General features: G+C 61.0%; 55 protein-coding genes and 1 pseudogene (2 of these 56 only partly in view). 28 read left to right on the top strand and 28 right to left on the bottom strand.

The genetic code is table 11. The annotated features are described in order from the left end of the window. The 7 genes from N2600_RS31385 to minE all read left to right on the top strand — a co-directional run. On the top strand, nt 1-668 hold the 3' portion of the coding sequence (locus N2600_RS31385) for a PDR/VanB family oxidoreductase (protein ID WP_260299558.1). It extends 298 nt beyond the left edge of the window; 668 of the gene's 966 nt are visible here — the last part of the coding sequence; its start codon lies off the left edge, out of view; its stop codon occupies nt 666-668. A 31-nt stretch (nt 669-699) separates the two neighbouring features. After that, on the top strand, nt 700-1,740 hold the full coding sequence (locus tag N2600_RS31380) for a heme-dependent oxidative N-demethylase family protein (protein ID WP_260299557.1): 1,041 nt from the start codon (nt 700-702) through the stop codon (nt 1,738-1,740). Nucleotides 1,741-1,780: 40 nt separating this feature from the next. Beyond that, complete coding sequence (locus N2600_RS31375; RefSeq protein ID WP_260299556.1) at nt 1,781-3,118, top strand: NAD(P)-binding domain-containing protein; 1,338 nt, start codon at nt 1,781-1,783, stop codon at nt 3,116-3,118. Nucleotides 3,119-3,218: 100 nt separating this feature from the next. Next, nucleotides 3,219-3,821, top strand: a complete 603-nt coding sequence (locus N2600_RS31370) for a methyl-accepting chemotaxis protein (protein ID WP_017968473.1) — start codon at nt 3,219-3,221, stop codon at nt 3,819-3,821. Nucleotides 3,822-4,020: 199 nt separating this feature from the next. Next, the gene (gene minC, locus N2600_RS31365; RefSeq protein WP_017968472.1) at nt 4,021-4,740 is read left to right on the top strand and encodes a septum site-determining protein MinC; all 720 of its coding nucleotides are present in this window, start codon (nt 4,021-4,023) and stop codon (nt 4,738-4,740) included. An 86-nt stretch (nt 4,741-4,826) separates the two neighbouring features. Continuing rightward, entirely contained in the window at nt 4,827-5,642 is an 816-nt protein-coding gene (gene minD / locus N2600_RS31360) for a septum site-determining protein MinD (RefSeq protein ID WP_025397600.1), read from the top strand. Next, nucleotides 5,639-5,899 (top strand): cell division topological specificity factor MinE, encoded by a 261-nt coding sequence (gene minE / locus N2600_RS31355; protein ID WP_003574994.1) that lies wholly within the window; start codon nt 5,639-5,641, stop codon nt 5,897-5,899. The genes minD and minE overlap by 4 nt, the downstream gene beginning before the upstream one ends. 41 nt (nt 5,900-5,940) lie before the next feature. On the opposite strand, the gene N2600_RS31350 is transcribed toward minE, so the two are convergent. The 4 genes from N2600_RS31350 to N2600_RS31335 form a co-directional block, all read right to left on the bottom strand. Then, entirely contained in the window at nt 5,941-6,321 is a 381-nt protein-coding gene (locus N2600_RS31350) for a DUF6481 family protein (RefSeq protein ID WP_260299555.1), read from the bottom strand. 247 nt (nt 6,322-6,568) lie between these two features. Next, the gene (locus N2600_RS31345; RefSeq protein WP_017968470.1) at nt 6,569-6,793 is read right to left on the bottom strand and encodes a hypothetical protein; all 225 of its coding nucleotides are present in this window, start codon (nt 6,791-6,793) and stop codon (nt 6,569-6,571) included. Nucleotides 6,794-7,020: 227 nt separating this feature from the next. Next, entirely contained in the window at nt 7,021-7,230 is a 210-nt protein-coding gene (locus N2600_RS31340; RefSeq protein WP_003548109.1) for a cold-shock protein, read from the bottom strand. A gap of 270 nt (nt 7,231-7,500) precedes the next feature. Continuing rightward, the gene (locus tag N2600_RS31335) at nt 7,501-9,870 is read right to left on the bottom strand and encodes a DUF1989 domain-containing protein (protein WP_260299554.1); all 2,370 of its coding nucleotides are present in this window, start codon (nt 9,868-9,870) and stop codon (nt 7,501-7,503) included. Nucleotides 9,871-10,119: 249 nt separating this feature from the next. On the opposite strand from N2600_RS31335, the gene N2600_RS31330 reads away from it, so the two are divergent. Next, nucleotides 10,120-11,904, top strand: coding sequence for an APC family permease (locus N2600_RS31330; protein WP_260299553.1), 1,785 nt, complete (start codon nt 10,120-10,122; stop codon nt 11,902-11,904). A gap of 157 nt (nt 11,905-12,061) precedes the next feature. On the opposite strand, the gene N2600_RS31325 is transcribed toward N2600_RS31330, so the two are convergent. From N2600_RS31325 to N2600_RS31315, 3 genes are all read right to left on the bottom strand, one after another. Continuing rightward, entirely contained in the window at nt 12,062-13,093 is a 1,032-nt protein-coding gene (locus N2600_RS31325) for an aldo/keto reductase (RefSeq protein WP_162115098.1), read from the bottom strand. 232 nt (nt 13,094-13,325) lie between these two features. Next, entirely contained in the window at nt 13,326-14,597 is a 1,272-nt protein-coding gene (locus tag N2600_RS31320) for a flavin monoamine oxidase family protein (RefSeq protein WP_260299552.1), read from the bottom strand. Nucleotides 14,598-14,660: 63 nt separating this feature from the next. After that, nucleotides 14,661-15,173 (bottom strand): MarR family winged helix-turn-helix transcriptional regulator, encoded by a 513-nt coding sequence (locus N2600_RS31315; RefSeq protein WP_162115096.1) that lies wholly within the window; start codon nt 15,171-15,173, stop codon nt 14,661-14,663. Between N2600_RS31315 and N2600_RS31310 the strand changes: the two genes are divergently transcribed. The 8 genes from N2600_RS31310 (at nt 15,174) to N2600_RS31275 (ending at nt 22,765) form a co-directional block, all read left to right on the top strand. Then, a complete protein-coding gene (locus tag N2600_RS31310) occupies nt 15,174-16,064 on the top strand; it encodes a haloalkane dehalogenase (protein ID WP_260299551.1) in 891 nt (296 codons plus the stop codon). 254 nt (nt 16,065-16,318) lie between these two features. Then, entirely contained in the window at nt 16,319-16,993 is a 675-nt protein-coding gene (locus N2600_RS31305) for a response regulator transcription factor (protein ID WP_162115094.1), read from the top strand. Next, nucleotides 16,990-18,417 carry a sensor histidine kinase gene (locus N2600_RS31300; RefSeq protein WP_260299550.1) on the top strand — a complete coding sequence of 476 codons (1,428 nt, stop codon included), beginning with the start codon at nt 16,990-16,992 and terminating at the stop codon, nt 18,415-18,417. The genes N2600_RS31305 and N2600_RS31300 overlap by 4 nt, the downstream gene beginning before the upstream one ends. Before the next feature lie 27 nt (nt 18,418-18,444). Next, nucleotides 18,445-19,425: a 3'-5' exonuclease gene (locus N2600_RS31295; protein ID WP_260299549.1), complete on the top strand. Its 981-nt coding sequence runs from the start codon at nt 18,445-18,447 to the stop codon at nt 19,423-19,425. Nucleotides 19,426-19,607: 182 nt separating this feature from the next. Further along, nucleotides 19,608-19,754: a DUF1127 domain-containing protein gene (locus N2600_RS31290; protein WP_003594835.1), complete on the top strand. Its 147-nt coding sequence runs from the start codon at nt 19,608-19,610 to the stop codon at nt 19,752-19,754. Between the two features lie 630 nt (nt 19,755-20,384). Then, complete coding sequence (gene kduI, locus N2600_RS31285) at nt 20,385-21,221, top strand: 5-dehydro-4-deoxy-D-glucuronate isomerase (protein ID WP_260299548.1); 837 nt, start codon at nt 20,385-20,387, stop codon at nt 21,219-21,221. Further along, nucleotides 21,218-21,982, top strand: a complete 765-nt coding sequence (kduD, locus tag N2600_RS31280) for a 2-dehydro-3-deoxy-D-gluconate 5-dehydrogenase KduD (RefSeq protein ID WP_311319311.1) — start codon at nt 21,218-21,220, stop codon at nt 21,980-21,982. Before kduI ends, kduD begins: the two co-directional genes overlap by 4 nt. 42 nt (nt 21,983-22,024) lie before the next feature. Further along, entirely contained in the window at nt 22,025-22,765 is a 741-nt protein-coding gene (locus tag N2600_RS31275; RefSeq protein WP_017968454.1) for a FadR/GntR family transcriptional regulator, read from the top strand. Nucleotides 22,766-22,786: 21 nt separating this feature from the next. On the opposite strand, the gene N2600_RS31270 is transcribed toward N2600_RS31275, so the two are convergent. Both N2600_RS31270 and N2600_RS31265 read right to left on the bottom strand, forming a co-directional pair. After that, a complete protein-coding gene (locus N2600_RS31270) occupies nt 22,787-26,074 on the bottom strand; it encodes a GH36-type glycosyl hydrolase domain-containing protein (RefSeq protein ID WP_260299547.1) in 3,288 nt (1,095 codons plus the stop codon). Nucleotides 26,075-26,179: 105 nt separating this feature from the next. Beyond that, nucleotides 26,180-27,721 carry a DHA2 family efflux MFS transporter permease subunit gene (locus N2600_RS31265; protein ID WP_260299546.1) on the bottom strand — a complete coding sequence of 514 codons (1,542 nt, stop codon included), beginning with the start codon at nt 27,719-27,721 and terminating at the stop codon, nt 26,180-26,182. 477 nt (nt 27,722-28,198) lie between these two features. Between N2600_RS31265 and N2600_RS31260 the strand changes: the two genes are divergently transcribed. Beyond that, complete coding sequence (locus N2600_RS31260) at nt 28,199-30,220, top strand: beta-N-acetylhexosaminidase (protein WP_260299545.1); 2,022 nt, start codon at nt 28,199-28,201, stop codon at nt 30,218-30,220. A gap of 85 nt (nt 30,221-30,305) precedes the next feature. Here the strand turns inward: N2600_RS31260 and N2600_RS31255 are convergent, their stop codons facing one another. After that, a complete protein-coding gene (locus tag N2600_RS31255) occupies nt 30,306-30,782 on the bottom strand; it encodes a winged helix-turn-helix transcriptional regulator (RefSeq protein WP_260060292.1) in 477 nt (158 codons plus the stop codon). Between the two features lie 90 nt (nt 30,783-30,872). Here N2600_RS31255 and N2600_RS31250 point away from each other — a divergent pair, with 90 nt between their 5' ends. Then, nucleotides 30,873-31,688 (top strand): oxidoreductase, encoded by an 816-nt coding sequence (locus N2600_RS31250; RefSeq protein ID WP_260299544.1) that lies wholly within the window; start codon nt 30,873-30,875, stop codon nt 31,686-31,688. Nucleotides 31,689-31,772: 84 nt separating this feature from the next. On the opposite strand, the gene N2600_RS31245 is transcribed toward N2600_RS31250, so the two are convergent. Further along, on the bottom strand, nt 31,773-32,513 hold the full coding sequence (locus N2600_RS31245; RefSeq protein WP_170261603.1) for a helix-turn-helix domain-containing protein: 741 nt from the start codon (nt 32,511-32,513) through the stop codon (nt 31,773-31,775). 278 nt (nt 32,514-32,791) lie between these two features. On the opposite strand from N2600_RS31245, the gene N2600_RS31240 reads away from it, so the two are divergent. After that, nucleotides 32,792-33,706 carry a DMT family transporter gene (locus N2600_RS31240; RefSeq protein ID WP_260299543.1) on the top strand — a complete coding sequence of 305 codons (915 nt, stop codon included), beginning with the start codon at nt 32,792-32,794 and terminating at the stop codon, nt 33,704-33,706. A gap of 7 nt (nt 33,707-33,713) precedes the next feature. Here the strand turns inward: N2600_RS31240 and N2600_RS31235 are convergent, their stop codons facing one another. From N2600_RS31235 to N2600_RS31215, 5 genes are all read right to left on the bottom strand, one after another. Continuing rightward, the gene (locus N2600_RS31235) at nt 33,714-34,916 is read right to left on the bottom strand and encodes an ROK family transcriptional regulator (RefSeq protein ID WP_260299542.1); all 1,203 of its coding nucleotides are present in this window, start codon (nt 34,914-34,916) and stop codon (nt 33,714-33,716) included. A gap of 84 nt (nt 34,917-35,000) precedes the next feature. After that, a complete protein-coding gene (locus N2600_RS31230; protein ID WP_260299541.1) occupies nt 35,001-36,200 on the bottom strand; it encodes an MFS transporter in 1,200 nt (399 codons plus the stop codon). Nucleotides 36,201-36,215: 15 nt separating this feature from the next. Further along, nucleotides 36,216-36,992 (bottom strand): SDR family oxidoreductase, encoded by a 777-nt coding sequence (locus tag N2600_RS31225; protein WP_162115082.1) that lies wholly within the window; start codon nt 36,990-36,992, stop codon nt 36,216-36,218. Nucleotides 36,993-37,017: 25 nt separating this feature from the next. Continuing rightward, complete coding sequence (locus tag N2600_RS31220; RefSeq protein ID WP_260299540.1) at nt 37,018-37,881, bottom strand: MurR/RpiR family transcriptional regulator; 864 nt, start codon at nt 37,879-37,881, stop codon at nt 37,018-37,020. A 21-nt stretch (nt 37,882-37,902) separates the two neighbouring features. Next, complete coding sequence (locus N2600_RS31215) at nt 37,903-38,292, bottom strand: RidA family protein (protein WP_260299539.1); 390 nt, start codon at nt 38,290-38,292, stop codon at nt 37,903-37,905. A 111-nt stretch (nt 38,293-38,403) separates the two neighbouring features. On the opposite strand from N2600_RS31215, the gene N2600_RS31210 reads away from it, so the two are divergent. From N2600_RS31210 to N2600_RS31200, 3 genes are read left to right on the top strand one after another with little or no spacing between them, the layout of a single operon-like run. Beyond that, the gene (locus N2600_RS31210; RefSeq protein ID WP_017968439.1) at nt 38,404-38,886 is read left to right on the top strand and encodes a hypothetical protein; all 483 of its coding nucleotides are present in this window, start codon (nt 38,404-38,406) and stop codon (nt 38,884-38,886) included. Nucleotides 38,887-38,916: 30 nt separating this feature from the next. Further along, nucleotides 38,917-40,392: a M81 family metallopeptidase gene (locus N2600_RS31205; protein WP_260299538.1), complete on the top strand. Its 1,476-nt coding sequence runs from the start codon at nt 38,917-38,919 to the stop codon at nt 40,390-40,392. Continuing rightward, nucleotides 40,393-41,493, top strand: a complete 1,101-nt coding sequence (locus N2600_RS31200) for a D-TA family PLP-dependent enzyme (RefSeq protein ID WP_260299537.1) — start codon at nt 40,393-40,395, stop codon at nt 41,491-41,493. Between the two features lie 272 nt (nt 41,494-41,765). On the opposite strand, the gene N2600_RS31195 is transcribed toward N2600_RS31200, so the two are convergent. Further along, nucleotides 41,766-42,026 carry a hypothetical protein gene (locus tag N2600_RS31195; RefSeq protein ID WP_260299536.1) on the bottom strand — a complete coding sequence of 87 codons (261 nt, stop codon included), beginning with the start codon at nt 42,024-42,026 and terminating at the stop codon, nt 41,766-41,768. Further along, nucleotides 41,978-42,748 (bottom strand): LysR family transcriptional regulator, encoded by a 771-nt coding sequence (locus N2600_RS31190; RefSeq protein WP_260299535.1) that lies wholly within the window; start codon nt 42,746-42,748, stop codon nt 41,978-41,980. The genes N2600_RS31195 and N2600_RS31190 overlap by 49 nt, the downstream gene beginning before the upstream one ends. A 100-nt stretch (nt 42,749-42,848) precedes the next feature. Here N2600_RS31190 and N2600_RS31185 point away from each other — a divergent pair, with 100 nt between their 5' ends. Then, nucleotides 42,849-43,298 carry a cupin domain-containing protein gene (locus N2600_RS31185; protein ID WP_017968434.1) on the top strand — a complete coding sequence of 150 codons (450 nt, stop codon included), beginning with the start codon at nt 42,849-42,851 and terminating at the stop codon, nt 43,296-43,298. Between the two features lie 522 nt (nt 43,299-43,820). On the opposite strand, the gene N2600_RS31180 is transcribed toward N2600_RS31185, so the two are convergent. From N2600_RS31180 to N2600_RS31160, 5 genes are all read right to left on the bottom strand, one after another. Next, nucleotides 43,821-44,954 carry an ABC transporter ATP-binding protein gene (locus N2600_RS31180; RefSeq protein ID WP_260299534.1) on the bottom strand — a complete coding sequence of 378 codons (1,134 nt, stop codon included), beginning with the start codon at nt 44,952-44,954 and terminating at the stop codon, nt 43,821-43,823. 87 nt (nt 44,955-45,041) lie between these two features. Beyond that, a complete protein-coding gene (locus N2600_RS31175; RefSeq protein ID WP_170261604.1) occupies nt 45,042-46,247 on the bottom strand; it encodes an ABC transporter substrate-binding protein in 1,206 nt (401 codons plus the stop codon). Nucleotides 46,248-46,320: 73 nt separating this feature from the next. Next, nucleotides 46,321-47,178 carry a carbohydrate ABC transporter permease gene (locus tag N2600_RS31170; RefSeq protein WP_017968431.1) on the bottom strand — a complete coding sequence of 286 codons (858 nt, stop codon included), beginning with the start codon at nt 47,176-47,178 and terminating at the stop codon, nt 46,321-46,323. Further along, nucleotides 47,175-48,059 (bottom strand): carbohydrate ABC transporter permease, encoded by an 885-nt coding sequence (locus tag N2600_RS31165; RefSeq protein WP_260299533.1) that lies wholly within the window; start codon nt 48,057-48,059, stop codon nt 47,175-47,177. Before N2600_RS31165 ends, N2600_RS31170 begins: the two co-directional genes overlap by 4 nt. Before the next feature lie 13 nt (nt 48,060-48,072). Next, complete coding sequence (locus N2600_RS31160) at nt 48,073-49,230, bottom strand: Gfo/Idh/MocA family protein (RefSeq protein ID WP_260299532.1); 1,158 nt, start codon at nt 49,228-49,230, stop codon at nt 48,073-48,075. 329 nt (nt 49,231-49,559) lie between these two features. Between N2600_RS31160 and yghX the strand changes: the two genes are divergently transcribed. After that, the gene (gene yghX / locus N2600_RS31155; protein WP_260299531.1) at nt 49,560-50,447 is read left to right on the top strand and encodes a YghX family hydrolase; all 888 of its coding nucleotides are present in this window, start codon (nt 49,560-49,562) and stop codon (nt 50,445-50,447) included. A gap of 58 nt (nt 50,448-50,505) precedes the next feature. On the opposite strand, the gene N2600_RS31150 is transcribed toward yghX, so the two are convergent. Both N2600_RS31150 and N2600_RS31145 read right to left on the bottom strand, forming a co-directional pair. Next, nucleotides 50,506-50,946: a DMT family transporter gene (locus tag N2600_RS31150; RefSeq protein ID WP_260299530.1), complete on the bottom strand. Its 441-nt coding sequence runs from the start codon at nt 50,944-50,946 to the stop codon at nt 50,506-50,508. Next, nucleotides 50,943-51,428 (bottom strand): DMT family transporter, encoded by a 486-nt coding sequence (locus N2600_RS31145; protein ID WP_170256398.1) that lies wholly within the window; start codon nt 51,426-51,428, stop codon nt 50,943-50,945. Before N2600_RS31145 ends, N2600_RS31150 begins: the two co-directional genes overlap by 4 nt. A 292-nt stretch (nt 51,429-51,720) precedes the next feature. On the opposite strand from N2600_RS31145, the gene mug reads away from it, so the two are divergent. The 4 genes and pseudogenes from mug (at nt 51,721) to N2600_RS31125 (ending at nt 54,669) form a co-directional block, all read left to right on the top strand. Continuing rightward, on the top strand, nt 51,721-52,278 hold the full coding sequence (mug, locus tag N2600_RS31140; protein WP_445944955.1) for a G/U mismatch-specific DNA glycosylase: 558 nt from the start codon (nt 51,721-51,723) through the stop codon (nt 52,276-52,278). Between the two features lie 52 nt (nt 52,279-52,330). Continuing rightward, entirely contained in the window at nt 52,331-54,091 is a 1,761-nt protein-coding gene (locus tag N2600_RS31135) for an MOSC and FAD-binding oxidoreductase domain-containing protein (RefSeq protein ID WP_260299529.1), read from the top strand. Nucleotides 54,092-54,154: 63 nt separating this feature from the next. Continuing rightward, nucleotides 54,155-54,390, top strand: a pseudogene (locus tag N2600_RS31130) (pirin family protein); the annotation flags it as partial. A gap of 60 nt (nt 54,391-54,450) precedes the next feature. Then, complete coding sequence (locus tag N2600_RS31125) at nt 54,451-54,669, top strand: hypothetical protein (RefSeq protein ID WP_017968423.1); 219 nt, start codon at nt 54,451-54,453, stop codon at nt 54,667-54,669. 254 nt (nt 54,670-54,923) lie between these two features. On the opposite strand, the gene N2600_RS31120 is transcribed toward N2600_RS31125, so the two are convergent. The 3 genes from N2600_RS31120 to N2600_RS31110 all read right to left on the bottom strand — a co-directional run. Further along, nucleotides 54,924-55,457 carry a GNAT family N-acetyltransferase gene (locus tag N2600_RS31120; protein ID WP_260060278.1) on the bottom strand — a complete coding sequence of 178 codons (534 nt, stop codon included), beginning with the start codon at nt 55,455-55,457 and terminating at the stop codon, nt 54,924-54,926. Between the two features lie 119 nt (nt 55,458-55,576). Beyond that, a complete protein-coding gene (locus N2600_RS31115) occupies nt 55,577-56,395 on the bottom strand; it encodes a bifunctional allantoicase/(S)-ureidoglycine aminohydrolase (protein ID WP_260299528.1) in 819 nt (272 codons plus the stop codon). Between the two features lie 115 nt (nt 56,396-56,510). After that, nucleotides 56,511-56,557: the 3' portion of a glutathione S-transferase gene (locus N2600_RS31110; RefSeq protein WP_260299527.1), read on the bottom strand. It continues 607 nt past the right edge of the window; 47 of the gene's 654 nt are visible here — the last part of the coding sequence; the start codon falls outside the window, past its right edge — the gene reads right to left on this strand; it ends in the stop codon at nt 56,511-56,513.

Raw genomic sequence — 56,557 nt, 5'->3', positions numbered from 1 at the left:
GTTATCCCGTCAACCTCTTCCAGCCGGACTGGCGCGGGCGCAAGCACCTTCTGATCGCCGGCGGCATCGGCATTACCCCCTTCATCGCGATGATGGAGCAGTTTTCCCGCGGAGGCGCCAATTTCGAGCTGCATTATGCCATCCGTACGCGCGACCGCGGCGCCTATTGGCGGGAACTCACCGAGCGCTATGGCGGACATCGCATCAAGATCTATTGCGATGCCGAAGGCGACGCCATGCCCCTGACGAGCCTGCTCGGCACCCAGCCGCTCGGCACGCATCTTTATGTCTGCGGCCCATCCGGGATGATCGACGGCGTGCTGAAGGCGGGACTGGACGCCGGCTGGCCGGAACAGAACCTGCACTCGGAACGGTTCCTGTCGTCGCTGCCCGGCAAGCCCTTCGCGATCGATCTGCTGCGGTCCGGCAAGACCGTGAAGGTCGGCCATCACGAGAGCATGCTGGAAGCAATCGAGGCGGCGGGTGTCGACGCGCCCTTCCTCTGTCGCGGCGGCGCCTGCGGTCAATGCGAGACCGGGGTCGTCACCTGCGACGGCAAGCTGCTGCACCATGACGTCTATCTGACGAACGAAGAAAAAGCATCCGGCCGCAAGGTGATGATCTGCGTTTCCCGCTTCGAGGGAAACACGCTGCATCTTGATCTCTAGCGGCATCGGAAGCGGAACAAGGAGACCGGACATGGCAATCGTCTTCAAGCAGGAAACCTTCCGGAACGATTTCAGCTATCGGAACAGCCCCGAGAACATTCGGCGTTTCCCGTTTCCCTTCGACCGCGACGAATACATGTATTCCGTCAATATGGAGCCGCATGTGCACGGCCGGGCGGGAACCGTCTACGAAAGCCTGATCGATGTCGACGAGCATTACGTCGCCGAGATGCACGACCGGGCGCTGGTCCTGAAGGAAGATCCGCTACGCTATCAGGCCCTGCCGCACATGATGAGCGCGCAATGGGATACGCTCGAACTTTTGATGGAAGAGCAGGCGGCGGGTTATCCCGATCATTTCACGCTGATCCGCAACGGCGACCAGTGGCGCTGGATCAACCGCCCGCTCGGCATCGACGACAGCTTCACCTTTGGCGATGCCTCGACGCTGCCCTATGAGCCCTTCGAATATATCACCCGCCAGGCCCAGGGCGATTTCTGCATCGTCGACCAACGCGACGGCAATCTCTGGATGGACGCCGGCATGGTGACGACGCAGGCCGACTGGTCGCTCGATTTCGATATCGGCATGAATTTCATGGAATGGCACGGGCCGGTGCCGCTCGCCCACCAGATCGGCGTCTTCGACCGGGCGCTGAAATTCCTGTTGAACCTGCAGCAGGGCAAGCCGACACGGCGCTTCAACTGGACGATGACGATCAATCCGCGGCTCGACACCAGCCCGGAGAATTATCACAAATGGGGTCCTGACCGCACCACGGTGACGCCGGAAAATGTCGGCGAGAAGGTGCATCTGCGCGTCGAAGTGCAGAGCCTGTGGCGCCTGCCGCGCTCGAACGCCATCCTTTTCGTCATCCGCTGCTACCTGATGAACATGGAAGAGCTCGTCACCGTGCCGAAATGGGCGCGCCGCTTCCCGCGCGTGCTGAAGACGCTGCCGCCCGAACTCATCGACTACAAGGGCCTCACCCGCTTCCGCGAGACGACGATCGATTGGCTTTCCAAATATGACGACGGGGCGCCGACCAGCCCCGGCATCTATCCGGACTGACACGCAGGACAATGCGATATAATCAAGAGGGGAATGCTTCATGACAAGAGTAGCCGTCATCGGTGCCGGGCCTTCCGGACTGGCGCAGCTGCGCGCCTTTCAATCGGCTGCCCAGAAGGGCGCCGAAATCCCGGAGATCGTCTGCTTCGAAAAGCAGTCGGACTGGGGTGGGCTCTGGAATTATACCTGGCGCACCGGGCTCGACGAATATGGCGAGCCGGTCCACGGCAGCATGTATCGTTACCTCTGGTCGAACGGACCGAAGGAATGCCTCGAATTTGCCGATTATTCCTTCGAGGAGCATTTCGGCAAGCCGATCGCTTCCTATCCGCCGCGCGCCGTGCTCTGGGATTATATCAAGGGCCGCGTCGAGAAGGCGAATGTTCGCCACTGGGTGCGCTTCAGCACGCCGGTTCGCATGGTCCGCTTCGACGATCAGACGAAGAAATTCACGGTGACGGCGCATAACCGCATCGAGGACCGGATGTATGACGAGGAGTTCGACTATGTCGTCGTGGCATCGGGTCACTTCTCGACGCCGAACGTGCCCTATTTCGAGGGCGTGAGGACGTTCAACGGCCGCGTGCTGCACGCCCACGACTTCCGCGACGCTCTGGAGTTCAAGGGCAAGGACATCCTGCTCGTCGGTCGCAGCTATTCGGCCGAGGACATCGGCTCACAATGCTGGAAATACGGCGCGAGATCGGTGACGACCAGCTACCGATCGAAGCCGATGGGCTTCAAATGGCCGGAGAATTTCGAGGAGCGGCCGCTGCTGACCAAGCTCGAAAACCGGACGGCGCATTTCCTCGACGGCTCGACCAAGGAGGTCGATGCCGTGATCCTTTGCACCGGATACCAGCACCATTTCCCGTTCCTGCCCGACGATCTCCGGCTGAAGACGGCCAACCGCCTCTGGGCTGACAGCCTCTACAAGGGGGTGATCTTCGACAAGAACCCGCAGCTTTTCTACATCGGCATGCAGGACCAGTTCTACACCTTCAACATGTTCGACGTGCAGGCCTGGTGGACGCGTGACGTGATGATGGGCCGCATCGCCCTGCCGCCGGAAGAGGAGCTGAAGGCCAATTTCGACATGTGGCGCGCCCGCGAGGAGACGCTCGAAGATGCCGAGCAGATGATCTGGTATCAGGGCGACTATGTGAAGGAACTGCTCGCCGAAACCGATTATCCCTCCTTCGACATCGAGGGCACCAACCAGACCTTCATGGAGTGGGAACATCACAAGGCCCACAACATCATGGGCTTCCGCGACCATGCCTACCGATCGCTGATGACCGGCAATATGTCGCCGACGCACCACACGCCATGGGTCGAGGCGCTCGACGATTCCATGGAAGAATATCTGCGCAACTGATGAGGCGGGCCTGCATTGCCGGAGGAGTGTGTTCGCGCTCTCTTCCGGCATTGTGACATGCGCCTTTCATCTGCAACTCTTCTCTTCGAATGTGGCCTTCATGGATTTTCAAACGAGCATTCTCGGGCGCATGAGCGGTTTTCTCTATCGCTGCCGTGCCGATGAAAACTATACGATGCTTGAGATGACCAATGGAATCGAGCGCATCTTCGGTTATCCCGTCGACGAAATCATCGGCAATCGCACGCGGACCTTTACCTCGATCATGTACGAGGAAGACGTGCCTCTGATGGACGAGATCGTCGGACGGGCGCTGGAGAAGCGCACAGACTGGACGATGGAATACCGCATCCGCCATGCCATGGGTCATCTCATCTGGGTCACCGAGACCGGCGGCGGCATCTGGGACGAGAAGGGTGAGCTTCTCTATCTCGAAGGCAGCATCATCAACATCGAATCACTCTACCAGCGAATCGATGACCAGACTGCCGACATGCGCATCACCGCCTCGAAGACCAATGAAATCCTGCAATCGCTGCGTTACCTGAAGCTGCTGGCCGTCAATGCCGGCATCGAGGCCGCCCGCGCCGGCACGGCCGGATCGGGATTTGCCGTGCTGGCCGCCGAGATGCGCACGCTCGCCAACTCCTCGGAAGAGGCCGCGCGCGCCATTTCCAACGCACAACGCAAGGCGGAAGGCTGAGCGTTAACCCGATTTGCGGCCCAAGTTCAAAGCCGCATTATTAACCGTTCCGTTCTTCCGGAGATTGCATCGCTTTTCCAATGGCTTACGGCAGTCCGGCGCTTGAAGAATCGGCTGTGATTGTGGGGAATATTAAGGCCGCGTTAACTTATTGTTAACCATAGCAGCGGTAGACATGGTCAACGATTTCTTCACATAGATGACCAAAGTGCTAACAGACGCTCGCTCCATCCGCATCAAGGGCCGCTCTTTCCTCGCGGTCATGCTGTCTCCGGATCTTCCGATCGATGATTGGTTGATCCGGCTGGACGATCTGGCCGCGCGATCGGCCGGCTTCTTCCTCGGACGGCCTGTCGTGCTCGACCTGACGGACCTGCAAATCGACCGACCGCAGCTGAAGGACCTGATTGCCGAACTTGCCAAGCGCAATGTCAGCATCATGGGCATCGAGGGCGCACGGCCTTCGATCCTCGGGTCCGGCATGCCGCCGGCACTCAAAGGCGGTCGTTCGGTTTCCGATATCGAGGTTCAGGCAAAGGAGCCTGCCGATCAGCCCGGCAAACCGGTAGTGGCAGAGACCCGCCCAACCATGCAATCGATCGTCATCAGGGAGCCGGTGCGCTCCGGGCAATCGGTGATCTTTCCGGAAGGCGACGTCACCGTCATCGGTTCGGTCGCCTCGGGTGCCGAGGTCATCGCCGGCGGGTCCGTCCATATCTACGGCGCCTTGCGTGGCCGAGCCATGGCGGGGTCCATCGGAAACGCATCGGCGCGGATCTTTTGCCGCAAGCTCGAGGCCGAGCTGGTTGCAATCGACGGTATCTACAAGATGGCGGAAGACATGGCGCCCAATCTTCGCGGACAGGCTGTTCAGCTCTGGCTCGAAGACGACGCGATCATGGCAGAGAAACTGATCTGACAACAGCGCCCGCGCGTCTCATCGAGAGCCGCAAAGGACGCTTCAACACTTCGAATTACTGGGGCCACGGCAAAGGAGAGACAATGATGGGGAAAGTGATCGTCGTCACGTCAGGCAAGGGTGGGGTTGGCAAGACGACCTCGACCGCCGCATTGGGAGCGGCGCTGGCGCAACGCAATGAAAAAGTCGTCGTCGTCGATTTCGACGTGGGCCTGCGCAATCTCGACCTCGTGATGGGCGCCGAGCGCAGGGTCGTCTACGACCTGATCAATGTCATCCAGGGCGACGCCAAGCTTACCCAGGCGCTGATCCGCGACAAGCGGCTGGAGACCCTGTTCCTGCTGCCGGCCTCGCAGACGCGAGACAAGGACAACCTGACGGCCGAGGGCGTCGAGCGCGTCATCAACGACCTGAAGCGCTATTTCGACTGGATCATCTGCGATAGCCCCGCCGGGATCGAGCGCGGTGCGACGCTTGCCATGCGCCACGCCGATGTTGCCGTGGTCGTCACAAATCCCGAGGTCTCGTCGGTGCGCGATTCGGATCGCATCATCGGCCTGCTGGATGCCAAGACCGCCAAGGCCGAACGCGGCGAACGGATGGAAAAGCACCTGCTGCTCACCCGCTACGACGCCAACCGCGCCGAACGCGGCGACATGCTCAAGGTCGACGACGTCCTGGAAATCCTGTCCATCCCGCTGCTCGGCATCATACCCGAAAGCATGGATGTTCTGCGTGCATCCAATATCGGTGCGCCGGTCACGCTGGCAGACAGCCGCAGCGCGGCTGCGATGGCCTATTTCGACGCCGCTCGCCGGCTCGCTGGTGAAGTCGTGCCGATTGCCATCCCAGAGGAAAAGCGCAATATTTTCGGCAAGATCTTCGGACGGAGGGCGGCATGAATATTTTCCGTCTTTTCAACAAGCAGAGAACCGCACCGGCCGCCCGCGAACGGTTGCAGGTCCTTCTCGCCCATGAACGTTCCTCGGCGGGGTCGGACCTGGTCTCCCTGCTGCGCGAGGAAATCCTTGCGGTGATCGCAAAGCACGTGCAGCTCGATCACGACAAGGTGCAGGTGACGATCGATCGCAACGAGTACGTTTCGACGCTCGAAATCGACGTCGAAATCCCGCTGAATGCAGCCGTGCAGGCTGCCTGAAAGACAGCGCTGCCTGTCCTGACGACAGGCGGCGCTGACGATCAGGACTGTCTGGCTTTGCGATTGGCGTAGCGCCGGTCGCGCTCGGCCTTTCGGGCGGCTTCGTCGGCAATCACGCGAGCGATCCGGTCTTTGTCAGCCGCTTCGCGGGCATCGGCATCGGCGCGTGCTGCGGCTTCGGCGGCAGCCTGACGTTCGGCTTCCGCGGCCTGAGCCCGCCCCTGCTCTTCGAGCTTGACCCGTTCTCGCTGAGCGCGACGTTCTTCCCTGGCCGCGGCAATGGCTTGACGCTCCGCCTGCTTTGCCAGCCTTGTGGGTTCGGCTGAATCCTTGGCGTTACGATACGCGTTGAGGAGAGCCGCCTTGGCTTCGGCAGCGGCGCTGCGGCGATCGGAAAGCTCGTTGTTTTTGGCGTTTTTCAAATCTGTTTCCTGACTGTTTGACTTCGACCCTAGAGCATGATGCCGAAAAATCTGCGCGGTTTTCGGACGAAATCATGTTCTAACTCTTTAATTTAGGACAAGATTCAGAGTTTAGGCCGATCCGGCGTAAACTCATCTTGTTCCATGGCGCCGCACGCCATCAGACGCGCAAAGGCGCTGTAATACCTTGAACTGCACATGGCTTTATCCTGAAATCGAATCCGATTTAAGGAATTATGCCATAGGGTCAGATTTTCTTTTTTCGCTTCGCGACAGGAGCAGTAACCCCTGTCAAGCGATCCTGCAATTCCTTGGCCTCACGCGCTTCGCGTAACCGCAAGGTTTTTTCCTCGCGGGCACGTACGGTCGAATCGATCTCTTCGACCGCGCGGCTTCGCGCCAGGAACTGCGATTGCACGTTTCCGAAGGCAATCTCCGCCTGCTTGCGTGATTTGCTATGTGACTCTGTCATATCAATCCTGGATTTTATCACAGCGCCGCACGTCTTTCAGACGCGCAAAGGACGCTGTAACGCTTTGAATTCTGCACAATTCGTTAAACGGATTCCGCGTTTAAGAAATTGTGCAGCAGCCCGCTGGCCGACTCAGCAAAAAAGGCCAGGCAACGTGCCTGACCTTGATAGTATCATACTTTCGACAGTGCCGGTACATCCGCGGTCAAAGGAAAGCAGATTTCAGTTTAAGCAGCTTGGAGATTGCAAGCGGACATTTTGCCCGACTTGTTATCGCGCTCAAGCTCGTAGCCGATCTTCTGGCCTTCGACGATTTCGCGCATGCCAGCGCGTTCGACGGCAGAAATGTGAACGAAGGCGTCAGCGCCGCCGTCGTCAGGCTGAATGAAGCCGAAGCCCTTGGTGGAATTGAACCATTTAACTGTGCCAGTGGTCATAACAAACCCTTTCATAGCAATTGAACGACCGCACGTGCGGAAGCACGACGGATGATGATCTCGATTTTGAAGAGGGAAGTTCGTCCAGGGCACGTTGCCAGCGTGCGATAACAAAAGTCAAACAAGCAATATCGACTACCGAGATATAGTCACTCAACCCGAATTTGTCAACTTTTAGTTTTTCAGGGCCGTTCACTCATCATAAGGTTGCATCTCGGCCGCCTTGCATGCCGGGACGCCGATCGCCGGCCTCGACCTCAAAAGCAGGCATTACGAGCGCGGCCGCGTCTTCTGCGGGTCATAATGCGAAAGCGGCACGACCGTCGCCGGCAGGCGCTTCTGGTGGCCGTCAAGCTTGCCGATCTCGACCTCGGTGCCGGGGCTCGCATGCATCACGTCGATGCGGGCGAGCGCGATCGTCTTGCCGAGGATCGGCGAGCGCGTGGCGCTGGTGACAACGCCCACTTGGGCCCGGCCGATATGGATGCAATCGCCATGGCCGACGGCCTCGTTGGCCTTGATGTCGAGCCCGACGAGCAGATGGCGCGGATGCTCCTTGCGCCGGATCAGCGCCTCGCGGCCGATGAATTCGTCCTGCTTGGATTTCAGCGGCACCGTGAAGCCGATCCCGGCCTCGAACGGGTCGGTCTGGTCGGTGAATTCGTGATGGGCAAAGATCAGACCCGCCTCGATGCGGACCATGTCGAGCGCCTCCAGCCCCATCGGCTTCAATCCGTGCGGCTGGCCCGCCTTCCAGACGGCGTCGAACACCGTCAGCGCATCCTTCGGATGACAGAAAATCTCGTAGCCGAGTTCGCCGGTGTAACCCGTGCGCGAGACGACGATGGGGGCACCCTCGAAGCCGCCGATGCGGCCGACAGTGAAGCGAAACCATTCGAGCTCGCCGATCTCAGGCTGGCGCGGCGCCGTCCAGATGATTTCCTTGAGGATATCGCGGCTCTTCGGACCTTGCAGGGCGATATTGTGCATCTGGTCGGTCGAAGAGCGGACCCAAGCCTTGAAGCCCTTCTTCTCCGCCTGCTGGCGCAGCCATATGCCGCTGAAATCATCGCCGCCGATCCAGCGGAAGTTCTTGTCGCCGAGCCGGAACAGCGTGCCATCATCGATCATGCCGCCGTTTTCGTAGCACATGGCCGAATAGACGACCTGGCCGGTCGACAGCTTGCGCACGTCGCGCGTCAAGCAATATTGCAGCAACTCCTCGGCATCCGGCCCCGTCACCTCGAATTTCCGCAAGGGTGAGAGATCGATGACGGCGGCGCGCTCGCGGCAGGCCCAGTATTCCTCGACCGGACCTTCGCTGGAGAAGCGGTTCGGCAGCCAGTAGCCGCGATATTCGGTGTAGTCCCGCGTCAACGCGGAGAGGCGGGGATGGAAGGCGGTTTCGCGTGTCAGTTCGGCGTCGGCATCTGGGGTCATGCGATAGGCTACCGCTCGTGAGAATTTCTCTTTTCCGGAAAAGGTGCGGACGTGGATATCCGTCGGATCCCAGCCGTTCGCCGCGTCGATATCGTCAGGGCAGGACGAGGAGACGCAGACGAGGTCGGTCAGCGCCCGCATCAGCACGTAATCGCCCGGGCGCGACCAGGGCTCGTCGAGATAGAGCTGGTTGTTGTGGTCGATATTGGTGTTGTAGAAATAGTTCAGCGCTTCCCACCCCTTGCGGCTGGCAATGCCATAGGGCGCCAGCGCCGCGTTGAAATTATCCGTGCAATTGACGTGGCCGGGATAACCCATGTCGTCGTAATAGCGCGAATTGCAGGCGGTCGCGAAAGCGTCGTGACGCCCGACCGTATCCTGGACGATTTCGACCAGCGGCTCGAAGTCGCGGTCGAAGGCCTTGGAGGGGAGACCCGGCATTGGATAGCTGCGGCCAAGCAGCGTGCGGGTGACGGTGGAATCAAGCGCGAGGTCGAGACCCTTGTCGACCTTGCGGGCGGCAAAAGCCTGGAAATCGGTGCACTGGCGTCCATAGACGTCGATGATCTGGATGAATTCGCCGGCACGCACGAAATAGGCTGCGGCGGTCGCCGCCCCGATGCGGATATCCTCGACCGGATCGGCGGCCGGTTCCGGCAGGGCAGAGGCATAATCGCGGATCAGTAGGCTGCGCTTGATCCTGATCTCGATCGGCGTCGCCGTATCCTGCGCCTCCGGCGACATGGCGCTGGCCGGTGCTGCGACGATCAATAGGCCCTTCATGGAAATCGTGAAATCCGCCTGGCTGCCCGGGGTCGATCCCGCCCCGAAGATGCAGAGCGCGCCGGCAACTGCCAGATCGGCGCCGCGACGCTGAAGCGCGGCACGCGTGCGGGCAGCACTCTCATCCTCCGCTTGAAGAATGGCCTTCAAACCCTCGGCTGAATTGCTGAATGCCGTCCCGAGACCGGCGGCCAGGAAGCGGCCCTTCTCGTCGAGGAAGGAGATCTCGCAGACCTGCCCGCCTTCGCTGTCGATGACGCTGACCCGGTCGCCCGGGTCGACGCGCATAACGACCGATCCGCCGCCCTTTGCCCTGTAGCGCTCCGTTCCCTCCGGCAGGGTGGGAATGCCGGGATAATGCACGAGGCTCGGAGCGGCCGGCCGCAGGCCTGTCATAGCAGGATGAAGTTCTCGCATTCTGCCCTCATGGGGATCGGGCATGCCCTCAGGCATGCGGACACAGGTTTACAAAATGGCTGTGGAAAGTAAAGTGATGTTGACTAAAAAGAAAATATCTTCACTATGTATAAAGAGTTGAGACTCGGGAAATCCGTCGGGAACACGGATCGTCAAAATTATCCGGGCGGGCTTGAGACTGTCAGGGAGACACGTTCAGGGAGACGTACAGAGATACGTCCGGAACAAATAGAATGGGGAATTTCACTGATGACAGACATTGTGGAGGCCGGGATTGCATCCGGCACCGAAGGTAAGCTTGTACGCGCGCTCGATTGGAAGGGCGCATTCTGGGTGGCTGCGGGCGTGCCGCCGCTTGTTCTTTTCTCCATCGGCGGGATTGCGGGCACGACGGGCAAGCTCGCCTTCGTCGTCTGGATCATCTCGATGGTGATGGGTTTCCTTCAATCCTTCACCTATGCCGAGATCGCCGGCATGTTCGCCAACAAATCCGGCGGCGCCTCGGTCTATGGCGCCACCGCCTGGTTGCGTTATTCGAAATTCATCGCGCCGTTGTCCGTCTGGTGCAACTGGTTTGCCTGGTCGCCGGTGCTGTCGCTCGGCTGCGCCATCGCCGCCGGTTACATCCTCAACGCATTCTACCCGATTCCTGCGGCGGATTCGCAAATGGTCCTCGACTGGATCTCAGCGCATGCCGCTTCCATCACGGCCGACAGCCCCCGCGTCGCCGAATATATTGCAGCCCATGCCGGCACGACGCCGGATGACGCCGTCAAGGCATTGCTCGGCAGCGACGGTGTCGCCGCCCTGACGCCGGCGATCCGCAGCTGGTCGCTCTTGAGCTTCAACATTCCCTTCCTTGCCACCGCCAATATCAACGCCACCTTCTTCATCGGCGGCATCCTGATGCTGATCATCTTCGCGATCCAGCATCGCGGCATTTCCGAAACGGCAAGCGTGCAGAAGTGGCTGGCCATCATCGTGCTGGTGCCGCTGCTCGTCATCGGCCTCTATCCGATCGTCAGCGGCCATATCCTTGCCACCAACGTCACCGGTCTCGTGCCCCCGACAGCCGCCTATGCCGCTGTCGACGGCACTTGGAGCAACGGCGGCTGGACCCTCTTCCTCGGCGGCCTCTATATCGCCGCCTGGTCGACCTACGGCTTCGAGACGGCCGTCTGCTACACCCGCGAACTCAAGAACCCGAAGACCGACACCTTCAAGGCGATCTTCTATTCCGGCCTTGCCTGCTGCCTGTTCTTCTTCCTCGTGCCCTTCGCCTTCCAGGGCGTTCTTGGCCACGCAGGCATGCTGGCGCCCGGCATCGTCGATGGCACGGGTGTTGCCGAAGCGCTTGGCGGCCTGATCGGCGCCGGCCGCGTCGTCACCCAATTGCTCGTCGTACTGATGATCATGGCACTCTTCCTCGCCATCATGACGGCGATGGCCGGTTCCTCGCGCACGCTCTACCAGGGCTCGAAAGATGGCTGGCTGCCGAAATATCTCGACCACGTCAACGAGCACGGCGCGCCGACCCGGGCGATGTGGACCGATTTCGCCTTCAATCTCTTCCTGCTGGCGATCGCCTCGGATGCCGGCGGCTACTTCTTCGTGCTCGCCGTCTCGAACGTCGGCTACATCATCTTCAACTTCCTGAACCTCAATTCCGGCTGGATCCACCGGATGGATTCCGGTCATATCGAACGCCCCTGGAAGGCGCCGACCTGGTTGATAGGCCTCAACACCGTGCTGGCCTTCGTCAACGCGCTCTTCCTCGGTGCGGGTGCCAAGGTCTGGGGTTATTCCAATGCGCTCTGGGTCGGCTTCATCTTCGCCGCCCTGATCCTGCCGGTCTTCGCCTATCGCCACTATGTGCGCGACGGCGGCAAATTCCCCGCAGGCGCGATGGAGGATCTCGGACTCGTCGGCCAGGATCTCGGCATCAAGAAAGCCGGCATCCTGCCCTATCTGGCACTCGCCGGCGGCCTGGCGATCGTTCTGATCGCCAACGTGATCTTCCAGCTTCCGGCCTAAAATCGCCTCCCAAGCAGATAGGCCGCCAAGCCGCCATGGAAACATGGCGGCTTTTTGCGTGGAAGCGGGGATCGAGCGATCGTCTCGCCGCCATCAACGGAGATCTGTCCGCTTCGGCAAGAAGCGGACAGGGTTCGTTCGGAGACAGAAGAAAGGCTCAGCGGCCGCCCTCGATCTTGCGATGGCGCTGGTTGATGCCACCCTTGCCATAGGGATAGTCGAAAGGCTGGGGCGCGCTCACCTCATTGAGCCGCGTCATGTCGTCGTCGGAGAGCTTGAGTTTCATCGCGCCGAGGTTGTCGGCGAGCTGTTCCGGCGTGCGGGCGCCGAGGATAACGGATGTGATCGCCGGCCGTGCCGCCGTCCAGCCGAGCGCCACCTGCGCCATGCTGACGCCATGCGCCTTGGCGATCTCCTCGACGACAGCGATGATCGCCCAGGTTCGTTCCAGCGCATTGCGCGGCGCATAGGATTCGCCGCCGCGATTGGGGTTTTCGCCGAGGCGGGTGGCGCCGGTCGGCATCTCATCGCGCTTGTACTTGCCGGTCAGCCAGCCGCCGCCGAGCGGCGACCACGGCAGCAGGCCCATGCCGGCATCCTGGCAGGCCGCGACGATTTCGAGTTCGATGTCACGCACCAGCAGGTTATATTGCGGCTGCAGCGTCACTGGACGGGTATAGCCGCGCGCCTTGGCGATCTCCGAGGCCTTGGCGATGTGCCAGCCGACATAGTTGGAGAAGCCGTAATAGCCGATCTTGCCGGAGGAAACCGCATCGTCGAGAAAACGCAGCGTCTCCTCGATCGGCGTCAGCGCGTCCCAGGCATGCATCTGGTAGAGGTCGATCTGCTCGAGGCCGAGGCGGCGGAGCGAATCGTCGAGCGCCTGGCTAAGATGCCGGCGCGACAGGCCGATATCGTTGGGGCCGTTGCCCATCGGGAACCGCCCCTTGGTGGCAACGATCGCCTGGCGGGCCTCGGTCGGACGCGCCTTCAGCCAGCGTCCGATGATCTCTTCCGACTTGCCGGCACTATAGACATCGGCGGTGTCGATGAAATTGCCGCCCCAGGCGAAATAATCGTCGAGCAGCTTGTGCGAGGCGGCCTCATCGGCCTCTGCGCCAAAGGTCATGGTGCCGAGGCAATAGGCGGTGACGACGGTCCCGCTCGGACCGAGCTTGCGATAATCCATTTCTTCCTCCTCATTCGGATACCCGCAGCCGACACGCAAACGGTCGGGGTAGAAGCCGGGGCTCCTGCAATCAATGACAATGACAATATTGTGCTTGAGGCGGCCGCTCGCCGCCGGATGGCGTATAGCGCCCTGGGCTGGGAGCACAGGGGCGAGGGGGAGCATAACCAATCCCGTCCGCGCGACCAAGTGAGAAAAAAATATTCCTGCCTGCCATCGCGGCCGGCGAAGGTTACGGACTTTGCGAAAACGACGCTGCGATCAGCTCGGCTGCAGCGACGCCGGTCTCGTAGGCGCCGTGCGCCGTCGAATAACGCGATGTCGAACAGGCTTCGCCGGCAAAGAAGATCCGCCCGTCATGCGGCGCAGCGAGACGGCCACGCAGATCGGAGGCGCCGGGTTCGGCGTAGGAATAGGAGCCGCCGATATGGGGCGCTGCGGCCCAGGCCGACATTGCGACCACCGACAATTCCTTGCGGATATCCGCGCCGAAATGTGCCGCCAGCTCATCTCCAGCGAAGGAGAAGGCAGCCTCTCTACCTTGCCCCTCCAGATCATGTGCGAGGTCGCCGGCAAAATAAGCCTCGACGACGGGAGCGCCGAAGGGTCGGAGCTGATAGGTGCCGGTTGCACCGCGACTGGTAGAGCCGAGCATATGCGTATCCGCCGGCAGCGCCTCCTGATTTGCGAGCTTCAAGAACAGCTTGTCGGCGAGCCCGAGCGGCAAACGGGCCGCTGCCTCGATCTTGTCAGGCAAAGGCGGGTCGAAGGCGATCTTGCCGGCGGCAAGCACATTCGTCGAAACCGTCACCAGCACCGCGCGGGCACTGAGCACGCCCTGGTTCGTCTCGATGCCGATACGGCCGGCATGACGATGGTCAATGCACGTGACTTCGGTGCAGCGCCTTGCCCGAACCGGCTTGCCGTAAAGTGAGACCAGCGTTCCATAGCCCTCGCGCACCCGCCAGTCAGGGCCAGGGCCGGGATCGTATCTGTTGTAATCGACGACCGACGACCGCTCCAGTTCGGCGCCCGTGATATAGGTGCCGACCGCCCGGATCTGGCCGTTCCAGGGATTGCCGGGCTCGAGCATATCGGCCATGGCTGCATCATTCCCCCCATGGCTCTCGAGGCGCTCGAAGTAGGCGCCGATCGCCTGCCTTGCGGCACGCGCCGCCGCGTCATCCCGCTGAAGCCGCCGTCCGCCATCGTTCCAGGGCGCAGGCGTGCGGTCGACCGTCAGTCCGACCTCGCCGGCGATCGCAGTCCAGGCATTGGTCCGCGCGCCATGCAGCCAGCCGCAGCCGAGATCGAGCCCGATATCGGCGGCTTCAGGCAGCCCGACCGTCCAGGCGCGACCGCCGAGACGATCGCCGGCTTCAAGCAGGAGGATGGAAAGATCCGGGCGGATTGCCTGCAGGCGGCGGGCGGCGGCAATGCCGGCGGCACCGGCGCCGATGACGACGACATCCTCGTCGGCACCTTTGCTGTTGTCACCAGGCATACATTCTCCTTCGGTCGCGCGACGGTTAGTGGAATGGGTCGCTCTCATGCCAGCCCCGCTTCGCTATTGCAGCTGTTCCAGCAGCCGCCGGAGTGCTGTTCGCAAATCGTCCATCTGCTGCTGGCTGGTCAGGGCCGCCCAGCTTTCATCGACGCGCCGGCCCGCCGCTATCGCTATCGGCCTGACCCCCTGGCCTTTTTCCGTCAGAAACACCAGCCGGCCACGCCGGTCATTCGGATCGGGCCGACGCTCGACATAACCCAAGCGCTCGAGTTCTTCCACGGCCTGCGTCATCGTCTGCTTGCGAACACGGGCGAGCCTGGTCAGCTCGCTGACCTGGATGCCCTCCGGCCGCGCGAAGGTGAAGACGTTGGCGTGCGGCGGGCGGATATCGCCGTAGCCGGCCTCATCGAGTGCCGCTTCGACGGCCTGCGTCCAATGCTGATGGACCAGACGCAACAACAGGCCAAGGGAAGAAGACGGCATGAAACCCCGCGCAGCGATATAGACAGTTACCTGTCTATATGATAAATGGACAGTCACCTGCCTATATAGCACGAAAGCGTGGAGCTCCATATGCCGACCATCGATATCCTCACCTCGTTCATCTCCTACGAGGAACTGGGGGAGGGCGACCCGATCGTCTTCCTTCACGGCAATCCCACCTCATCGCATCTCTGGCGGAACATCATGCCCGGCATCGGGCCTGGCCGCTGCCTGGCGCCCGATCTCATCGGCATGGGACGCTCCGGCAAACCCGATATCAGCTACCGCTATGGCGATCACATCGCCTATCTCGACGCCTGGTTCGATGCGCTTGACCTCGACGACGTCGTGCTCGTCGGCCACGACTGGGGCGGCGCCCTGGCATTCGACTGGGCCTCGCGCCACGCCGAGCGGGTGCGTGGCATCGCCTTCATGGAAATCATCCTGCGGCCGATGGGCTGGGAGGATCTGCCGGGTGGAGGAAAGGCGCGTTATGAACTGTTGCGGAGTGCGGGAACCGGCGAGGCCAAGGTCCTCGACGAAAATTTCTTCATCGAACAGGCCTTGCGCGCGACCACGCTGAAAGGGCTCAGCGATTTCGACTGGGATGTCTACCGCGCACCCTATCCCGACCGTAACAGCCGACGCCCGCTGCTGGAATGGCCGCGCGCCATGCCGATCAACGGCGAGCCGGCCGACGTGGTCGCCAGGATCGAGGCCTATGACCGCTGGCTTTCCGCCAGTCCTGAGGTCCCCAAGCTGTTGCTGACCTTCGACGGTCCCTCCGAAACGCTATTGATCGGCAGCGAGATGATTTCGTGGTGCCGCGACAACGTCGCCGGCCTGGAGATCAGGGGGTGCGGTCCGGCGCGCCACATCGCCCCCGAGGACCAGCCCGAGGCGATTGCCGCCGAAATCAAAAGCTGGATCGACAGGAGGGGGCTGAGAGCAACGCAGCGGAAGTTCGCGTCTCAGGCATAAAAATCTGTGTCTGCGTCACCGTGACTGCGACATGACAGACTGTTGCAATGTTGAGCCGGTTCATGGGCGGGATCAATCAGCCACCGTGAAGGTCCCATGCCACGTTTCGATCGCCGACCGAGCAGCGCCGTGCGTGACGATGAAATTATCCTCGGCCATGAGGGGGCGATCTTGCATTCGACGAACGACTGGCACCGCGGACATGCTTAGGTGATATGGTCCGCCTACGGACCGACCGCCGGTAGGAATGTGAGATGCGCATATTACTGATCGAGGACGAACCTCAAATGGCCGTGGCGCTCCGAGGCGCCCTGACCAGGCACGACATGGTGATGGATCATGTTTCGACGCTGTGCGACGCCGAACTGGTGATCGGCGACGGCGCCTACGACGCCGTCCTCCTGGATCGGCAACTGCCCGACGGCGATGGTCTCGAACTCATTCCGAAGATCCGTAAAAGAGGGCTGACACTGCCGATCATCGTCATCACCGCCAAGGGAGAGGTTCCAGACAGGATCACCGGCCTTGAGACCGGCGCCGACGATTACCTCGCCAAGCCCTTCGTCTTCGACGAACTTCTGGCACGGCTGCGTGCCGTCATGCGCCGCTCCGAAACCTTGCGTCCGGCGCTGATCTCGATCGGCCGTCTTTCGTTCGATCCGACCTATTGCGACATCATCGTCTCCGGCCTGCGTCTGGAAATGCCGCGCCGGGAGGCGCTGGTGCTCGAATGCCTCATGCGCCGTGCCGGTCGTATGGTGCCGCGACCGGCCTTGATGGAAGCAGTTTTCGGCTTCGACGACGAGATCCAGTCGAATGCGCTCGATTCCCATATATCGCGGCTGCGTCGCAAGCTGCAAGCGTCGCAGGCGGGCGTGGTCATCAACGTTATCCGGGGCGTGGGTTATCTCCTGCGTGAAGCATCATGAGCAAACGATGCTCCTATTCGCTGCGCAAGCGCCTGTTCTGGCGGCTTCTTGCCGTGCAATCGGTCGTGCTCATCCTGGTGATGATCGTGCTGATTTCGGTTGGCAAGATATCCGAATTCAGATCGACGGAGGGCACGATCGAGATCCTGCGCCAGGCCGTCTTCCGCCAGCCCACCGGAGAGTTGAGCCTGCGGGAGACCGAGAATCTGCGACGGCTGCGGAAGGAGGCGCCCGATCTCTGGTACACCATACGCGACATGCAGGGACATGATTTGACCGAGGGCCGGATTCCGGAAGAATATGCCGCAATCGGCAACACGCTCGATCATGTCGGCCAGGCAAAGTTCGGATCGGATCTCGGCGATCACGACCGTCCGGCTGCCCGGATGAAGTGGATTGCGACGGATTGGGGACAGGTGCAGTTTCTGACGGGCACCGACGGCCCGAACTCACTCGCCTTCATCCTGTTCCGCGTCTCATTGATCCTTGTGAAAATTGTTATCCCCATCGTCGCAGTGATGGCACTTGGCGCGCTGATAGCAACGCCGCTCGTCGTGCGACGATCGCTGGTCGGGATCGACCAGGCCGCGCTTCAGGCCGATACGATCGATATCGACCAGCGCGGCGGCCGGTTGTCGGAAAACGATATTCCCGAAGAGATCGCGCCGCTGGTGCACGCCGTCAACCGCGCGCTCGGCCGTCTCGACGAGGGTTATGAGCGGCAGGAACGGTTTCTGACCGATGCCGCCCATGAGTTGCGCACGCCGATCGCCATTCTGAATACGAGAATTGGATCCCTGCAGCACAGTTCGATCAAGACCGACCTCTTGGAAGATGCGGCGAGGCTTGCCGTTCTCACCGAGCAGATGCTCGACCTTCAGCGGCTGAAACAGGGCAAGGTCCAGTTCACCAAGGTCGATCTCGGCCAGCTGGCGAGGAAGGTCATCATCGAGATGGCGCCGCTGGCCTTTGCCGCCGGTTATACGGTGCAGTTCGATGTCAACGGCGCCGGTGAGATCGAGGGCGATCCTCTGGCGCTGCAGCGCGCCCTGATGAACATCCTGCAGAACGCAATCAACCACGGCGGCAGGAAAGGCACCATCTCGCTGACATCAGGCTGCAACTGGATCGAGGTCAGGGACGAGGGACCGGGCATCCCCGCCGATATGCGAGATCGCATATTCGAGCCGTTCTTCAAGCGCCATCACGACGGACGCGGCGCCGGCCTCGGCCTCAATCTCGTTCGTGACATCCTGCGCATGCACGGCGGCGAGGTGACGATCGAAAGCCGCAATCCCGGCGTGGTCTGCCGGCTGAGCTTCCCGGTGGACAAAACGGCACACGTTGATACTCCACCACATCTGGCTCAAGGTGCTACAGCGCCTCTCGAAAAGAGGCGCGGTGCTGTCCGTGCGATGGATTAAATCGCGTCTCCGTGACATATAGATTCGATGAGCGTGCACAGAGATTCGCAACTCGACATGTTTGCCAGGGCATCGCCCGCGACGGCCAAGGCACGCGGTCCATCGCACCGGCGGCCATCACAGCCAGTTGTCCACTCCGATGAAGACATGGCGCGGGCGCTCGAAGAGAGCGGCAACTATCGCATCTTGAGAAAGCTGACCGCCCGGCCGGTTGCGTCAGTCAGACGGCCAGGGTTTTCGCAACTCGGCGTCGTTCTCGATACGGAGACCACCGGTCTCAACCACCGCAGCGACGAGATCATCGAAATCGGCGCCGTCGCATTTACCTTCAATGATGACGGTGCGATCGGCGATATCCTCGGCATTTACGGCGGCCTGCAACAGCCGTCCCGGCCGATCCCGCCCGAGATCACTCGGCTGACCGGTATCACCGATGCGATGGTCGAAGGACAGCTCATCGATATCCAATCGCTGAGGACTCTGATCGAGCCGGCGGATCTGATCATTGCCCACAATGCCGGTTTCGACCGGCCGTTCTGCGAGGCCTTCTCGACGATTTTCACCGGCAAGGCCTGGGCATGCTCGGTTTCGGAGATCGACTGGAGCGCCCGCGGCTTCGAGGGTACGAAGCTCGGCTATCTCGTCGGCCAGGCCGGGTATTTCCACGAAGGCCATCGCGCCGTGGACGACTGCCACGCACTGCTGGAAATCCTCGATCGAGAGCAGCGCGACGGTGAAAGCCCGTTCACCGAACTCTACCGTGCCAGCCAGCGCTCGCGCATCCGTATCTTTGCCGAACACAGCCCGTTCGAGATGAAGGATCATCTGAAGGCGAGGGGTTATCGCTGGTCGGACGGAAGCGACGGTCGCCTGAAGTCCTGGTGGATCGAAGTCGGCGAAGAGGATCTCGGCGACGAGCTTTCCTATCTGCGCTCGGATATTTACCGGTGGGCCGAGGCGGAGCCGCCGATGGTGCGGCTGACGGCCTTCGATCGTTTCAAACTCTGACCGCGAAGCGGTTCGGATCCTGATCGCTGCCGGATATGGCGACCCATGCAAGCGCCGCATAGGTGCACTGATGCATTGGCGCTGCAATAATCGGCGGTCTCATATTATATACACCTCATCGAAGCGAACGAAGCGCCAAGGACTGGCAGCTAAGCTTCGAAAGCCCACGAAAGGGGATCATCATGAACGTAGCACGCTCTTTCAATAACTGGCGCAAGTATCGTCAGACGGTCGCTGAACTGGGTCGTATGTCCGCACGCGAACTGGACGACCTCGGCATCGGCCGCGGCGACATCCGCAACGTCGCCCGCGCAGCCATCGCCCGCTAACGGCAGCTTAGACCAAGCATCTTCAAGGACCATGCCAGCGCCTGCTTCCTCCCGAGCGGGCGCTTTGCTTTTTGTGCTTCCGGCAGATGGAGCCAGGTGAATCGAGCCTCCCGCTTTTCGCATAACGCATAGCTGCCCTGCAAAGAAATGCCTATCAACTGAGCAAGAAATAAGTATGATTATTTCTATCGAAGCGATGCACCTCCTCCCGCGTCCCTTCGATGTACAGGCGCCCCGTCCTCCTCCCAGGGTCGTCTGTGGAATGACAGCACTCCTCCTCCCAGCTGTCGTTCGGTTTTTTACGAAAGCCTGCCGCACCTCCTCCCGCGGCAGGCTTTTTTCGTTTTGGCCAAGAGCACTGCCGGATCGCGCCAAGAACGACCGCTTGCGATCCATTGCTTGGATGATGGCGTCATCATTTCCAGAAATTCTCCTGTCTATTCCCAGATTTTCTTTCGTGCTCTTGCGGACCTTGCGTCTCCTCGAGCGCCCACCGACAAACCTGTTGACACCAAACTTGTCGTACAACTATGTAACCAACTGGATACCGCCGCGGCGGGACCGGCCGGACAAGACCGGCTCCCGAGATAGAGACGACCCGTGGCACAATGAAGCGGAAGGAAAATTGACATGCAGATCGACGTGAGGCACGCCTCCCATCCAGAGGCCGTGCGTGATTTCGACACGGAGACGCTGCGGCGTCACTTTCTGGTGGAAACCGTCTTCGCGAGCGGCGAGATCCGGCTCACCTATTCGCATTACGACCGGATGGTCATCGGCGGCGCGACGCCGCTCGGCCCCGGGCTGACGCTGACGGCTCCGACAGCGATCGGACAGGAAACCTTCCTTGCCGAGCGTGAACTCGGCGCCCTGAACATTGGCGGCGCCGGCCGCATCATCGTCGACGGCACGAACTACGATCTTGCCAAATATGATTGCCTCTATGTCGGCAAGGGTGCCAAGGACATCAGGTTCGAGAGCGCGGATGCGGCCGATCCGGCAAAGTTCTATCTGGTCTCGACGCCGGCGCATCAAGCGCACCCGACCGTATTGCTCACCCGCGAAAAGGCCCGTCACCTGACGCCGGGCGAAGCCGCAACAGCCAACAAGCGGTCGATCTACCAGTTCATCCATCCGGACGTCTGCCAGTCGTGCCAACTCACGCTGGGCTTCACCATGATCGAACCGGGCAGCGTCTGGAACACAATGCCCGCCCATACGCATGACCGCCGCATGGAAGCCTATCTCTATTTCGATCTCGAAGCGGAGCAGCGTGTGTTCCACTTCATGGGCGAGCCGCAGCAGACCCGGCATATGCTTGTCGCCAACGAACAGGCGGTCATCTCGCCGCCCTGGTCGATCCATTCGGGCGCCGGCACCAAGAATTACAGCTTCATCTGGGCGATGGCCGGCGACAATAAGAGCTTCACCGACATGGACCATATCGCCATTGCGGATCTGAGGTGAGCATCGTGGCAAATCCCTTCGACCTTTCCGGCCGGGTTGCCGTCGTCACCGGCGCCAATACCGGTATCGGCCAAGCCATCGCGGCCGCACTGGCAGAGGCTGGTGCGTCGATCGTCGCCGTCGGGCGCTCCTCGATGGACGAAACCGAAGCGCTGGTGAAGGAAGCGGGAAGCCGCTTCCATGTCGTCAAGGCCGATCTTGCCAGCATCGAGCCGGTCAAGGGGATCGTCACTGAGACCATCGAGACCTTCGGCGGCCTCGACATCCTCGTCAACAATGCCGGCATCATCCGCCGCGCCGATGCACTCGATTTCACCGAGGAAGATTGGGACGCGGTGATCGACGTCAACCTGAAGACGGCTTTCTTCCTGTCGCAGGCGGCCGGCCGCCACATGGTCGACAAGGGAAGGGGCAAAATCATCAACATCGCCTCGCTCCTCTCCTTCCAGGGCGGCATCCGCATTCCCTCCTATACCGCCTCGAAAAGCGGCCTCGCGGGACTGACGAAGCTGCTTGCCTGCGAATGGGCCGGCAAGGGCGTCAACGTCAACGCCATCGCCCCCGGTTATTTCGTCACCAACAACACCACGGCGCTGCGCGAGGATGCCGACCGCAATGCCGCCATCCTTGCCCGCATCCCGGCCGGTCGCTGGGGAACGCCTGATGAACTCGGCGGCGCGGCCGTATTCCTGGCATCATCGGCATCCGACTACGTACATGGAACGGTGCTGCCCGTCGATGGCGGTTGGCTGGCGCGATAATCGCTCTTGGCGCAGCCGCCTCGACACCAGGATCGAAACAGGATGGAAAATAAGGACAACGCAGTCTTCAATACCATTCAGCAGGCGCCGAACCTGCGCAGCAACCTTGCCGATATGTTGACGGCGCAAATCGAGTCCGGCGACCTGAAGCCCGGCCAGCGTCTGCCGACCGAACAGGCGATCATGGCAACGACCGGCGTCAGCCGGACGATCGTGCGCGAAGCGCTCGCCGCACTGCGCGCAAAGGGGTTGATCACCACGCGGCAAGGCCTTGGAGCTTTCGTCTCGAACGATCCGACGCCCAGATCCTTCTCCATCATTCCAAACGACCTGCAGTCGATCGACGAGGTTCTGCGCGTGCTGGAGTTGCGCATGGGGATCGAATTCGAAGCCGCCGGTCTTGCGGCGCTGCGGCGCACGCAGGAGGATATCGACCGCATGCAGGACCGTCTCGATGCCCTCGACAAGGCGCTCGAGGAGGGCGGATACGGTGCGCAAGAGGATTACGCCTTCCACAGATCCATTCTGGTCGCGACGCACAACTCCTATTACGGCCGCCTCTTCGATACGTTCGGCAACATCATGGTGCCGCGGCAATGGGCGCGCTTGGACAAGATGACATCAGCCGAGCGCAAGCGCCATGCGGCGCGCATGCGCAGGGAACACCATGCCATCTTCGCGGCGATCCGCGACCGTGACGAGCCCGCCGCGCGCCGCGCCATCCGAAGCCACCTGTCGAAGAGCGCCGCGCGCTTCGAGGAGCTGCGCGACGCTACTGCATAGACAGCGCCTCGTCCTGAACTGTTACGCCTTGGGTTTCGGCTTCATCAGCCGCCGCCAGGCGGCGTGGTCGGTGTGCAGATCGGCCGAGGCATGGATTGCGGGCAGAAGCGGTTTGTGTTTGCGCCGGCCGAAGCGCCTTTTGAAGCCCAGGATATTTTCGACGAAGCTTCTGGTATAGAGCCCCGGGCCGCTTGAATAGATGCGCCATCCGCCGTCGACGGCGATCTCTCCCGCCTTGACGTGCTCCCATTCGGCCGCCGCCTGATAACGGTCATGAAAAGCCGCATCGCTGCTGCTGAAATAGGTATTGCGCTGGCGCAGCGATGCATGCGGCAGCGCTGATGTGACTGAAATCGGATTGACGACGGCGATCGCCTTCCAGAGCTCTTCCGCCTCGGCTTGGAGCGCCAACGTCTCGCAATAACGTAGATGCGCGTGCACATACATCAGCCCGATCTCGCGGCCGAAGAAGGAGGAGGATTCGGCGCGGCGAAACAGCGTCTCAGGCCCGCCGGCATAGGTCGCGGGCTTCTCCATCAGCCGCACGCCGTCGGGGAAGAGCAGATGCTCTCTAATCAGCTTCATATGATCGCGTCTCTGCGTTGGCGTGAACAGCCCGCCAAGCATCGCCTGCGTCATCGAGATCAGCGAAAAATGCAGGCCGGTGCGCTGGTCGCTCGGGTGCAGCAGCAATTCAACGCCGTCATGGCCGGGATCGAAGATGCCGTAGCCGGCAACGACGCCGCCACGCACGAGAAGGCGGTTGAAATCCCGGCGCATCGCCGTTGCGATCTTCCTCAAGCGCTTGGCCTTGTTGCCATGACCGAGGCGGCGCAGGATCGCGGAATAACGGACGATCTGCTCGTAGAGCAGGGCAACGGTCCAGCTGCTGACCATCCAGTCGCGCAGATGCGGATCGGCCGGCTGCAGAGAATCGTTCCAGTCTCCCTCGCCATAGCGGATCAGATGCGTTCCCGGGATGAAAGCTTCGCGAACGGTCTCGAGGAGCTTCTCGACATGGATGGCGATGGTGTCGAGCCCCGGCGCCTTGGCCATCGTCTTTTCGTCGCGCCAGGAGACCTTCTCGTCGAGAACGGCAAGATCGCCGGTCGCTTCGATATAGTCGCAGAGCGCCTTCAGCGGCCAGATGACGATATCGCCGTGACTATCGCCCGCCCGGATGTTGGCATAGGGCTCCAGCATGAACCATTGCGGCCAATCGCCTTTCTCCAGGTATTGTTCGCTGAAGACGGTCTTCAGCACCTCCTTGGCTTCGCGATCATGCTCATAGGCGAGCAGGAATTCGATCGGTCCTTGGCAGGCGTCGCGTGTGCCCCAGGCAGCGCCGGTATATTGCTCGAGGCCGTGCGGCACGCTCAGATGCACGATCGCGTCATGCGCCAGCCACGGCAGCAAGGTCGTCTGCGCGGCAAGGTCGGGCGAGGTGCTGCCGATCGTCAGACCGCGCACGGCGTTCCGCCAGAATTTCGATGCCGGGGCAAGCATGGCTTCATCGGTGACGCCGGCCTCATAACGCTGCGCCAGTCGGTCGGCCTCCGCCGCATCGGTCATCGAGCCGACGACAGCGAAGCAGAGCACCTGCGTCGGGCGGGATCTAAGCGCGACGAAGGGGCCGTTGCGCGCAATCCCATCACTGTAGAGCAGTTCGTCGCCGCCGATCTCATCGATGGCATCGGGCGTCGAACTCACCAGCCAATAGCCGGCATCGGGATAGCGCTCGCCCCAGAGCCAGGCCGGGTCCGGCCGGAAAAGCATGCGTTTGCCCGACGGATGGAATTCGATCTGCCCGCCCGCGTCATATTCGCGCTCGCCGAGGACGACGTGACCGAACACCAGAAAGCGGCACGGCTTGCCCTCGACGGAGACGGTCCACTGCATCGCTGGATCCTCGCCGGAGGCGACCGCCGACACGATGATCGTGCGTCCCGCGCAATGATAGATCCAGCGGCAATCGCTGAGCCCCATTTCGAAAGCCGACGGCACCGCCAGAAGCTGCCAGCCGGCGCCGACATCCGCCATGATGCGCAGCCCGCTGGCGCGCGTCAGATTGTAGGGGTCACGGGAGACGGAAAAGAGCTTGTGAAAAGACGTATTGCCGATCGTCAGCTGGGCCGCGAAAATGCCCTGCATCCAGCAGGTCGCGGCAAGCGTCGCATCGTCGAGCAGCATGTTCCCGCCGCTTCTGACGATCGCGCCGTGGCGGCGCGCCACCAGGAGCTCCTTGTCGCGCAGGACCACGTGGCGGTTCAGAACGCCGTCCGGCACGAAAAACGAAAGAAGCTTTCCGTCGACGCGCTCTTCCAGGCTCCGCTCCGGATAGAGCTTGCCGATCGCCTTTTTATCCAGTGCCTCGGCCTTCAGCAGGGCCGCATCCTGGAGCAGGCTGCGGACCGGAGCAACCTCCTCGATATCGGCGGCCGCACTGTCTGTCGCCGCAATCTCATCGAGCCGTGAAAGGTCGGCATCGCTCGACGCTTCGGGATGATCGGCGGCGAAGACGGCAAAGAAAGTCGCGATCGCCCCGCTTGCGGGCACGGAGAGCGGTCTCGACTGGATGGCGGGACAGGCGGTCTCCTGCTGGCGCCGTTTGCTCGGCAGGCTGGTGCCGAAGGCGCCGACCAGCAGGTCGTCGAGGCTGTCGCTCGCCTGCACCAGCTGGATTGCATCCGTGGCATAGGCCGCCGCCCCGTCGAGACAGCCCTGCACGAGCCAGGGGTTGCGGGCGCCCGACTGCTTCAGATTTTGACGGTGCATCACGACAGGGCCGAATGTCCCGTGATCGGCGATATGGTGGTCGACATATTGCGAGGCATAGGCTTCGCTGTTCATCAGGAAGCCGCGATCGCCGAGACCGACGTCCTGGACCAGCACCAGATCGGCCGGCAGCGTTCCATCCTTTCGATGCCGGATGGAGACACGCCAGAACCAGGCCGTTTCGGAGGGATGGAGCTCGAGGCGGACGGTGTAGCCGATATCGCCTCTCTTGCCGCTCCAGGAGAAGCTCGTCGCATCGTGCCCGAAGCTGCCATCGGCACGAGGCCCGACGATCTCGACGACATCAGGTGCCGCACCGCCGATGCGCAGATAAAGCCGTCCGATGCCGCCGGTGAGCGGCGAGCCCTGGATCTGGTTGATCTGCACCGATCCCTTGTCGTCGGCATATTCGATGGCAAACAGCGTGCCGTTCGGCAGGGCCGCTATCGACAGGCCGGACCCGTTGCTGATCGTGAAGAGGCCAAGCTCTTCGCGTCGTGGCATTTGAAAACTGCGCTTGAGGACCGGGGCCATTAAGATCTCGTCGATTGGCTTCAGAGGGGAACTGGAGGATGACGCAAAATGATTGAGAGAAATCTTACCGGCGACCGGAAGATCGGCAACTTGTCACCATGGCTTTCACGTTGACGCCGGCCGCCTGGCGAAGGGCACTGAGAGCAGGGCGCAGCCGGTCAGGGCGGCGACGATCATCCAGGCTTCGTTGATCGCCTGGACGCTGGCCGCGGTCTGGACCAGCGGATCGAGCATCGCCGTGGCATCCGCATCGAAGCCGCCACTATGCCCCGATATGGTCTGAAGAGGGGCACCGACGAATGTCGCAGCCTCGATGTCGCCGGCTTGAAGGCGGGTCCAGAGGGTTTGTCCAAGCGGTTCCGAGCGCGTGTAGATGATGGTATCGATGAGGGCGATGCCGATCGCCCCGCCGAGATTGCGCATCAAGTTGAAAAGCCCGCTCGCATCGGGAATGCGCTCTGGCGGAAGTGTGCCGAGCGCCAGCCGCGTCGGCGGCAACAGACAGAACATGATGGCGACGCCGCGCACGACCTGCGGCCAGAACATCGCGTCATAATCCGTACGAGGATCCTGAAAGGCGCTCATTCCGACACCGATCGCAAAGAGCGCGAAACCGACGGCCGACAGCAGGCGAGCATCCATGCGCTTTTCCAGCGCGACCGCGATCGGCGCGGTGACCAGCTGCGCGATGCCGGTGACCAGCATCGTCATGCCGATTTCGAGCGCGTCGTGTCCTCTGATGAAAGCGAGAAAGACCGGCATGAGATAGACCGATCCGAAGAGGCCGATGCCAAGGACGAAGCTCAGAGCCGAGCCGACGAGAAAGTTCCGGTCGCCGAAATTGCCGAGATCGACGACGGGCCGGCGGCGGCGAAGCGTTCGCCAGACGAAGACGCCTCCCGATGCAAGGCAAACCGTTAGCAGGCTGAGCACATAGGCGGAGGTCCAGCCGCTCGTCGGCGCCTCTTTCAGGCTGAGTTCCAGGCTCGTCAATGCGGTTGCCATCAGCAGAAGCGACAGCCCGTCAAGATGCTTGAGTTCGGACGGATCGGACGCCTGCCGCGGCAGGAACCGCGCAGCGACGATTGCCGAGACGATGCCCGGAATGACGTTGATCAGAAACAGCCAGTGCCAGGAATAGGTCTGCGTCAACCACCCGCCGACGATCGGTCCGACGGTCGGGGCCAGCACCGCCAGCACGCCGGCGATCGTCGTCGCGAGCGCCTGCCGCTCGTTCGGGAAGAGAATGAACACGGCTGAAAACACCGATGGGATCAGGGTCCCGCCGGAAAAACCTTGCAGCACCCGCCAGGCCACCAACTCGCCGAAGCTGCCGCTTGCCGCACAGCCGGCGGAGGCCGCGACGAACAGGCCGATGGCGGTAACGAACAGCCATCGCATCGTCAGAAGTCGCGTCAAGAGGCCGGTGAGCGGGATCGCCACCACTTCGGCGATGAGATAGGCCGTCTGTATCCAGCTCATCTGATCCGGATCGATATCGAGCGCCGACTGGATGGTCGGCAGCGATGTCGCCACCACCTGGACGTCGAGGATCGCCATGAACATGCCGACGCACATCGCCATGAAGCCGAGCCAGACGATGGCCGGCGTTTCATCGGGGCGGGCAGATTCAAGTCGTTCCGACATGCGATAATCCCGCGCACTGCGTTCTCCACCTCGGCTGCGAAGACTAAGGCCGGTCGTGGTTGCGATCGAGACGACGGACAGCATGGCTCGGAAGTGAACCGCGATTTCGCCGATCGCGACACCATAGTTCGGATGAGGATGGAAGCGATAGGGACCCGCCGGCACAAATTTTCAGGAGTGAGTTGAACGCGATCGAGCCTGACCGGGAAGGCCAGGCTCGATCGTGTGATCAACGGACTTGGTCCGGAAGAGCGTGCCCCGCTAATGTCTGCCCAGCCGATCCGGAGAGCGCTACAGAAATTTCCAATCGGCAATTGACCTGCCGGCGAGAAACTGACTATCAATCTTAAATCAATTTGATTGACTTCAAAAACAATGGGATCGCAAACGGCCGCTTGCGCCATGCTCATCCAAAATTGCGCACCCGGTTTTACGCCGGGATACTCGTGATCCGATCTTCAAAAGGAAAGAGTGACCATGTCCATACCGCGACCAAAAGCCCTGCGGCTTGAAACCCTTTGGAATCCGCCTGCGGACGGCAAGGAGTTTTCCTACGTCCTGCGCCTCAAGAACCTCGGCACCGAGTCGCTTTCGAATTTCTCGCTGTGCGTCAGCGGCCCGGGTCGTGTCGATCCCGCCGGGCGCGTCGACGGCGCCACAGTTTCGCAGCGGCTGTCGAATTTCACCGAATTCCAGCCGCCGGCCAATTTCGTTCTCGGCGCCGGCGAGACGTGGACGATCTCGGTCTACGCGCTGAGCTGGCAGTTCCGTCACTGGACGGACGGCGCGACGAGCGGCTATCTCGCGCTTTCCGACGGCAGCACGATCGTGCTCACCATAGAGCCGACGCGGTCTTCGGTCAGCAATGCGCCGCTGAAGCGTGGCGCCGAAATCTACCCGGTTCCCGTCAATGCGCCCGTTCAGGTGTCGATCATCCCCTGGCCGAACCATGTGGCGGTCACTTCCCGCCGGCCGCTGCCGGCCGGTTTTGCGCCGCAGGCGCGGAGCGCTGAAGGGGAGGCGGCAGCACGCAGTTTCGCAGCGCTGGTCGAACATCTCTTTGCCGTCGAAGGTATCGTGCGGAGCGAGGCGGAAGGCGCGGTTCCGGTTGCCCTGAAAGATGCCGCCGGGCTCGGGCCAGAGGCCTATCGGCTGAGCTTCGAGGGCGAGACGATCGCGATCGCGGCCAGCAGCCAGACCGGCTTCCTCTATGGCCTCGTCACACTCGGCCAGATCTGGCGCGGTGCAAGGCTGCATCCCGAGGTCTTCCAGTTTCCGGCTTCCGGCGAGATCGTCGATGAGCCGTCGATGGGTTGGCGCGGCCTGCATCTCGACGTCGCCCGCCAGTTCTATAGCGCGGCCGAGGTCAAGAAGCTGCTGGCGGTGCTGGCCTGGAACAAGCTCAACCGCTTCCACTGGCACCTTTCCGACGACGAAGCATGGCGCGTCGAGATCGACGCCTATCCTGATTTGACCGCGGTCGGCGCCTGGCGCGGTCACGGTCTTGCCGTTCCGCCGCTGCTCGGTTCGAGCCCGGCCCGCACCGGCGGCTATTACACCAAGGCTGCCATCCGCGAGATCGTCGCGCATGCCAAGAGCCTCGGCGTGGAGATCGTGCCGGAGATCGATATGCCAGGCCATTGCTACGCCATGCTGCAGGCGATCCCGGAGCTGCGCGATCCGGCCGAAGTCGGCAGCTATTATTCGGTTCAGGGCTTCCCCGACAATTGCATCAATCCGGTCCGCGAGAAGACCTATGAGATTGTCGAGACGATCCTCTTAGAACTCATCGAGCTCTTTCCGTTCAAGACCATCCATCTCGGCGCCGACGAAGTGCCGCTCGGCGCATGGTCCGGTTCGCCGGAAGCGCTCGAGCGCCTGCGTAGAGTGGCGGGGACCGAGGTTGCCGATGCGCATGCCGAGCGGCTGAACGTCGTCACCAATACCCATGGCGCCGACGACATCCACGGCTCCGGCGCCGCCATCCTGCAAGCGGAGTTCCTGAACCGCGTCCAGCGCTTCCTTGCCAGCAAGGGCTGCATCACCGGCGGCTGGGAAGAGGCGGCCCATGGCGATGTCATCGACAAATCGAAGAGCTATCTCTGCAGCTGGCGCAATGTCGAAGTCTCAGCCGAACTTGCCGAGCGCGGCTACGACATGGTTGTCTGCCCCGGACAAGTCTACTACCTCGACATGGCGCTCAGGCCCGACTGGGACGAGCCCGGCGCCAGCTGGGCGGGGACTTCGGACGCGGAGAAGCTCTACAATTTCGATCCCATCGGCGGCTGGACGGCAGCTCAGAAACAGAAACTCCTCGGCATCCAGGCCTGCATCTGGTCCGAGCCTATGACCGATCGGGCCGTTTTCGACCGCCTCGTCTTTCCGCGCCTTTCCGCGCTTGCCGAAACGGGCTGGACGAAGCCTTCGTCCAAGTCGTGGGAGCGTTTCAGGGCGCTCGCAGGACTGATGCCGCTGCTCTACGGGCTACAGCAGTCATAGTGCTCGGTTGGGGCCGCGGGTTTTGATTCGAGGATCCCCTTGCCATCGCCGGAGGCGGTGATGGCGGGGGATGCTGACATCGCTTTCAAAGGGCGTTGTCAGGTGCCGCTTCATCTGCCGCGGGCAGCGCACATTCGGGTGCGGCGATACGAATAGGACGGGTTCCAATTTCCGCGCCGGTCGCGCGGTCGATTGTGAGGGGTTCGATCTCCGTACCGGTCTCAGCGTCGAAGAAACGGGTGACTGCACCGCCGCTGCGATGCTTGCGGCCCCAGGCGCCGATTGCAAACAGCACCGGCAGAAAGTCGCGGCCGGCTTCCGTCAGCACATATTCATCGCGCGGCGGACGCTCGGAATAGCGACGCTTTTCCAGCAATCCTTCCTCGGTCAGCGATGACAGCCGCCCCGTCAGCATTGTCGGGACGATTCCGAGGCTTTTGCGAAATTCATCGAAGCGGGTCAGCCCCGCATGGGCGTCGCGCATGATCAACATGCTCCACGCATCGCCGACGAGTGCCAGGCTACGGGCGATCAGGCAGGGCTGGTTCGAAAGATTCTTCATGTCGATATCTTTTTAGTAGTGACTTGCTATCAATTTAATAGTAACAGAGTGCGCATGGATATTCCACGACAAAAACGAAGGCAGACGTTGATGAGCAAAAGAGAACGCGGCATCGCCCTGGTCACAGGGGCCTCTTCCGGCATCGGGCTGGTAACGGCGAAGGCCTTGCTACGCGACGGTTACCAGGTGTTCGGCACCAGCCGAAAGCCAATGGCCGACACCGCCGACGGCATCACCATGCTGATCTGCGACGTCATCGACGATCAATCGGTGCAGGGCGTCGTCGACGAGGTTCTGAAACGCACGGGGCGGATCGATCTTCTCGTCAACAATGCCGGGATCGGCCTGCTCGGCGGCGCCGAGGAATCGACCACGGCGCAGGCTAAAGCCGTGTTCGACGTCAACGTCTTCGGCACGATGCGAATGACCAATGCGGTGCTGCCGGTGATGCGGCGGCAGCGCAGCGGCCGGATCATCAACCTGAGCTCGATCCTTGGGCTGATCCCGGCGCCCTTCAACGCGCTTTACGCGGCGACCAAGCACGCGATCGAAGGCTATTCGGAATCCCTCGATCATGAGGTGCGCACGCAGGGCATCCGTGTCGTGCTCGTCGAACCGGGCATCACCCGCACCTCCTTCGAGGAGAACATCACGCGGCCGGACCGGCCGCTTGCCGTCTATGATGCGGTGCGCGCCGACGCGGAGAAGCTGATGCGCGAGATCATCTCAACGGGCGATGCGCCCGAGGTGGTCGCCGCAACCGTCATCCAGGCTGCCAATGCGGCCTCGCCCAAGAGACGTTACACAGCTGGGAAAGCAGCAGGGCAGATCCGTTTCATCCGCCGCTTCCTGCCCGAGTCCTTCGTCGACAAGAGCCTCCGGAAATTCAACAAGCTTCCCGGTTGAGCCAGCGCCGGCGTTATCGGCCAGGGATCAAGGCTGCCGTCCCGCCCGCCCACAGCCAACAAACACGTGCCGAGCGAAGGCGCTTCACTGCCGTTGCCGGTAGGCGGAGGGTGTGACGCCTGTGCCTAATTTAAATGCCCGTGTCATGTGGCTCTGGCTGCTGAAGCCGCAGGCTGAAGCGATCTGCGCGATCGGGTCCCTGCCGGATAACATCGATTTGGCGCGCTCGATACGCCGGTGAGCCACCCAGCCATGTGGGGACACACCGTAGCTGGCCCGGAACATCCGCTGAAAATGAAATGCGCTGAGCTGCCCGATCGCCGCCAGATCCTGCAAGCGGATTGTCTCACCGAGATTGGCCTCGATATACTCCAGGATCCGGCGCCGCACGTGAGGAGCGAGCCCCCCGCTGATCGCACAGGGACGCATTCCTCCATAACGCGGATCCACGAAGAAATCGTCGATCGTCTGCGTCATGGCTTCTTCAGCCAGCAGATGATCACCCGCCAACATCGCTTCGGTCAGCTGCCGAAGCCTATGCGCCAAGACGGGTGCGTCGGCGAAAGTCGCTTCGGCAACAGCCATAAGCCTGGAATCGCGGTCGAACGTCTCGGCAAACATCCGGCGCATCTGGTCGTCGGGAACGTAGAGATGGACGAATTCGAACGGATCGGTGATTTCCCATTCGGACGAGTGCCCCTGCGGCATGACACACAAGGCGCCGGGCCGGCCTTGAGCGGTGGGGCTGCCATCCAGGCGGCGGGTTCCGGCGCCACCGTTGAGATAAAGGCTGAACGTATGTCCGTCCGGGCGCTCATAGCTCATCCTGTCGCTGCCATTGCTCCAGAGGGCCGCAGATCGCCCGAACCCCAAATCGATGGATTGCGACATCCGCGCAGAGGGAGATGCCGACAAAAATCTGAAAACCGAAAGGCGGCTATCCTTCACCAATTCTTCCCCACACCTGGCCAAGCCTTGCGAACAATACTGGTGGGTGGTCCGCATGGCGAGCAGGGAAGTCCGGGCAAATCAATTTCATAGCAAGAATCTGCAAGAGACCTGTCCACGGTTCGCCTATCGGTCGGGAAAACGAGGATCACGCCATGGCAAATGCCGCTCTCTTCATCGCCACCGTCCTCATATGGGGGACGACTTGGATCGCCATTGCGATGCAGGTCGGTCCCGTGCCGGTCCTGGTCTCGGTCTTCTACAGATTTGCGGTCGCAGCAGTGATCCTCGTCGCCATCCTGGCTGTCATGCGGCGGCTCAAGCTCCCTGCCTTGCGCGATCAACCTTTCATCCTTGCGCAAGCGCTCTGCCTGTTCAGCCTTAATTTCATCTGTTTCTACAACGCCGCCGCCTCTATCCCGTCCGGTCTGATCTCGGTGATCTTCTCGCTCGCAACGATCTATAATGCCGTCAATGCGCGCCTCTTCTTCGGCGACCGCATTACAGGCCGCACGCTTCTCGCAGCGGCGCTCGGAGCAACCGGGCTCCTTCTCCTTTTTGGACAGGACGTTGTCGTCGATTTCGATATCGGCACGTTGAAAGGGATCGGGCTCGCAGCGCTTGGCACGCTGTTCTTCTCGCTGGGCAACATGGCATCGCGTCGCAACAGCGCGGCCGGAATCTCACCGCTGACCGCCAATGCCTGGGGCATGACCTATGGCACGATCATCCTCCTCTTCCTGATTGCCGTGACGCGAACGCCGATCGTGGCGCCTCCCAACATCACCTATCTTGCCGCGCTGCTCTATCTCGCCGCCATCGGATCGGTGATCGGCTTCACCACCTATCTCATGCTGGTGTCGCGCATCGGCTCCTCACGCGCTGCCTATGCCACCGTCTTGTTCCCGATCGTCGCCCTGTCCCTGTCGACGGTCTTCGAGGGCTACCACTGGACCGGTCTGGGCCTGATCGGCCTGGCGCTGACGCTTCTCGGCAACGTGGTCATCTTTGCGCGACCTCTGGCCCGTCGCCCGCCGCAGTCAGATGCGAGGCTGCCGGCAGGCGGATGAGTATGCGCTAGCCGAGCGGCTTTTGCAGTACGTCGAAGCGCGGATTGGTTTCGGAAAAGATCGGCAGGGCGGCAGCGCCGAGGATCGCGGTATCTTTGCCGGTCATGCCGATCATCACGCGGGGCACCGTCCGCTGCTGGTTGGGATCGATCGGAACGTGCAGCGGCTCCAGCCGTTCCGCAAGCCTAAGCATCAGCGACGTCGATATGCTGCCGCCGAGCACGATGGTCTGCGGATCGAAGGCCAGTTCCAGAAAATCGACGGTCTGCCGCAGCGGTTGGGCGGCCTGATCCAGCCAGGTATCGAGACCTTCGCCGCCCTTGGCGATCAGCGCGTCGAGATCGTCGGGCGACAGCTCCTCGGCATTGGCAATGCCCATGAATTCGTAGGCGACGGCTGGCGAGATGTAGCGATCCAGACAGCCGCGCTTGCCGCAGCTGCAGAGCTTGCCATGCGGTTCGACGATGATGTGGCCGATCTCGCCGGCATTGTTGCGGCTGCCCTTGTAGAGGTGGCCGTCGAGGAACATTCCAGCGCCGATGCCGCCGCCGCCGGCGAGAAACAGATAGACGAAGCTGCCCAAACCGCGGGCGACACCGTGAAGACGCTCGCCGATCGCCGCTGCCGTCGCGTCGTTTTCGACAAGCACCGGCACCTTTACCCGCTGTTCCAGCTCATGCCCGACAGGAAAACCCTGCCAGCCGGGCAGGTTCAGCGGACTGAGCGACGTGGTGCCGCCATCGGCATAGCGGCCGGGCAGGGCCATCCCGACGCCGAGCAACCTGTTCCGGTCGAATGTGAAAGCCTGCTGAAGATCCTCGACGATGGACTGGAGAGCCGGCATCGCCCTTTGCGGGTCGGGATGTTCGACGTGCCGCTCGATGCGCGCGCAGACGGCGCCGGAGAGATCCGTCAGAACCCCGCTGGCGCGCTGCCGGCCAAGTTCCAGGCCGATCGAATAGGCGCCGCGTGGATTGATGGAGTAGGGGATAATCGGCTGGCCGCGCGCCAGCTTCTGCGCCTCGGACGGAACGAGAAGGTGCGACCTCTCCAGTTCCTCGACGATATTCGACACGGTCTGGGCAGTCAGCGCCGTCATCCGGGCGATCGCCGCGCGCGACAAGGGACCGTGCGTGCGGACAGCCTCGATCACCACACGCCGGTTGTGAGACTTGGCCTGCTCGAGATTCGTGCCGGAGATCGCCTTCATGTCGCCTTCAAAGGAAATGCAGCGTCACCCTTGTCACAAGACGAACACCGATGAAAGCTCCATTCTTCGCAACGTCTTATTTGCTCAATGGGCGCTGCGTTTTTGCAGGAGCCCGAGCAGCGTTATGCCCGACAATCCGGTGACGGCGCTGAGGATCGCGGTTCCCGAATAGCCTGTCACATAGGTGCCGACGGCAAAGATCAGCGCGCCGATCCCGGCGCTGGCAAAGATATTGACGGAGATCAGCGCGCTGCCGAGCCCCGGTCGGTCGGCAATGAGATCCTGCAGATAGGTGATCGGAAAGCTGATGATCGCGGCCGCTCCGATGCCTGCAAGCAGGGCGAGCGTATAGAGGTGCCAAGGCTCGGAGGCAAAGCCGAGCAGGCTGAGGAACACGGCATAGATAATGGTGCCGGCGGCAAGCGCCGCCATCTGGCCGGTCTTGCGCGCGATCCGCGACCAGACGATGATGAAGACGACCTCCAGCAATGCGACGATGCCGACCAGAATGCCGACGTCGCTGAGCCTGCCATGCGCAGCGCCGGTGGCGATCAATGGCAGAAGGGCGTCGTTGAGATGCAGCGTGCTGGTGATCAGCGCCACCCCGCAAATATGCGCCGAGATGCGCGGCGAAACCACTTGGCGAAGCGCGCCGAGATAGGTGAGGTGATGAACCGCTGCCATCTCCGTCGCCGCCCGCTTCGGCAGGGCGAAGATGATGATGCCTTGGCAGAGCAGACATGAGAGGCCGGCAAAGAGGTAGGCCGGCAGCATGCTCGATGCGCCGGACAGCAGCAGGCCGGTGATGCCGGGGATCAGCACCCAGGACAATGAGATCATGGCGCGCACGCCGGAGTTGGCCGTTACCATGTCGCTTCGGCTCATGCCCTGCATCGCCGCGCGCGCATTGGCAAACAGCAGTGAGTTCAGCGCTCCGTAGATCGGTAGGGGCAGCAATCCGGCGATGACGAAGATGGCGGCGCTGGGAAAGGCGTAGACCATGCCGTAGCCGACGATGCCGAACAGGCAGGCGCCGATCATCGTCGGCCGGTACTCGCCCAACCGGTCGGCGAGATTGCCGAGCAGGATGCTGATGACGACGTTCACCGCTGCGGAGAGGAAACTCAGGAAGGAATAGAGGCCATCGCTCAAGCCCAATTCGCGGATACCCACGACCGAACGATAGGGTGCAGTCATCGCCCCCGCCATGCCAAAGGTGAAAATGGCGATCATGCTGGCGCGGATCGCCGGATTGCGGAAGACGTCGGGGAAAAGGCGGCTCATGCGGGCATCTGAAGGTCAGTAGTGCTCCGATTGGGAGAAGGTCCGCGCGAGCTCGGCCTGGCCTGCCGTGAGGCCGCAATCGACGGGCAGGCAGACGCCGGTGATGGAAGCGGCCTGGGGACCGGCAAGGAAGGCCACGGCATTGGCAACATCTTTCGGATCGACGACCCGCTGCAGCGGATACCAGCGGCGTGCTTCCTCGAAAACGTTGGGGTTGACTGCCGCGCGCGCTTCCCAGGCCTGCGTCTTCACCGTGCCGGGTGCAACCGCGTTGGAGCGGATGCCGAACTTGCCGTATTCCACGGCGACCAGCCGGGTGAAATGCAGAAGGCCGGCCTTGGCGGCGCTATAGGCTGGGTGACCGAAGACATGCATGCCGTTGACCGAGGCGATGTTGACGACGGACCCCTTCGAAACCGTCAGCATCGGCTCGAACGCGCGGAAACATAAGAATGCCGCCTCGAGATTAAGCGCATTGTCCGCCCGCCAGATCTCGGGCGTCGTCTCGTGCAGGCTGGTGGCGCGGGCAGCACCCGCATTGTTGACCAGGGTTCGAACGACGCCGACGTCGGCGGCGCGTCTTGCCAATGCCGCAATGCTCGTCTCGCTGGTCACATCGCATTGGACGGCGACGAAGCGGTTGCCCGGCCCGAGCTTCGACGCCACGGCAGCCGCGGCCTTCGCATCGATATCGGCGAGCAACACGACGTCGTGGTCATCGGCGAGCCGTGCGGCGATCGCCGCGCCGATATCACCTGCAGCGCCGGTAACGATGGCTATCGACTGCGTCATTTTCCGTCGCTCCCATTCATGAACCTCAATCTCCAAGCAATTGTCGGTCATCGCCGTCGCGGTGAATGACCAGCTGCTGCTTGATGCGCCGAAGCGTGGTCGTCGCCTTCGGCTGAACGGCATAGGCGACCAGGCTCGACAGGATATCGACCGTGGCGATGTAGGCGATGCGCGTCGAGGTCGGGCGATAGATATTGCTGCCTTCGGGTAGATCGATCGGCACGACGATTTCGGCAGCCTTGGCGACCGGGCTTGCCGTCTGTGTCAAAGCGATCGTCTTCACCTTCGCTTGGCGGGCAAGCTCGAAAGCCCGCACCAGCTCCGTATTGCGCCCGGAGAAGGACGAACCGATCAACACGTCGCCCGGCCTTGCCGCGGCCGCCATCATCAGCTGCATGCTGTGGTCGGAACTTGCCGTGATGCGAAGCCCAAGACGGAAGAGGCGGTTCTGGAGCTCGTCGGCGATCATCGACGAATTGCCGCCTGACCCGAACGCATAGATCATATCGGCCTTGGCGATATGCGAAACGGCAGCTTCGATCGCGGCAAGATCGAGCGACCGATGCAGCAGGAAGAGCGCGTTCTGGGCCTTGGTGATGATATCCTGGGCGACATCGGCCGGATCGGTGCTTTTCGATTCCGGCTTCAGATAACGCACGCCGATATGGGCGGTGCGGGCGAGTTGCACCTTGAAGTCGGAAAAGCTCTCGCAACCGAGCCGCCGGCAAAAACGGGTGACGGTCGGCGGCGATACCTCGGCCCGTTCAGCGAGCTCGATGATCGAGGCATTCACGGCAAACTCGAAGTCGTTGACGATGATTTCCGCGATGCGGCTCTCGGAGGGAGAGAGCCGGCCCCTATCTTCCTGCAACGTCGAAAAGATATCCAAACCCGTCCCCCCGATGGCTCGCTATGCGTCCTTCTTCTTATAGGCCACGCAATCGATCTCAACCTTGCAATCGACCATCATCGTCGATTGCACACAGGCGCGTGCCGGCGGATGTTCGCCGAAATACTCCTGATAGATTTTGTTGAAGGTCCAGAAGTCGCGCGAATCGTCGAGCCAGACGCCGACGCGCACCACATCCTCGACGCCGTATCCGGCCTCATCGAGGATCGAAAGGACATTGGCGATTGTCTTGTGGGTCTGGGCGATGATGTTGCCGTCGATGATTTCGCCATCCTCCATCGCAACCTGGCCGGAAACATACAGCCATCCGTCGGCCTCGACCGCACGTGCGAAAGGCAGCGCCTTGCCGCCGGCGCCCGTTTGAACAGTGCCATAGCGCTTGATCGGCATGCTGAAGTCCTTGCAAATTATTTTCTTGATAAGTTGACAAGTGACCATAGAAAGCAGAATTTGACCAGTGAAAAACGCCGTTTATGAAAAGAATTTCAATCCGGGGCTGATATGCGCGATCCTTTCCAGAATCCTTTCACGTCAGACAGCGCCCGGCATGCCATCTGGGAAATGCTCGTTCCGCGCGATATCGATGCGTTTCTGGCCGCCGACTGGTCGAAGGTGGAGCATGACTTTGTCGAAGAGGGCTTCATCGGTATCGATGCCCAGAAGCAGGTCAGCCCCGACAGGTGGCGCCTGGCATTTCCGACACTGTCGGCTTATCGCCAGGAATGGCTGAGGCAGGCAAAGGATTTCGCCGAGCAGAGTTTCGCGGAGGACGCGCGCACGGCGATCTTCACCACGACGACGCTTGAGGATATCGAAATCGAAGGCGACATGGCGCTGGTTCGCAAGAAATTCGACGGCAGCATTTCCAAGCCTGACGGCACCCGGGATGTCCTGCAATGGCAGACGCTCTATTATTGCAGGCTTCACCAGGGACGCTGGAAAATCTCAGGTTTTACCGGCTACCTGCCGAACCCGATGGGTTGACGCGGGGCCGACAACACGAAGGCCACATTCTTGCGCATTTTCACGGCAGCACTGGCGACGGAAACCAACACCTTTTCCCCGATCTGCGTGGATCGCCGCGCATTCGAAGCCTCGCTTTATGCCCCGCCCGGCCAGCATCCCGAAACACCGACGCTCTGCACCGCGCCGATCACCGTCGGAAGGCGCGTCACCCGGGAAAAGGGCTGGGAACTGATCGAAGGAACGGCCACCTGGGCCGACCCAGCAGGCCTCGTCAACCGGGGAACTTACGAGGAGCTACGTGACGAAATCCTCGAGCAACTTAGCGGGGCAATGCCTGTCGACGCCGTCGTCATGGGCCTGCATGGCGCCATGGTGGCTGCCGGATACGAGGATACCGAAGGCGATCTTCTCCAGCGCATGCGCGAGATCGTCGGGCCTAACGTTCTCATTTGCGCTGAGCTCGATCCGCACAGCCATCTCACCGCAAAACGCGTCGCTGCGCTCGATTTCGCTGTCTATTTCAAGGAGTTTCCGCACACGGACTTCGTCGACCGCGCCGAGGATCTCTGGCGCATTGCGGTCGAGACGCTCGAAGGCCGCATCAAGCCTGCTATGTCGGTGTTCGACTGCAAGATGATCGACGTCTTCCCGACATCGCGCGAACCGATGCGTTCCTTCGTCGACAAGATCATGCGGATAGAAAAGGATGATCCGGACGTCTTGTCGATCTCGGTGATCCACGGTTTCATGGTCGGCGACGTTCCCGAAATGGGAACGAAGCTGCTTGTCGTGACGGATAATAAGCCCGAAAAGGGCGCGGCTTTGGCGCGCGAACTCGGCCTCGAGCTGTTTTCCAAACGCGGCACCTTCATGGTGCCGCAGATCGACGAGAGGCAAGCCGTCTCGCAGGCGATGGCCGCCACCGCATGGCCCGTCGTCATCGCCGATGTCTGGGACAATCCGGGGGGCGGCACGGCAGGCGATGCGACGGTTATTCTCGCCGAGCTCATGGCCCGCGGTGTCACCAGCGCCGCGATCGGCACCATTTGGGATCCGGTCGCCGTGCAGATCTGCTTTGCGGCAGGCGAGGGGGCGGAAATTCCGCTGCGCTTCGGCGCCAAGTCGGCCCCCGGCACCGGCAACCCCATCGACGGCACCGTGAAAATCGTCAAGCTGGTGAAGAACGCCGAGATGCAGTTCGGCGAGAGCCTCGCACCTTTCGGCGATGCCGCTCATATTGTCCTCAACGGCCTCGACATCATCCTCAATTCGACGCGCGCCCAAAGCTTCGATCCGAGCCTTTTCTCGGTGATGGGCATTGATCCCACCCGTCAGAAGACTCTGGTGATCAAATCCACCAACCACTTCTTCGCGTCCTTCTCGAAGATCGCCGCCGAGATCCTTTACTGCTCGGCCGGAACGCCCTATCCCAATAATCCGGCGACGACGCCGTACCGGCGGGCACCGAAGACCATATGGCCGATCGTCGCCGATCCACACGGGTTAGAACGCGGAGCCGCCTAGATGCATGACAACAGGTTTGCCGTCGTCGCCAAGGCAGGAGACAGGATCGCCGATCTCTCGACGCCGCGTCCTGTGATCGACGAAGACAGGCTGGCTGCCAACATCAACCGCGTTCAATCCTATATGGATCAGCACGGGCTGAATTTCCGCCCGCATATCAAGACGCACAAAATCCCGGCTCTCGCCGTCGCGCAGGTTGCCGCCGGCGCCAAGGGCATCAATTGCCAGAAGGTGACGGAAGCCGAAGTCTTTGCCGAAGCCGGCTTCGAGGACATCCTCATCACCTTCAACATTCTGGGACAGCAGAAGCTCGAGCGGCTGGGCAAGTTGAACGAGAGAATTTCGGCCCTCAAGGTCGTCGGCGACAGCGAAGTGACGGTCGACGGGCTCGCAGCACATTTCTCCGGCCACAAGCCGCTGAACGTGCTTGTGGAATGCGACACCGGCGGCGGCCGCTGCGGCGTGCAGACGCCGGGTGAGGCGGCCTCTCTCGCCAAGCGTATCGCCGCTGCCGATGGCCTCACCTTCGGCGGCATCGTGACCTATCCGAAACCGCAATCGGCCGCCGCCGTCGAAGCCTTCATCAAAGAGGCGCTCGCACAGCTGACATCGGAAGGCATAAGCTGCCCGATCGTCAGCAATGGCGGAACGCCAAGCCTCTTCGAGGCGCATCTCGTCAAATCGGCCACCGAGCACCGCGCCGGCACCTATATCTACAACGACCGCCAGATGGTGCGCATGGGCCATTGCACCGAGGACGATTGCGCCATGCACGTGCTGGCAACCGTCGTCTCCCGCCCCAACGCCGACCGCGCCGTCATCGATGCCGGCTCGAAGGCGCTGACATCGGATCTTCAGGGTTTCAGCGATTACGGCCTGGTCGTCGGCTATCCCGAAGCGCGGATCAGCAGCCTCTCGGAAGAACATGGCGTGATCGACCTGTCTGATTGCACCGGCCCCCGGCCGCAAATCGGCGAAAAGCTCTTCATCATCCCGAACCACACCTGCGTTGTGTCCAACCTGTTCGACACAATGGTCTTCCATCGGGGCGGCATCGTCACCCGCGTCGAGGATGTCGCGGCCCGCGGCCTCGTCTGGTAGGCAGCGTGCCGGGTGAGGGCGAGATGGCCCTGATCACCGAAGGCCCCAGGTATTGGCTGATTGCTCGCGGTCTCGGTATCAGCAAGAATGCAGTCGCTGATATCGCAAGACATGCGCGTGGCGGATGATTTCGTTGCGCCAATAACCGATATGAGCTCAGCACCGACGGATGACCCGATTTGGGGCGGAAACTGGCGGTCGATTTTCGGCTTTTAAGTATCGAGAGCAGCCGTTCGATAGCGCCCGAAACGGGACGCAAACCTAGCCCGCAATCAATCGAGATTGCCAGCGCTTCCCAACACCAAACTACCGACGCTGGACTGTTCAAGATCATCGAGTAGCGTGAGTATTTCGGAGACCTGATCGCGCAGCCAAGCATGTGCATGGGATGCGGAATTGCGCCGGTGCCAAATCATTGCCAACAGTGTCGGCGGCAAAGCAAAGGGCAGCGGATGAACGGCAAGCCCCTCTGCGATGGCAACTTTCACGGCCATCCGGCGCGGTACAATTCCGACAAGGTCTGTCGCGGCCACAGACCGCAAGACGGCCGCAAAGGTCGGCACCGAGAGGACAACCTCACTTGCAGGCCCAATGCAGCAAGTGCGGCAGTTTCTCGATCGGGCGCCATCTCGATGACGCGGAAGGCGGCGTGGCGCAGCCTGCAATATAGTTCGACGGGCATCGCCGCCGCCGGCGTAACACCATGCTGACGTAGAACCGGATGATCCTGCCGCGCAACAACAACGTAACTGGCGTGAAAGATCGGTCGCCAATCGACCCAGGGCGAAAAATTGCCCGCAGGCAACAAGATCAGATCCAGCCTGGCTTCTCGTAGGTCGTCCATAGTCTGAAGATTGAGCGAGTCGGTATAGCGCAGCGAAATACCCGGTGCCCGCTGTTCCAGGTTAGCCATTAGGCCGGGAAGCATCATCTCGGTGAAAAAATCCGACGCTGCAATGCGGAAAGTCTGCACCGCACTGATTGGATCGAAGCTTGCCGGGTTCAAGAGGCGGCTTGAATCCTCAAGCAGTTGCGTCAGCGGTAACACCAAAGCAAGCGCAAATTCGGTCGGGCGCATTTGCTGGCCATCGCGCATCAGCAGTGGATCGCCGAAGGCAGCGCGCAACCGCCCAAGGGCCGCCGACACGGCCGGCTGCGATAGGCCAACTCGCTCCCCGGCGCGCACGGTAGACCGTTCGCGCAACAAGGCATCGAGCACTTTCAATAGGTTGAGGTCGAACGCGGATAAATTCATAGGATCAATTCAGTCGATATAATCATCCAATTTATCACAAGCCCGGCGGTGCGCTATTTCAATGGCATTCCGATCAACCGACCACGAAGGTCCCTATATCATGAACATATATACCCAGCCACAGCAGTCTCATAGCTGGAACGGCACCACCTATCGCATCCTGTTGTCCTCCGCCGAAACGCAAGGCGCCATGTCCATCGTCCACGGCGTTGCCGGCCCGCTCGAAGGCCCGCCTTCGCACATCCATGAGGCCGAGGACGAAACTTTCCTTGTGCTGCAAGGCGTCATTGATTTCGAACTTGAGGGCACCGTGTTTCGGCGCGGTCCGATGGAGACTGCGCATATACCACGTGGCAAGCGTCATAGCTTCCGCACCGGTCCTGACGGCGCTGTTTGCATCGCCGTGCTGACGCCGGGTGGCTTTGAAGCTTTTTTCGAAGAAGTCGCCGCAGCCGGTTTTCAAATACCGCGTGACATCGCCGCGGTTGCCGAATGTGCGGCACGATATGGTTCGCAGTTTACCGGCCCCGGGCTGGCGCAGAGAGGCTGATAAGCGTGACATCGCCTTTATCTTTTTTTCTCGCGGCGGTCGTGTGTGGCACCTCTGGCATGGTTTGGGGGATCCAGACGGCAATCAGCGAGGATCACTTGCCGGCGCCGGCCCATGCGCATCTCAACCTGGTGGGATGGACGACGCTGGCGTTGTTTGGCCTGTACTACCGGCTGACCCCCACCACAGTGCTGGGGGAAACTTCCCCGCGTTCACGCCGGACTTGCCATCCTCGGTGTCGCTCTCATGGTCCCAGGTGTTGCCATGGTCATGGCCGGAGGTTCGCCCGCTCTGGCGAGTGCCGACGCGATGCTGACTTGGCCTCGATGCTGATGTTTCTGGTGACCGTTGCCCGCCACGGATTTGGTGCAGAGGCGTGACGACTGGCAGCTTCGCAACACCCGCGGTCAAAAGGCTTGTTTAGCCTCCGGGCACCAGTAGAAAAGCGGACCGAACGCCGCGAGAACTGCCGTCCGATTGGCAGAGGGTCCTGTGGCGGCCGCCGACACGAAGCCAGTCGCTTCAGACCGCCGTGGGATTGATCATGTTCATATCGATTTCGGTCAGTTCCACGCGCCGCTCGAAGGCAGCGCCGGCCTTGTCGAACAAATGGCAATCTGCGGCGTTGATGCCGGTCGCGACTGGCGCGTCCGCGCGGATGCCGACGCTACCCGGCAGCATCGCGCAGAAATTCTCGGCCTCTCCGTTGAGCGAGGCGTAAGCGACCGTATTTGCCCCGAGGCGCTCGATGACCGTCGGGGTCACGGTAAAGACGATATCGCCGCCGTTAAGCTGGATATGCTCCGGCCGGATGCCGAGCGTCAAAGCCTTGCCGGCCATGCCGTCGCGCGGCGTCACGGGCAGGAGGGCTGTCTGGCCCTGATAATCCACCTCGACGCCATTGGCGCTGACGCTTTTACAGGTCACAGGCAGAAAATTCATTTTCGGATTGCCGATGAAGCCGGCGACGAACTGGTTCGCGGGCTTATGATAAAGCTCCAGCGGCGCCCCGGTCTGAGAGATATCGCCGGCGTCGAGCACGACGATACGGTCGGCCATGGTCATGGCCTCGACCTGGTCGTGTGTTACATAGATCATCGTCGCCTTCAACTGCCTGTGCAGCTTGGCAAGCTCGATGCGCATGTCGGCGCGCAACGCCGCGTCGAGGTTGGAAAGCGGCTCGTCGAACAGGAATATCTTCGGTTCGCGCACGATGGCGCGGCCGATCGCGACGCGCTGGCGCTGGCCGCCGGATAACATGCCGGGTTTCTGCTGCAGCCGCTGTTCGAGATGCAGGATGCGCGCCGCGTTTTCGACCTTGGCCTTGAGCTTTTCCTCTTCCATCTTTTCGACGCGAAGCGGGAAGGCAATGTTCTCGAAGACTGTCATATGCGGATAGAGCGCGTAGGACTGGAAAACCATAGCGATGCCGCGCTTGACCGGCGGTAGGTCGTTGACCCTGACGCCATTAATGACGATGTCGCCGGCGGTCGTCGCGTCGAGACCGGCGATCATCCGCAGCAGGGTGGATTTGCCGCAGCCCGACGGGCCGACGAAGACGACGAATTCGCCGTTCCTCACTTCGAGCTGCACGCCCTTCAGAACTTCGTAGTCGCCGTAGAATTTCTGAACTTTGTTGAGAAGGAGCTGTCCCAAAAATCTGTCTCCGCCGGCGGTCTTCGCACATTCGATATAGGGGAGGGGTCGCAGCTTATGCCGCGACCCCGGGAGCCTCGGGAGAGTTTACTTGAAGGCCTCGATTTCGCCGGCAGCCTTCTTCAGTGCGGCTTCCGGTTCGGCCTTGCCAGTCACCACCGACTGGATCATTTCGATCATCGAGTTCTGGAAGCCCTTATAGTCGGTGAAGAGCGGCTCGGGGCCACCATAGCTGATGCCGTCGATCAAGGGCTTCCAGTAGGGATCCTTGGCGACGAACTCGTCGACCTTTGCCGAGGGGCGCAACGGGGTGAGGCCGGCGCCGCCCTGCAACTCGTATTCCGACTGGACATCCGGAGAGGTGATGAACTTGGCGAATTCCGTCGCCTTGTCCTCGACGCCCGAACCCTTGAAGATCGCCAGGCTGTCGGTGATCAGCAGCGTGCCCGGACCCTTGGCGTTCGGACCGAGCGGCAGCGTCGTAATACCCCAGCTGATCTGCGTCTTCTTCAGACGGTCGGCGGCACCCGAACCGGCCTGGATCATGGCGACCTTGCCATCGAGGAAGATGGCGCGGACTTCGTTCTGCTCATAGGCCGTCGGGCCTTCTTCAGAGTAGGGGACGATGTCCTTGTAGGCCTTCAGCGCAGCGAGGATTTCGGGGCTATCCAGCGTGACCTTGCCTTCAGCATCGGTCACCGCACCATTATTGGTGTAAACCCAATGCATGAACTGGTGCATCGTGTTGTCGAAGGTCTTGGCGGAGAGACCGAAGCCCGGAATGCCGGTCTTTTCCTTGATGGTCTTTGCCATCTGGATTTCTTCGGCCCAGGTCTTCGGCGGCGTCTCGGGGTCGAGGCCAGCCTTCTTGAAGAGATCCTTGTTCCAATAAAGCGCCTTGGTGGAGAAGGCGATCGGAACGCCCCACTGGTTGCCCTCGAAGGTCACCGTGTCGACGATGTGGGGGTAATAGGTCTTCTTTTCATCGTCGGTCATCGGCACCGGGACGATAAGATCGTTCTGGGCGAATTCCTTCAGCGTGCGCGAGCCGACATAGGCCATCGCCACCGGCGTGCCGGCGGCGGCGAGCGTCGTTGCCTTGTCCTGGCACTGTGCCCATCCGACGACCTCCGGAGTGATCTTCCAGCCGGTGTTCTTTTCTTCCCACTGCTTGATATATTTGGTGTGGACCGGATCGATCGTGTCGCCGCAATAGATCCAGCTGATTTCCTTGTCGGCCGCCTGGACAGTGACCGTGGTCAGTGCCGTCGAACCGAGCAGGGCGAGCGCCATAAGGCCTGTCTTGATTGATATGCTCACGTCGTAACTCCCATTCTTGTGTTAGCTGTTCACTCGTTTTTTGGTCTTATTGTTTCACCGCACCGGCGGTCAGCCCGCCGACAAGGTAGCGCTGAAGGAAGAAGATGACGACCATCGCCGGCGCGATGCCGACGAAGGAAGCCGCCATCAGCTCGTTCCAGATGACCTCCTGCTTGCCGAAGTAAGCAAAGAGCCCCACCGGCAAGGGCATGTATTCGGTCTTCGAGTTGAACGTCAGCGCGAAGATGAATTGCTGGGCGTAGGCGCCGATGAAGGTGGTGATGGCGACGACGATAATCCCCGGCATCGCAATCGGCAGGATGACCCGGCGCAGCGTGTAAAAATGGCTGGCGCCATCCATGTAGGCCGCTTCGTTGAGTTCCTGCGGAATACGGATCATGTAGGTGCGCAGCAGCCAGATCGCCGAAGGGATCAGGAAGGCGACGCCAGGCACGATCATGGCGAGATAGGTGTTGAGCACGCCAATGCTCCGCATCAGCCGGAAGAGCGGGATCAACAGCACGGCGCCCGAGAACATGTTCACGGTCAGGAAGGCGCCGAGCAGGATGCCCATGCCCTTGAATTCGAACTTCGCGAAGGCATAGGCCGCCGGAATGACCAGGCCGAGCACAATCAGCGTGACGATGACCGAGATGAAGAACGAGTTGAAGATATAGCGCCCGAAGCCCGGCACGCTGATCCACATCGTCCGATAGGCTTCGAACGAGCCGTTCTCCGGCCAGAAGCGGTAGGGCGAGGAGAAGAGCTGGCTGAGCGGCTTCAGCGACACCAGGAAACCTTCGACGAAGGGCGACAGCACGAAGAAAAGAAACAGCGCGATGCCGCAATAGATCAGGATGATTTCCCACCAGCGGTAACGGTCGATCATGGCTGCATTGCTCATGCGCGCTTCTCCGGATTGAGGCGGCGGGTGACGCGGAAATAGGCGAAGCAGAAGAGCGACAGGAAGATGCAGATCAAAACGGCGCGCGCTGCACCTTCACCGTATTTCTTCGAGCCGATCGCGGTCTGGTAGGTATCGATGATCATCGTCGTCGTCTCGCCGCTCGGTCCGCCCTGCGTCAGGATCCAGATGATGTCGAACGAGTTGAAGGTGGCGATCAGCGACAGCATCGACATGGTGATGATCGCCGGAATCATCAGCGGCAGCGTGATGCGGCGGAAGCGGTACCAGCGGCCGGCGCCGTCGGTCCAGGCGGCCTCGTAGAGATCCTTCGGAATGGATTGGATCGCCGCCAGGAAGTAGATCGTCACCAGCGGCACGCCGATCCACACGTCGGTGACGATCGTGGCCCAGAAGGCGGTGCTTCCATAAGCGAGGAAGGCGACCGGGCCGTCGACCAGACCGAAGCGCTGCAACATGCCGGAGATCATCCCGAACTGGCCGTTATACATCCAGCCCCACATGAAGATGCCGATCGCCATCGGCACGATCCATGGCGGCATGGTCAAAAGCCGGAACAATGAGCGGCCGGGGACCGCGGCGTTCAGCATCGTCGCCCCGAAGGTGCCGATCACCATTTTCAGGGCGACCGAGAAGAAGGTCCAGATGAAGGTGCGGATGATGACTTCAGCAAACCGCTCGTTGAAGATCTTCTCGTAATTGACCCAGCCCACCCAATTGGTGGTCTTCCTGAGGGACGCGTCGGTGAAGGAGAGAATGAAGGTATCGACCAGCGGATAGGCGACGATCGCCAGAACATAGAGCACAGCCGGAAGAAGAAGGATGCAAGCGAAGATGAAGGTGCTTCTTTGAACACTCATCCTGCCGCCCCCCTCAAGCCGCTCTTGCGTGAAGGGCTTCGTCGAAGCGGTCCCAGATGGCTCTGAGATCGACGACCGTTTTCTTCATCCTCGCTTCGTCCATCGCCAAGGCGAGGATGCCGGCTTCGAGCGCATTCAGCGTGGACACGGGAAGTTCGAGCCCGGTGCGCACGCTTTCAAGCAGGTCGCTCGCCATCTGTTCGTCGGCACCGTAGTGCTGGGAGAGCTCGGTGGCGGCATATTTGTTTTCGACGATCTTGCTGCCGGTCAGTTGTTCGTGCACATCGAGATAACCGCGAACGAAATCGCCTTCGGCCATGCCGCGCGAGCCCATGATGGCGAAGCGGCGGAATTGGTCGGGCACATTCAGATTGGTGTGGAAGTTCATGCCGACGCCATTGGCATATTCGACGATCGCCACCTGATAATCGATAATATCGGCGTCGCTGTCGAACACCTTGTCCGAGCCCATCCAGCCGCTTGGCTTGCGATGGAAAAGCTCGAGGTCGTTGATGCCTTCGCGCGCCGGGTCGTTCGCAGGAATGAAGCTCTTGCGGCCGCCGAAACTTGCGACCCGCTCCGGCCGCGCACCGACGACGCCATTATAGAGGTCGAGGTCGTGGCAGCATTTCTCCAGCATGAAGCTGCCGGAATAGCGCTCGTAACGGCGCCAGTCGCGCATGAAGAAGGCACCGTGATAAGGCTCGATATGTTCGGAGGCCTCGATAGAGACGATCTGACCAAGCTTGCCCTCGGCCTGGATGGCGCGCAGATCCTTGTAGAGCGGAGAATAACGCAAGACGAGACCGACCATCAGTCGCTCGTGGCCGAATTTTGCCATCAGATGGGCAAGTTCGATGCTTTCAGCGATCGTGGTGACGATCGGCTTTTCGCAGAAGACCTTGAGACCGGCTTGAAGTCCGAGCCTGATATGGTCGAGATGCATATGATTGGGAGAGCCGATCATCAGCAGATCGAGCTTTTCGGAGGCGAGCAATTCTTCCGGCGAACCATAGGCCTTGCCGACTGAAATGCCCTTTTCCGTCAATCCAGGAAGTCCGGCGGGTTCCGGATCCACATAGCCGACAATGTCGAAGCTGCTATCGATTGCCTTGAAAACATAGCCGAGATAGCCGAGCCGGAATCCTAGCCCGATGATTCCCACTTTCATGCCGATCAAGTTCCCATTTAGTAATTTATTTTCTTTAAGTTGGGACAAAAATCGGAAGGCGTCAATAGAAAACGGGCCTCAAAGCGCGAGTATGAAATTAATTTTCATAGATCGGTAGCCGGCGTCGATTGCTGCCTGCGACCGGCCGGGCGCCGATTGCCAAAGCGAATAGGGCGCATCTTCTTGACGCCGGGGCAGCGAATTCAGCGACTGTTGGCGCAGCCAATGATCGCCCCGGCAAGCTCACGCAGAACTCGCGAAATGTTGAAAAGAGCCGCGAGTTTACGTGTGTAGGATAGTGCGAGACCCGAAGGCAAGGAGGAGCCATCATGACCCGCATGACAGCCAAGGATTTCCCCCAGGAACTTCTCGAACTCTACGATTATTACGCGCACGGGAAAATTACCAAGCGCGAGTTTCTCGACCGAGCCGGCAAATTCGCTGTCCGCGGCGTGACGGCAGCCACCATTCTTTCTTCGCTGAGCCCTGATTATGCGCTGGCGACACAGGTTGAGTTCACCGATCCCGATATATTAGCCGAATACATCACCTATCCCTCTCCAAAGGGAAATGGCGATGTCCGCGGCTATCTCGTCCGCCCCGCAAAAGCGGCCGGCAAAGTCGCGGCCGTGGTGGTCGTTCACGAGAATAGAGGTCTGAACCCCTACATCGAGGATGTGGCGCGGCGCGTGGCAAAGGCAGGTTTCATTGCACTTGCGCCGGATGGACTGACGTCGGTCGGAGGCTACCCTGGCAACGATGAAAAGGGGCGGGAACTCCAGCAAAAGGTCGACCCGGAAAAGCTGATGAACGATTTCTTCGCAGCCGTGGAATTCCTGATGCATAGCGAACTCACCACCGGCAAAGTCGGCGTCACCGGCTTCTGCTATGGCGGCGGCGTGGCCAACGCGGCGGCAGTGGCCTATCCGGAACTTGCCGCGGCCGTGCCCTTTTACGGCAGGCAGCCGCGCTCCGAAGACGTGCCGAAGATCAAGGCGCCGCTGCTTCTCCATTATGCCGGGCTGGACAAGGACATCAACGAAGGCTGGCCGGCCTATGAAGCTGCGCTGAAGTCGGCGGGAAAGACATTCGAGGCCTACATCTACCCTAACGTCAATCACGGCTTCCACAATGATTCCACGCCGCGCTACGATGAGGCGGCGGCCAAGCTCGCCTGGCAGCGAACGGTCGACTGGTTTACGAAATACCTCGCCTGAGATTGCAGTTAACGGGGGCCGGGGGTGATCACCGCCGACGGGCAAATGTCCTGTCCGGCTATTGCGAGCCGCCAGCTTTGCGTCGTCGCCGACTGACCATCATTCCGCCGACGATGAGAACAATTCCGGCCGCGTTCGCCCAAAATGATGCTGGAACGGCGCTGATATAATCAAACGCCACCCCTGTCACCATCTGGCCACCGATGATCAGCAGAGCCGAATTGACCGCGCCTATTCGAGCAATGACCCAACTGCCCGCCGCCACGAAGATGACGCCGATGGGACCACCCAGATAGGCATACCAAGGCGCATCGGCAGCGCCTGCAGGAAGCAGGCCCCCGACAAAGAGACCAAGGCAGGTGAGGACGGCAAAGCCCACGGCATGGTTCCAGAAGGATGCGATCAGCGGTGTGGTGGATATGCTCAACCGCCCATTGAGCTGACGACTGAGACCGACGAGCACACCGCCCAGGCAAGCCAGGAGAATGAACACCGTCATGCCGCACCTCGCCCAAGCAGGATAATCAGCGCAGCCCCCATGACGACCAAGCCGAGTGCTACGATGTCTCGTCTATCCGGACGGCGCTTTGGCAGACCAAACAATCCCCAACTGTCGGCTGCGACGCTGAAGGCGACCTGGCCTGCCAAACCCAAAGCCAGGGTGCCTGAGAGCCCGAGCGGTGAGTTGACCGCGGTCGAGGTCAGCATGACCGTTGCCGCGCCGGATATCCCACCGAAATAGGCCCATAAAGGCGCGCGCAAGGTTTGTTCCGGCTTAGGTCTGCGGCGCCGGTGGATCAGCAAAAGAAGAATGACGGCTGCGATGATGCCCGTGCCGTGGGCGGTCCAAGATGAGAACAGGGGATTCCCATAACGGGCCAACTCGCCGTTGAGGTGCACCATAAAAGTCAGGAGCCCGCCCGTGGCAAAAGCTCCGGCAAAATAGATCGGATGCGGATTTCGTGCGGCTTCGATGGTCATGAAGATCCCGTCAAAGAATCGATTGCAGCGGATATTTTCAGATTGTCACTACCGCATCGCGCGTCTTTTGAGAGCCGCAAAAGACGCTGTGCACTTTGAATGGCCGCATAATTCCTGAAATCGATTCCGATTTCAGGAATTATGCGGTAAGACCATTCATCGACATTTCCAGCAACATGATTAGCACTGCGTGTCTGTTAGACCGGCCTCTTCTTGACGGTGTTCAGGAAGCTCGTTTCGATCGACGCACGGTTGGTATATTTGACAGGCTTAATTCGAGCGATATCCCATAATGCAAGATGATGCCACGTCCGCAAACCTCAACGGCCCAAGCGACCCCACGATGCCAAGAGCCGGATTGTCGGAAATCCTCACTCCTGGCCTTTCCGTGGTATTCTGCGGATTGAATCCTGCTCTGTCCGCGGTTCGCGACGGCCATAATTTCTCGAACCCGAGCAACCGTTTTTGGCGCGTCCTGCATCTGGCCGGATTTACACCGCGCCTGCTGCGGGCGGATGAAGAGCGCGCGTTGTTGGAATATGGCTGTGGTCTGACATCCGCGGTTTCACGTCCGACAAAAAGCGCAAGCGAGCTTAAGAGGCAGGATTACCTCAGCGCCGCGCCCATCCTGGAAAACAAGATACGAAAGTTCGCGCCAGCCAATCTGGCTTTTCTTGGAAAGGCGGCATACGCGGCTATCAGTCTTCGAGCCAATGTTGAATGGGGTCGGCAGTCGGAGGAATTTGCCGGCGCAGGTGTCTGGCTGTTGCCAAATCCGAGCGGCCTTAGCAGAGCCTTCACCTTGACGACTTTGACCGAACACTATCTGGAACTCAGATTGACGCTGTAGCCACCCTCCGTCGATCTCGAAATTGCGGTGATCGTCATTCGGGAGAAATGTCATGGTACGCTTGCTTTCGGTCAATGTCGGCCTGCCGCGCAACGTCACCTGGCAGGGCAAGATCGTTTACACCGCCATTTGGAAGACGCCGGTCGACGGCCCGCGCATGGTGCGGCGCCTGAACGTGGACGGCGATGGACAAGGCGATCTGGCTGGCCACGGCGGCGAACGCCGCGCAGTCTTTGTCTATCAGATCGATTCCTATCGGTACTGGCAGGAGCAATTGCGCCGAGACGACTTCGTTTACGGTCAGTTCGGCGAGAATTTCACCGTCGATGGGTTGCCGGATGCAGAGGTCTGCATTGGAGACCGTTACAGGATCGGCGGCGCTTTGTTCGAGGCGACGCAACCGCGCGTCACCTGCTACCGGCTCGGCATACGCATGGACGAGCCAGAGATGGCCGCGCTGGTGGTCAAACATGGTCGACCTGGTTTCTATTTCCGTGTGCTGGAGGAAGGCGAAGTGCAGGCCGGCGACGAGATCACGAAGGTGGCGTCCGGGCCCGAGGGCATGAGCGTTTTCGAGATCAACGCGCTGCTTTATATGCCGGGTCACCCGCGCGATCAGTTGGAGCGCGCGTTGCGCATCCCGCCGCTGAGCGCAGGCTGGCGTCATTCTTTCGAGGCCATACTCAAGCAGGAGCGGAAGGAGGGCGCGACGACAGGAAATGCCGGGCTGACAGCTGCTCCCGGCCTGCCTCCGGCATGGCGCGGGTTCCGCCCGGTGCGTGTGTTGCGCAAGGTGCGCGAAAGCGGCAGCGTGGTTTCCCTCGTGCTCGAACCGGCGGATGGCCAGCCTGTTGCCGCCGCACTCCCCGGGCAGTTCGTGGTGCTGCGGCTCGGACGGGATCCGGCGCCTGCGCTGATGCGCAGCTATTCGCTGTCGGGCGAGCCCAGCGTCACGCATTATCGCGTCAGCGTCAAGCGGGAGGTCCATGGCGCAGCCAGCGGCTACATCGACGACGAGCTACAGGTCGGCGACATCGTGCAGGCAAGTGCGGCGCGCGGCAGTTTCATATTGCGGCCGGGCGATACACCGGTTGTTCTGTTGAGTGCCGGGATTGGAGTGACGCCGGTGCTGGCGATGCTTCATGTTTTGGCGGCCGAAGCATCGCCCCGGGAGGTCTGGTGGTTATACGGAACCCGCAATGGCCGCGAACATCCGTTTGCCGAGGAGGCGCGCGGGCTGCTGAAGAGGCTTCCTCACCACCACAGCCATATTTGCTACAGCTCTCCCGACCCTAAGGATCGGCCTGATATCGATTTCGACGCTCGCGGCCATCTGGATGCGCAGGCGCTCAAGTTGCTTAACCTGCCGCGCGATTGTGACGTCTATGTCTGCGGACCATCGAGCTTCATGAGCGATCTGAGCGTCGGCCTTGCTGCCTTGGGCATCGCGCCGGATCGCATCCACACCGAGATGTTCGGCGCCGGTCCGTCGATCACACCCGGCATAGCTGCTTCGCCTCGCCGGCCGCCACATTTGCCGGCGGGGCTTCCAGGCTCGGGGCCGCTGGTGTCGTTTGCCCGCACCGGCCTCAATGTGCGCTGGGAGCCGACATTCCAGAACTTGCTCGAACTGGCCGAGGCCTGCGACGTGCCGGTGCGATGGTCGTGCCGAACCGGCGTCTGTCACACTTGCGAGACCGGACTTGTGGAGGGAAGTGTCGGCTACCAGCCGGACCCTGTCGACGCGCCGGCGGATGGCAATGTGCTGATCTGTTGCGCAAAACCTGAGGGCGATATCGTGATTGATTTGTAATGCCTGGACGAACGCGCCGACGGTGATTCTTGCTCACCACGCACGGCGCGGTGATGGCTTGGAGGCGAGCAGGGGCTGCGTTTATTGGATGACAAGCTCGAAGTAGAGGCGCAGAGTGCAAGCACGTTGGTCGCGTTTCTGCTCGACCCGAACGCATCTATCACCAGACAGGGGACTGTCGGCGACCACAAGAAGATCCCGCCGGCAATTATCATTCGCGCGTTCCTGCGATGGAGGAAATTTTGCCATATATGTGGCGTCATTCGCTTGGCCGCTCGAAGACCGAAAAGGCGATATGAATGGAACAAGGATGCCCCTAACGGGTTTCGAACCTTAGCGTTCAATAGGAGGAGCATTTCATGCCTACGGTTGCCGCCACACCCATCACCCCACCAGACCAGCACGTTGTAACAGCGCGCGAAGCCATCGAGCCGCTTTATGAGAAGCTCGAGCTTCAAACGGAATCGCTGGTCCTGTCTGCGGCGTTGGAAGCGGGATGGTCTTCGGATGAGGCAACCGAAGCATTGGCGGCACTCAGACTGCAGGATGCACTTTCTACGCTTGGACGAACGACCTGACCGAGAAAGCTCCGAGAAACCGGTGCGCGGGGCAGATTCACCTGAATTCGGTGAATGTCTGGGCGCCTCCGGCAACGCGTGGCATCATTGCAGACAACGTGCCATCATGAATGATTGGCGGGGTTTATTGGAGAGGCGGTTCTCGGTGGTTGTAAAGCACCTTTTTGTTCCATAATGTTGATTACGCCAGTTTTACAATCATAAGTTGCTCAACTATAAACGCGCCCTCACGGTTGGTGCCGATGCGTGGGAGGTCACATACCGTTTGATGACCGCAGTTCATAGAGCACGTGATGGCGCAACGGATGCCCCTCGGCGAAACTGGGATGATTGAACTCACCGATCCGATTCATCCCCAGTCGTCTCATCAAACCCCAGGAATTGCTGTTTGCGGGCACCGTGAAGCTGACGATGCGGTCAAGCTTCAGCGTGTTGAACGCAAAATCGAGAGAGCGTTCCGCGGCCTCGCGCGCATATCCGGCGCCGTGCCGCGACGCTGAAAGCCGCCAACCGATTTCGACTGCAGGCGCAAACGGCAAAGCCGGCGAAACCTTGGCGAGGCCGCACATACCGATCAACGCGCCGCTTTCCTTCTCCTCCAGCGCCCAAAACCCCCAGCCATGGTCCTCGAAGTGCCGGTCGATGCGGTCGAGCATCGCATTCGACTGTTCGTCGGTCAGAGGATTGAGATATCTGACGACGTCGGGCTCGGCATTGATCGCAGCGAAGGGTTTGCGATCCTGCTGTCGCCAGGGTCTCAAAATCAGACGTTCGCTTTCGAGCTTCATCGTTCCTTCGCCCAAGCAATTCCAGGAAAAGTGCAAAGCGGTTTTCCGTCCGGAATTGCGATAAAACAAAAGGTTAGAGCGGTTCTGCATTTCCATGAAAAGCTGAACCGCTCCAGATCCTACCAGAGCGTCATGTGACGGTTGACGTCCTTGTAGAGCAGGTAGCGGAAACGGCCGGGGCCGCCGGCGTAACATGCCTGCGGGCAGAAGGAGCGCAGCCACATGAAGTCGCCGGCCTCGACCTCGACCCAATCCTGGTTCAGCCGATAGACCGCCTTGCCCTCCAGCACATAGAGACCATGCTCCATGACATGGGTTTCCATGAAGGGGATCACGGCGCCCGGCTCCAGAGTCACGATATTCACGTGCATGTCGTAGCGGACATCGGCCGGATCGATGAACCGGGTCGTCCCCCAGCGTCCATCGGTATCGGGCATTGCCGAGATGGTGTGCTGGTCCTCATGCGTGAAGATCGCCGGCGGCGGCTCCAGCCCCTCGACCTCCTGAAAGGCCTTTCGAATCCAGTGGAATTTTGCCGCCGTCGAGCCGCTATTTTTCAGGCGCCAGACCGAGCCCGCCGGAAGATAGGCGAACGAACCGGCGCGCAGCGCATGGCTGTTGCCGTCGAGCTCCACCGTCATCTCGCCTTCGACGACGAACAGGACCGCTTCGGCCCGTTTGTTGGGCTCCGGCCGGTCGCTTCCGCCGCCGGGCTGGACCTCCATCACATATTGCGAGAAGGTCTCGGAGAAACCGGAGAGCGGCCGGGAGAGAACCCAAGCCCGCGTTCCCGTCCAGTGAGGAAGGACGCTGGTGACGATGTCGGTCATGACGCTGCGCGGGATGACCGCGTAGGCTGTGGTGAAAACGGCTTTGCTGGAAAGCAGCTCGGTTTGCGGCGGCAGTCCGCCGAGTTTGGAATAATAATCTCTGTTCATTGGTCCAGATTTCGCGGCATGTAGCACTGCATCTGATTTATGCGCCGCTCACCTTGCAGGCAACTCTTAATTCGTCGCGTGAAAGTCGATGCGGAGCCGCACCGCTGCGTTCCGGTCAGAACTCGACTTCCAACTCGACGATCTCATCCGGCTCGATCATCG

Origin of the sequence: Rhizobium sp. WSM1274 (assembly GCF_025200775.1) — a bacterium.
Classification (GTDB): Bacteria; Pseudomonadota; Alphaproteobacteria; order Rhizobiales; family Rhizobiaceae; genus Rhizobium; species Rhizobium leguminosarum_I.
The sequence above is the reverse complement of the archived record's forward strand: the minus strand, read 5'-3'. Positions and strand labels throughout refer to the sequence as shown.

Excerpts from the sequence above, each read along its gene's own strand:
- N2600_RS31260 (WP_260299545.1), top strand. The coding sequence starts at position 28,199 with ATGTCCATACCGCGACCAAAAGCCCTGCGGCTTGAAACCCTTTGGAAT.
- N2600_RS31225 (WP_162115082.1), bottom strand. The coding sequence starts at position 36,992 with ATGACGCAGTCGATAGCCATCGTTACCGGCGCTGCAGGTGATATCGGC.
- N2600_RS31175 (WP_170261604.1), bottom strand. The coding sequence starts at position 46,247 with ATGGCGCTCGCCCTGCTCGGTTCGACGGCACTGACCACGGTCACTGTC.
- N2600_RS31320 (WP_260299552.1), bottom strand. The coding sequence starts at position 14,597 with ATGCCTGGTGACAACAGCAAAGGTGCCGACGAGGATGTCGTCGTCATC.
- N2600_RS31115 (WP_260299528.1), bottom strand. The coding sequence starts at position 56,395 with ATGAACAGAGATTATTATTCCAAACTCGGCGGACTGCCGCCGCAAACC.
- N2600_RS31380 (WP_260299557.1), top strand. The coding sequence starts at position 700 with ATGGCAATCGTCTTCAAGCAGGAAACCTTCCGGAACGATTTCAGCTAT.
- N2600_RS31335 (WP_260299554.1), bottom strand. The coding sequence starts at position 9,870 with ATGCGAGAACTTCATCCTGCTATGACAGGCCTGCGGCCGGCCGCTCCG.
- N2600_RS31305 (WP_162115094.1), top strand. The coding sequence starts at position 16,319 with ATGCGCATATTACTGATCGAGGACGAACCTCAAATGGCCGTGGCGCTC.
- N2600_RS31120 (WP_260060278.1), bottom strand. The coding sequence starts at position 55,457 with ATGAAGCTCGAAAGCGAACGTCTGATTTTGAGACCCTGGCGACAGCAG.
- minE (WP_003574994.1), top strand. The coding sequence starts at position 5,639 with ATGAATATTTTCCGTCTTTTCAACAAGCAGAGAACCGCACCGGCCGCC.
- N2600_RS31345 (WP_017968470.1), bottom strand. The coding sequence starts at position 6,793 with ATGACAGAGTCACATAGCAAATCACGCAAGCAGGCGGAGATTGCCTTC.
- N2600_RS31145 (WP_170256398.1), bottom strand. The coding sequence starts at position 51,428 with ATGACCATCGAAGCCGCACGAAATCCGCATCCGATCTATTTTGCCGGA.
- N2600_RS31325 (WP_162115098.1), bottom strand. The coding sequence starts at position 13,093 with ATGGATTATCGCAAGCTCGGTCCGAGCGGGACCGTCGTCACCGCCTAT.
- N2600_RS31270 (WP_260299547.1), bottom strand. The coding sequence starts at position 26,074 with ATGGCCCCGGTCCTCAAGCGCAGTTTTCAAATGCCACGACGCGAAGAG.
- N2600_RS31340 (WP_003548109.1), bottom strand. The coding sequence starts at position 7,230 with ATGACCACTGGCACAGTTAAATGGTTCAATTCCACCAAGGGCTTCGGC.
- mug (WP_445944955.1), top strand. The coding sequence starts at position 51,721 with ATGCAAGATGATGCCACGTCCGCAAACCTCAACGGCCCAAGCGACCCC.
- N2600_RS31310 (WP_260299551.1), top strand. The coding sequence starts at position 15,174 with ATGCCGACCATCGATATCCTCACCTCGTTCATCTCCTACGAGGAACTG.
- minD (WP_025397600.1), top strand. The coding sequence starts at position 4,827 with ATGGGGAAAGTGATCGTCGTCACGTCAGGCAAGGGTGGGGTTGGCAAG.
- N2600_RS31315 (WP_162115096.1), bottom strand. The coding sequence starts at position 15,173 with ATGGAGCTCCACGCTTTCGTGCTATATAGGCAGGTGACTGTCCATTTA.
- minC (WP_017968472.1), top strand. The coding sequence starts at position 4,021 with ATGACCAAAGTGCTAACAGACGCTCGCTCCATCCGCATCAAGGGCCGC.
- N2600_RS31265 (WP_260299546.1), bottom strand. The coding sequence starts at position 27,721 with ATGTCGGAACGACTTGAATCTGCCCGCCCCGATGAAACGCCGGCCATC.
- N2600_RS31160 (WP_260299532.1), bottom strand. The coding sequence starts at position 49,230 with ATGAAAGTGGGAATCATCGGGCTAGGATTCCGGCTCGGCTATCTCGGC.
- N2600_RS31255 (WP_260060292.1), bottom strand. The coding sequence starts at position 30,782 with ATGAAGAATCTTTCGAACCAGCCCTGCCTGATCGCCCGTAGCCTGGCA.
- kduI (WP_260299548.1), top strand. The coding sequence starts at position 20,385 with ATGCAGATCGACGTGAGGCACGCCTCCCATCCAGAGGCCGTGCGTGAT.
- N2600_RS31300 (WP_260299550.1), top strand. The coding sequence starts at position 16,990 with ATGAGCAAACGATGCTCCTATTCGCTGCGCAAGCGCCTGTTCTGGCGG.
- yghX (WP_260299531.1), top strand. The coding sequence starts at position 49,560 with ATGACCCGCATGACAGCCAAGGATTTCCCCCAGGAACTTCTCGAACTC.
- N2600_RS31190 (WP_260299535.1), bottom strand. The coding sequence starts at position 42,748 with ATGAATTTATCCGCGTTCGACCTCAACCTATTGAAAGTGCTCGATGCC.
- N2600_RS31235 (WP_260299542.1), bottom strand. The coding sequence starts at position 34,916 with ATGAAGGCGATCTCCGGCACGAATCTCGAGCAGGCCAAGTCTCACAAC.
- N2600_RS31275 (WP_017968454.1), top strand. The coding sequence starts at position 22,025 with ATGGAAAATAAGGACAACGCAGTCTTCAATACCATTCAGCAGGCGCCG.
- N2600_RS31295 (WP_260299549.1), top strand. The coding sequence starts at position 18,445 with ATGAGCGTGCACAGAGATTCGCAACTCGACATGTTTGCCAGGGCATCG.
- N2600_RS31170 (WP_017968431.1), bottom strand. The coding sequence starts at position 47,178 with ATGAGCAATGCAGCCATGATCGACCGTTACCGCTGGTGGGAAATCATC.
- N2600_RS31245 (WP_170261603.1), bottom strand. The coding sequence starts at position 32,513 with ATGAGCTATGAGCGCCCGGACGGACATACGTTCAGCCTTTATCTCAAC.
- N2600_RS31210 (WP_017968439.1), top strand. The coding sequence starts at position 38,404 with ATGCGCGATCCTTTCCAGAATCCTTTCACGTCAGACAGCGCCCGGCAT.
- N2600_RS31200 (WP_260299537.1), top strand. The coding sequence starts at position 40,393 with ATGCATGACAACAGGTTTGCCGTCGTCGCCAAGGCAGGAGACAGGATC.
- N2600_RS31185 (WP_017968434.1), top strand. The coding sequence starts at position 42,849 with ATGAACATATATACCCAGCCACAGCAGTCTCATAGCTGGAACGGCACC.
- N2600_RS31290 (WP_003594835.1), top strand. The coding sequence starts at position 19,608 with ATGAACGTAGCACGCTCTTTCAATAACTGGCGCAAGTATCGTCAGACG.
- N2600_RS31135 (WP_260299529.1), top strand. The coding sequence starts at position 52,331 with ATGGTACGCTTGCTTTCGGTCAATGTCGGCCTGCCGCGCAACGTCACC.
- N2600_RS31370 (WP_017968473.1), top strand. The coding sequence starts at position 3,219 with ATGGATTTTCAAACGAGCATTCTCGGGCGCATGAGCGGTTTTCTCTAT.
- N2600_RS31375 (WP_260299556.1), top strand. The coding sequence starts at position 1,781 with ATGACAAGAGTAGCCGTCATCGGTGCCGGGCCTTCCGGACTGGCGCAG.
- N2600_RS31240 (WP_260299543.1), top strand. The coding sequence starts at position 32,792 with ATGGCAAATGCCGCTCTCTTCATCGCCACCGTCCTCATATGGGGGACG.
- N2600_RS31150 (WP_260299530.1), bottom strand. The coding sequence starts at position 50,946 with ATGACGGTGTTCATTCTCCTGGCTTGCCTGGGCGGTGTGCTCGTCGGT.
- N2600_RS31250 (WP_260299544.1), top strand. The coding sequence starts at position 30,873 with ATGAGCAAAAGAGAACGCGGCATCGCCCTGGTCACAGGGGCCTCTTCC.
- N2600_RS31215 (WP_260299539.1), bottom strand. The coding sequence starts at position 38,292 with ATGCCGATCAAGCGCTATGGCACTGTTCAAACGGGCGCCGGCGGCAAG.
- N2600_RS31230 (WP_260299541.1), bottom strand. The coding sequence starts at position 36,200 with ATGAGCCGCCTTTTCCCCGACGTCTTCCGCAATCCGGCGATCCGCGCC.
- N2600_RS31125 (WP_017968423.1), top strand. The coding sequence starts at position 54,451 with ATGCCTACGGTTGCCGCCACACCCATCACCCCACCAGACCAGCACGTT.
- N2600_RS31165 (WP_260299533.1), bottom strand. The coding sequence starts at position 48,059 with ATGAGTGTTCAAAGAAGCACCTTCATCTTCGCTTGCATCCTTCTTCTT.
- N2600_RS31330 (WP_260299553.1), top strand. The coding sequence starts at position 10,120 with ATGACAGACATTGTGGAGGCCGGGATTGCATCCGGCACCGAAGGTAAG.